At 69.3% G+C, this 54,332-nt stretch carries 51 protein-coding genes; 9 read left to right on the forward strand and 42 right to left on the reverse strand.

The genetic code is table 11. From position 1 onward, the window contains the following. Positions 1-238 precede the first annotated feature (238 nt). Positions 239-1,159, reverse strand: a complete 921-nt coding sequence (gene murB / locus EFAMC1_RS09465) for a UDP-N-acetylmuramate dehydrogenase (RefSeq protein WP_154054025.1) — start codon at positions 1,157-1,159, stop codon at positions 239-241. Between the two features lie 3 nt (positions 1,160-1,162). Then, positions 1,163-2,596: a UDP-N-acetylmuramate--L-alanine ligase gene (gene murC, locus EFAMC1_RS09470; RefSeq protein WP_154054026.1), complete on the reverse strand. Its 1,434-nt coding sequence runs from the start codon at positions 2,594-2,596 to the stop codon at positions 1,163-1,165. Between the two features lie 670 nt (positions 2,597-3,266). Between murC and EFAMC1_RS09475 the strand changes: the two genes are divergently transcribed. Continuing rightward, on the forward strand, positions 3,267-4,319 hold the full coding sequence (locus tag EFAMC1_RS09475; RefSeq protein ID WP_154054027.1) for a hypothetical protein: 1,053 nt from the start codon (positions 3,267-3,269) through the stop codon (positions 4,317-4,319). Between the two features lie 315 nt (positions 4,320-4,634). Here the strand turns inward: EFAMC1_RS09475 and EFAMC1_RS09480 are convergent, their stop codons facing one another. The 12 genes from EFAMC1_RS09480 to EFAMC1_RS09535 all read right to left on the reverse strand — a co-directional run bounded on the left by EFAMC1_RS09480 (position 4,635) and on the right by EFAMC1_RS09535 (position 19,403). Beyond that, positions 4,635-5,756 (reverse strand): UDP-N-acetylglucosamine--N-acetylmuramyl-(pentapeptide) pyrophosphoryl-undecaprenol N-acetylglucosamine transferase, encoded by a 1,122-nt coding sequence (locus tag EFAMC1_RS09480; protein ID WP_154054028.1) that lies wholly within the window; start codon positions 5,754-5,756, stop codon positions 4,635-4,637. Between the two features lies 1 nt (position 5,757). Further along, positions 5,758-7,410: an FtsW/RodA/SpoVE family cell cycle protein gene (locus tag EFAMC1_RS09485; RefSeq protein ID WP_154054029.1), complete on the reverse strand. Its 1,653-nt coding sequence runs from the start codon at positions 7,408-7,410 to the stop codon at positions 5,758-5,760. Next, on the reverse strand, positions 7,407-8,831 hold the full coding sequence (gene murD / locus EFAMC1_RS09490; RefSeq protein ID WP_154054030.1) for a UDP-N-acetylmuramoyl-L-alanine--D-glutamate ligase: 1,425 nt from the start codon (positions 8,829-8,831) through the stop codon (positions 7,407-7,409). The genes EFAMC1_RS09485 and murD overlap by 4 nt, the downstream gene beginning before the upstream one ends. Before the next feature lie 52 nt (positions 8,832-8,883). Beyond that, the gene (gene mraY / locus EFAMC1_RS09495; protein WP_154054031.1) at positions 8,884-9,915 is read right to left on the reverse strand and encodes a phospho-N-acetylmuramoyl-pentapeptide-transferase; all 1,032 of its coding nucleotides are present in this window, start codon (positions 9,913-9,915) and stop codon (positions 8,884-8,886) included. Between the two features lies 1 nt (position 9,916). Beyond that, on the reverse strand, positions 9,917-11,389 hold the full coding sequence (murF, locus tag EFAMC1_RS09500; protein WP_154054032.1) for a UDP-N-acetylmuramoyl-tripeptide--D-alanyl-D-alanine ligase: 1,473 nt from the start codon (positions 11,387-11,389) through the stop codon (positions 9,917-9,919). Between the two features lie 26 nt (positions 11,390-11,415). After that, positions 11,416-13,203, reverse strand: coding sequence for a peptidoglycan D,D-transpeptidase FtsI family protein (locus EFAMC1_RS09505; protein WP_154054033.1), 1,788 nt, complete (start codon positions 13,201-13,203; stop codon positions 11,416-11,418). A gap of 39 nt (positions 13,204-13,242) precedes the next feature. Then, the gene (locus tag EFAMC1_RS09510) at positions 13,243-13,899 is read right to left on the reverse strand and encodes a cell division protein FtsL (protein ID WP_154054034.1); all 657 of its coding nucleotides are present in this window, start codon (positions 13,897-13,899) and stop codon (positions 13,243-13,245) included. A gap of 233 nt (positions 13,900-14,132) precedes the next feature. Further along, positions 14,133-15,089, reverse strand: coding sequence for a 16S rRNA (cytosine(1402)-N(4))-methyltransferase RsmH (gene rsmH, locus EFAMC1_RS09515; RefSeq protein WP_154054035.1), 957 nt, complete (start codon positions 15,087-15,089; stop codon positions 14,133-14,135). A 15-nt stretch (positions 15,090-15,104) separates the two neighbouring features. After that, on the reverse strand, positions 15,105-15,548 hold the full coding sequence (locus tag EFAMC1_RS09520; RefSeq protein ID WP_154054036.1) for a division/cell wall cluster transcriptional repressor MraZ: 444 nt from the start codon (positions 15,546-15,548) through the stop codon (positions 15,105-15,107). 526 nt (positions 15,549-16,074) lie between these two features. Continuing rightward, on the reverse strand, positions 16,075-16,974 hold the full coding sequence (locus tag EFAMC1_RS09525) for a site-specific tyrosine recombinase (RefSeq protein WP_154054037.1): 900 nt from the start codon (positions 16,972-16,974) through the stop codon (positions 16,075-16,077). Between the two features lie 152 nt (positions 16,975-17,126). Then, positions 17,127-18,776 (reverse strand): CTP synthase, encoded by a 1,650-nt coding sequence (locus EFAMC1_RS09530; protein ID WP_154054038.1) that lies wholly within the window; start codon positions 18,774-18,776, stop codon positions 17,127-17,129. Positions 18,777-18,905: 129 nt separating this feature from the next. Further along, a complete protein-coding gene (locus EFAMC1_RS09535) occupies positions 18,906-19,403 on the reverse strand; it encodes an NUDIX hydrolase (RefSeq protein WP_154054039.1) in 498 nt (165 codons plus the stop codon). Positions 19,404-19,925: 522 nt separating this feature from the next. Here EFAMC1_RS09535 and EFAMC1_RS09540 point away from each other — a divergent pair. Next, positions 19,926-20,918 carry a tRNA threonylcarbamoyladenosine dehydratase gene (locus EFAMC1_RS09540; RefSeq protein ID WP_261981858.1) on the forward strand — a complete coding sequence of 331 codons (993 nt, stop codon included), beginning with the start codon at positions 19,926-19,928 and terminating at the stop codon, positions 20,916-20,918. A gap of 260 nt (positions 20,919-21,178) precedes the next feature. Here EFAMC1_RS09540 and EFAMC1_RS09545 read toward each other — a convergent pair whose 3' ends face one another. Continuing rightward, positions 21,179-21,439 carry a hypothetical protein gene (locus tag EFAMC1_RS09545; RefSeq protein WP_154054040.1) on the reverse strand — a complete coding sequence of 87 codons (261 nt, stop codon included), beginning with the start codon at positions 21,437-21,439 and terminating at the stop codon, positions 21,179-21,181. Positions 21,440-21,816: 377 nt separating this feature from the next. On the opposite strand from EFAMC1_RS09545, the gene EFAMC1_RS09550 reads away from it, so the two are divergent. Both EFAMC1_RS09550 and EFAMC1_RS09555 read left to right on the forward strand, forming a co-directional pair. Beyond that, positions 21,817-22,752, forward strand: a complete 936-nt coding sequence (locus tag EFAMC1_RS09550; protein WP_261981859.1) for a TatD family hydrolase — start codon at positions 21,817-21,819, stop codon at positions 22,750-22,752. A 142-nt stretch (positions 22,753-22,894) separates the two neighbouring features. Next, positions 22,895-23,827, forward strand: a complete 933-nt coding sequence (locus EFAMC1_RS09555; protein ID WP_154054041.1) for an SPFH domain-containing protein — start codon at positions 22,895-22,897, stop codon at positions 23,825-23,827. Positions 23,828-23,957: 130 nt separating this feature from the next. On the opposite strand, the gene recN is transcribed toward EFAMC1_RS09555, so the two are convergent. The 19 genes from recN to alaS form a co-directional block, all read right to left on the reverse strand. Then, positions 23,958-25,595, reverse strand: coding sequence for a DNA repair protein RecN (recN, locus tag EFAMC1_RS09560; protein WP_154054042.1), 1,638 nt, complete (start codon positions 25,593-25,595; stop codon positions 23,958-23,960). 65 nt (positions 25,596-25,660) lie between these two features. Further along, positions 25,661-26,524: an NAD(+)/NADH kinase gene (locus tag EFAMC1_RS09565; protein WP_154054043.1), complete on the reverse strand. Its 864-nt coding sequence runs from the start codon at positions 26,522-26,524 to the stop codon at positions 25,661-25,663. A gap of 240 nt (positions 26,525-26,764) precedes the next feature. Further along, positions 26,765-27,544 carry a TlyA family RNA methyltransferase gene (locus EFAMC1_RS09570; RefSeq protein WP_154054044.1) on the reverse strand — a complete coding sequence of 260 codons (780 nt, stop codon included), beginning with the start codon at positions 27,542-27,544 and terminating at the stop codon, positions 26,765-26,767. Between the two features lie 3 nt (positions 27,545-27,547). Further along, positions 27,548-27,901 carry an exodeoxyribonuclease VII small subunit gene (locus EFAMC1_RS09575; protein WP_154054045.1) on the reverse strand — a complete coding sequence of 118 codons (354 nt, stop codon included), beginning with the start codon at positions 27,899-27,901 and terminating at the stop codon, positions 27,548-27,550. A gap of 2 nt (positions 27,902-27,903) precedes the next feature. Then, positions 27,904-28,554 carry a transcription antitermination factor NusB gene (gene nusB / locus EFAMC1_RS09580; protein WP_154054046.1) on the reverse strand — a complete coding sequence of 217 codons (651 nt, stop codon included), beginning with the start codon at positions 28,552-28,554 and terminating at the stop codon, positions 27,904-27,906. Between the two features lie 4 nt (positions 28,555-28,558). After that, positions 28,559-28,924: an Asp23/Gls24 family envelope stress response protein gene (locus EFAMC1_RS09585; RefSeq protein WP_154054047.1), complete on the reverse strand. Its 366-nt coding sequence runs from the start codon at positions 28,922-28,924 to the stop codon at positions 28,559-28,561. An 85-nt stretch (positions 28,925-29,009) separates the two neighbouring features. Then, positions 29,010-29,576 (reverse strand): elongation factor P, encoded by a 567-nt coding sequence (gene efp / locus EFAMC1_RS09590; RefSeq protein WP_154054048.1) that lies wholly within the window; start codon positions 29,574-29,576, stop codon positions 29,010-29,012. Between the two features lie 203 nt (positions 29,577-29,779). Continuing rightward, positions 29,780-30,175 (reverse strand): DUF956 family protein, encoded by a 396-nt coding sequence (locus tag EFAMC1_RS09595; RefSeq protein ID WP_154054049.1) that lies wholly within the window; start codon positions 30,173-30,175, stop codon positions 29,780-29,782. Between the two features lie 78 nt (positions 30,176-30,253). Then, entirely contained in the window at positions 30,254-31,171 is a 918-nt protein-coding gene (locus EFAMC1_RS09600) for a PTS system mannose/fructose/sorbose family transporter subunit IID (protein ID WP_154054050.1), read from the reverse strand. 19 nt (positions 31,172-31,190) lie between these two features. Then, the gene (locus tag EFAMC1_RS09605; protein ID WP_154054051.1) at positions 31,191-32,006 is read right to left on the reverse strand and encodes a PTS mannose/fructose/sorbose transporter subunit IIC; all 816 of its coding nucleotides are present in this window, start codon (positions 32,004-32,006) and stop codon (positions 31,191-31,193) included. Between the two features lie 12 nt (positions 32,007-32,018). Continuing rightward, the gene (locus EFAMC1_RS09610) at positions 32,019-33,014 is read right to left on the reverse strand and encodes a PTS sugar transporter subunit IIB (RefSeq protein WP_154054052.1); all 996 of its coding nucleotides are present in this window, start codon (positions 33,012-33,014) and stop codon (positions 32,019-32,021) included. 436 nt (positions 33,015-33,450) lie between these two features. Further along, positions 33,451-34,575, reverse strand: a complete 1,125-nt coding sequence (locus EFAMC1_RS09615) for a M24 family metallopeptidase (RefSeq protein WP_154054053.1) — start codon at positions 34,573-34,575, stop codon at positions 33,451-33,453. 236 nt (positions 34,576-34,811) lie between these two features. After that, a complete protein-coding gene (locus EFAMC1_RS09620; protein ID WP_154054054.1) occupies positions 34,812-36,035 on the reverse strand; it encodes a hypothetical protein in 1,224 nt (407 codons plus the stop codon). Continuing rightward, positions 36,032-36,868, reverse strand: a complete 837-nt coding sequence (locus tag EFAMC1_RS11385; protein ID WP_222838704.1) for a shikimate kinase — start codon at positions 36,866-36,868, stop codon at positions 36,032-36,034. Before EFAMC1_RS11385 ends, EFAMC1_RS09620 begins: the two co-directional genes overlap by 4 nt. Before the next feature lie 431 nt (positions 36,869-37,299). Continuing rightward, complete coding sequence (locus EFAMC1_RS09630; RefSeq protein WP_187324650.1) at positions 37,300-37,803, reverse strand: prepilin peptidase; 504 nt, start codon at positions 37,801-37,803, stop codon at positions 37,300-37,302. Between the two features lie 84 nt (positions 37,804-37,887). Further along, complete coding sequence (locus EFAMC1_RS09635) at positions 37,888-38,370, reverse strand: YqeG family HAD IIIA-type phosphatase (protein ID WP_154054056.1); 483 nt, start codon at positions 38,368-38,370, stop codon at positions 37,888-37,890. Beyond that, entirely contained in the window at positions 38,370-39,470 is a 1,101-nt protein-coding gene (gene mltG / locus EFAMC1_RS09640; protein WP_261981860.1) for an endolytic transglycosylase MltG, read from the reverse strand. Before mltG ends, EFAMC1_RS09635 begins: the two co-directional genes overlap by 1 nt. A gap of 203 nt (positions 39,471-39,673) precedes the next feature. Next, a complete protein-coding gene (gene ruvX / locus EFAMC1_RS09645; RefSeq protein WP_154054058.1) occupies positions 39,674-40,117 on the reverse strand; it encodes a Holliday junction resolvase RuvX in 444 nt (147 codons plus the stop codon). Positions 40,118-40,126: 9 nt separating this feature from the next. Beyond that, the gene (gene alaS / locus EFAMC1_RS09650) at positions 40,127-42,784 is read right to left on the reverse strand and encodes an alanine--tRNA ligase (protein WP_261981861.1); all 2,658 of its coding nucleotides are present in this window, start codon (positions 42,782-42,784) and stop codon (positions 40,127-40,129) included. Positions 42,785-43,110: 326 nt separating this feature from the next. On the opposite strand from alaS, the gene panB reads away from it, so the two are divergent. The 4 genes from panB to panD all read left to right on the forward strand — a co-directional run bounded on the left by panB (position 43,111) and on the right by panD (position 46,275). After that, positions 43,111-43,953, forward strand: coding sequence for a 3-methyl-2-oxobutanoate hydroxymethyltransferase (panB, locus tag EFAMC1_RS09655; protein ID WP_154054059.1), 843 nt, complete (start codon positions 43,111-43,113; stop codon positions 43,951-43,953). Between the two features lie 2 nt (positions 43,954-43,955). After that, the gene (gene panC / locus EFAMC1_RS09660; protein ID WP_154054060.1) at positions 43,956-44,810 is read left to right on the forward strand and encodes a pantoate--beta-alanine ligase; all 855 of its coding nucleotides are present in this window, start codon (positions 43,956-43,958) and stop codon (positions 44,808-44,810) included. A 1-nt stretch (position 44,811) separates the two neighbouring features. Next, positions 44,812-45,804: a Rossmann-like and DUF2520 domain-containing protein gene (locus EFAMC1_RS09665; protein WP_154054061.1), complete on the forward strand. Its 993-nt coding sequence runs from the start codon at positions 44,812-44,814 to the stop codon at positions 45,802-45,804. Between the two features lie 81 nt (positions 45,805-45,885). After that, on the forward strand, positions 45,886-46,275 hold the full coding sequence (gene panD / locus EFAMC1_RS09670; RefSeq protein ID WP_154054062.1) for an aspartate 1-decarboxylase: 390 nt from the start codon (positions 45,886-45,888) through the stop codon (positions 46,273-46,275). 87 nt (positions 46,276-46,362) lie between these two features. Here the strand turns inward: panD and EFAMC1_RS09675 are convergent, their stop codons facing one another. From EFAMC1_RS09675 to EFAMC1_RS09710, 8 genes are all read right to left on the reverse strand, one after another. Next, positions 46,363-47,682, reverse strand: coding sequence for an AI-2E family transporter (locus EFAMC1_RS09675; RefSeq protein WP_154054063.1), 1,320 nt, complete (start codon positions 47,680-47,682; stop codon positions 46,363-46,365). Next, positions 47,679-48,671, reverse strand: a complete 993-nt coding sequence (locus EFAMC1_RS09680; RefSeq protein WP_154054064.1) for an RNA polymerase sigma factor SigF — start codon at positions 48,669-48,671, stop codon at positions 47,679-47,681. Before EFAMC1_RS09680 ends, EFAMC1_RS09675 begins: the two co-directional genes overlap by 4 nt. Beyond that, complete coding sequence (locus tag EFAMC1_RS09685; protein WP_261981862.1) at positions 48,664-49,044, reverse strand: ATP-binding protein; 381 nt, start codon at positions 49,042-49,044, stop codon at positions 48,664-48,666. Before EFAMC1_RS09685 ends, EFAMC1_RS09680 begins: the two co-directional genes overlap by 8 nt. Positions 49,045-49,054: 10 nt before the next feature. Beyond that, complete coding sequence (locus EFAMC1_RS09690; protein WP_154054065.1) at positions 49,055-49,672, reverse strand: DUF948 domain-containing protein; 618 nt, start codon at positions 49,670-49,672, stop codon at positions 49,055-49,057. A 115-nt stretch (positions 49,673-49,787) separates the two neighbouring features. Next, the gene (locus EFAMC1_RS09695) at positions 49,788-51,200 is read right to left on the reverse strand and encodes a replication-associated recombination protein A (RefSeq protein WP_154054066.1); all 1,413 of its coding nucleotides are present in this window, start codon (positions 51,198-51,200) and stop codon (positions 49,788-49,790) included. A 7-nt stretch (positions 51,201-51,207) separates the two neighbouring features. After that, complete coding sequence (locus tag EFAMC1_RS09700) at positions 51,208-51,543, reverse strand: type II toxin-antitoxin system PemK/MazF family toxin (RefSeq protein WP_154054067.1); 336 nt, start codon at positions 51,541-51,543, stop codon at positions 51,208-51,210. Then, complete coding sequence (locus tag EFAMC1_RS09705) at positions 51,540-51,812, reverse strand: hypothetical protein (RefSeq protein ID WP_154054068.1); 273 nt, start codon at positions 51,810-51,812, stop codon at positions 51,540-51,542. The genes EFAMC1_RS09700 and EFAMC1_RS09705 overlap by 4 nt, the downstream gene beginning before the upstream one ends. A gap of 59 nt (positions 51,813-51,871) precedes the next feature. Then, positions 51,872-53,197, reverse strand: a complete 1,326-nt coding sequence (locus tag EFAMC1_RS09710; protein ID WP_154054069.1) for a deoxyguanosinetriphosphate triphosphohydrolase family protein — start codon at positions 53,195-53,197, stop codon at positions 51,872-51,874. Positions 53,198-53,733: 536 nt separating this feature from the next. On the opposite strand from EFAMC1_RS09710, the gene EFAMC1_RS09715 reads away from it, so the two are divergent. Further along, the gene (locus EFAMC1_RS09715; RefSeq protein WP_261981863.1) at positions 53,734-54,264 is read left to right on the forward strand and encodes a dihydrofolate reductase; all 531 of its coding nucleotides are present in this window, start codon (positions 53,734-53,736) and stop codon (positions 54,262-54,264) included. Positions 54,265-54,332: the final 68 nt, after the last annotated feature.

Below are 54,332 nucleotides of genomic sequence, written 5' to 3' on the forward strand. Positions count from 1 at the left end.
CGTGGCCGAGGGCCTCGGCGAGAAGGAGCCTGACCTGGGAGCCTGGGAGCCGCGCGCAGACGAGACGAGCGGCACGCCCGCGCCGCGACGGCGCGCGAAGGGGCGGGCGGAGGAGGAGCCGCGCCCGCTCGAGGCCGAGGGGCGCGAGGAGAAGCTACCTGCCTGGCCGCGCGACGAGGTCGGCCTCGCGGGCCTGGACGACGCCGCGAAGCGCCCGTCTCGGCCGCCGCGCGGCGCGCTAGGACGCGAACCCGAGGAACTTGACTTCCGGTTGGAGGTCGACACCGCTGGCCTCCCTCACCCTGTTGTGCATAGTGCGCATGACGGCAAGCACGTCGGCCGCCGTGGCGCGCCCGTTGTTGACGATGAAGTTGGCGTGGACGGGCGATACCTGCGCCCCGCCCACCGCGTAGCCCTTGAGGCCGCACTCGTCGATGAGCTTGGCCGCGCCCTTGGGGCCCACGGGGTTGCGGAAGACCGAGCCGCAGCTGGGCTTGCCCATCGGCTGCGTGGCGCGCCGCCTGGCCAGCAGGCGCTCCATCTCGGCCGCGATGACGTCCTTCTCGCCCGGCTCGAGCACGAGCGTGGCCTCGAGCACGATGTCGGTAGGGCCAAGGCCGCTCCAGCGGTAGCCCCACTCCACGTCGGAGCCGTAGAGGCGCCTGAGCCCCTCACCGGGACGCAGGACCACGAGGCTGCCAATACGGTGGCCGATCCACTCGCGGCGGGTGCCGGCGTCCATGGAGACGGCGCCGCCGAGCGTGCCGGGGATGCCACAGGCAAACTCCAGGCCAGAGAGCGAGTTGCGCATGGCCTCCTGCACCACGCGCGAGAGCGGCACCGCCGCGCCCGCCGTGATGGTGGCGTCGTCGTGCGAGACCTCGATGCGCGAGAAGTCGCGGCCGAGCACCACCACGCAGCCGTCGAAGCCCTCGTCGGCCACGAGCATGTTGGAGCCCTTCCCGAGGAGGACCCACTCCACGCCCTGGCCGCCCAGCACCTCGATCACGCGCGCGAGGGCCTTGGGCGTGTGGCACACGGCCAGCATGGCGGCGGGGCCGCCGATGCGGTAGCTCGTGCGGTGCGCGAGGCGCTCGCCCCGCGTGATGTCGGCGTCGACGGCCCCGGAGAGGGCCAGGTATGCGTTCGAGAGGCTCACGCGCTATGCCTCGGACGAAGGGGCTGAGTCCGCCTCCCGCTTGGCCTCGACGAAGGCCGGCCCCACGAGGGTGACGTCGCCCGCGCCCATGGTGATGAGCAGGTCGCCGGAACGCACGTTCTCGACGAGCTCGGCCGTGAGCTTGCGGCGGCTCGGCTGGTAGTGGACCTCGCCCACGTTGCCCTCCGAGACGACCTCGCCCACGATGGTCTTCCCCGAGATGCCGGGGATGGGCATCTCGCCAGCGGAGAAGACGTCCATGACGTAGAGCACGTCGGCGTTGTCGAAGGCGCGGCCGAACTGCTCGGCCAGCGCGGCGGTGCGGGTGTAGCGGTGCGGCTGGAACACCACGACGACGCGGTCGTAGCTGAGGTCATGGGCGGCCGAGAGGGTCGCGGCGACCTCCGTGGGGTGGTGGCCGTAGTCGTCCACGACGGTGATGCCGTCGACGTCGGCGACGTGGGTGAAGCGGCGCTTGACGCCCTGAAAGGTCGAGAGGGCCTCGGCGGCCTTCTCAACGTCGAGGCCGAGCGAGTCGGCGGCGGCGATGGCGGCCGTGGCGTTGAGCATGTTGTGGCGGCCGGGGTTGGCCTTGATGGTGACCTTGACCTGCTGGCCCTTGGGCGTGGTGACCGTGAGGTGGCTCTCGATCGTGTGGTGCGCGGGCTCGGGCGTGCAGGTGTAGTCGAACTCGCCGTCGCCGGCAAAGCCGTAGGTCACCACGTGGCGGCCGCAGGAGCGCGCGACCCTGAGAACGCGCTCGGACTCGCCGCAGGCCACGACCGTGCCGTCCTCGCCCACCGTGTCCATGAACTGGCAGAAGGTCCTCTCGAGGTTCTCGATCGAGCCGTAGTGGTCGAGGTGGTCGGCCTCGATGTTGGTGACCACGACCACGGAGGGGTCGAAGTAGAGGAACGACCCGTCGGATTCGTCGGCCTCGGCCACGTAGTAGGGGCCCTTGCCCGAGCGACCGTTGGTGTCGTAGCCCTCGACGAAGCCGCCGATGAGGAACGACGGGTCGAGGCCCATGCGGTCGAGCATGGTGGCCACCATCGACGACGTGGTGGTCTTGCCGTGGGTGCCCGAGACGGCCACGGTGGTGTGGCCGATCGAGAGCGCCGGGAGCATCTTGGCGCGCGGCCATACCTCGATGCCCAGCTCGCGGGCGCGGACGACCTCGGGGTTGGTCTCGGGGATGGCCGTGGAGACGACCACGACGTCGGGCTTGGCCTTGTCGATGGTGGCGGCGTCGTGGCCCACGTGAACCTCGATGCCGGCCGCCTCGAGCTCGCGGACGTAGCGGGAGCTCTTGAGGTCGCTGCCGGTGACGGTGCAACCCCGCTCGTGCAGGACGAGGGCGATGCCGCTCATGCCGGCACCGCCGATGCCGATGATGTGGACGCGACTGAACGGCAGCTTCTGGGATGTGGTGGCCATGTGCTCTGGCTCCCCTTCATATGTTGGCTTTGGCGGGCTTGGCGCGGCGGAAGCGGGCACGAGGGGCGCCCCAGCATGCGATCCGACCGCGCGGCACGCCCGCACAGACGACCCCTTACTGTATCCCAACACGTCCGGGCGCGGCAGGCCCTCACAAAGTTTCAATCCGCGACATGGGTGGCGGGCGCAGGCGGGTGCAGGCGGGGGCAGGCGGGCGCAGGCGGGCACCCGCCGGCCCGTGGCCCCGCGCGGCGCCGGCCCCGAATCTGCCGAGTGGAGCGTTTTCGGACAGCAAGTTTCTCGCGACCTGCGGTTTTACGGGGTCCCTTGTCTGAAACTGCTACGTTCGCGGGTCTTCATCTGCCGAGTGGAGCGTTTTCGGACACCCGGGCTTTCGCCAACTGGGGTTTTGTGGGGCCGTGTGTCCGAAATCGCTACGTTCGTGGGTCCGAGACCAGCGGCCTGACTTGCGCCCGAACCGTCTTCGATGCGACCGGAAGGCACGGAGGCCCGCGCGTCCACCCCCTTCGAGGAACCGTTCGCGGCAGGCATCGCAGCCGCGCGGGCAGACTCTGGAAGAATGGGAGCTCCCGCCGCCTCCGCGGCACGCGCCCGCACGAACCCGTCGTCCGTCTCGCCGCTCGCATGCGCGACAAACCAGGGAGCCACCATGCCCGAGAAGCCCTCAAGCGCAGCAGGTTCGCAGCGGCCCCAGCCTGGCCCGACCACGCAGACGGCCGCGCGGCAGGCAAGCCACGCCCACGCAGCCGACAGGCACCTGGACGTGGCAGAGCGACGTCACCTCTGCCTCGTCGCCACCTCCCCCGGCGAGTCCCGCCTCCTGAGACGGGGCGTCCAGGCGGGCGCCATCACGTGCGTGCGACGCGGCATGTTCTCGCGAACGGGGTACTGGGAGCAGCTCGACCCATGCGAGAGGGCCCTCCACATGGCCCGCACGCTGTCGCTTCGGCATAGGAGCTGGGTCATCTCGCACGCGAGCGCCGCGCTCGTCCACGGCATGGGCGTCCCCTACCGCATCGCGAGCCCCATCCACTTCGTCACGCACTCTCGCGGCGGCGGCAGGCCCGGGCCGGGGCTCGTCCACCATCGCTGCGATGCCCTGGAGTGGGACGTCTTCGACGGCGTGCAGGCGACGTCTCCCGTGCGCACCGTCTGCGACTGCGCCGCCGCCTACCCGCTCCCCGACGCCCTGGCAATCGCGGACTCCGCGCTCAGGTCGGGCATCGTGACGAGGGAGCAGCTGGAGGTGCACCTCGCGGGCCGTCCCGGCTCGAGGGGCGTGGCCCGCTCACGGCGCGTCGTGGCGCTCGCGGACCCCAGGGCGGAGAGCGGCGGCGAGTCGGCCGCGCGGGGCACCCTCATAGAGCTTGGCTACGAGATCTATAACCTGCAGCTTGTCGTCGAGGACCTCGAGGCACCGGGCAGGACGCACCGCCTCGACATCGTGCTCAGGGACTCCGCCGGCAGGCTGGTGGCGCTTGAGGTCGACGGGCGCGTCAAGTACGAGCGGCTGGCCGAGGCCGAGGGCATCGACAGCGTCGAGATGATGATGCGCGAGCGCCAGCGGGAGGCGAGGGTCACGGCGCACGGCATTCCCGTCGTGCGCATCTCGGGCAAGGACGTCTACGACAAGGACCTCATCAAGAGAAGGCTCGCCGCCTACGGCGTGTATCCCCAGGGTACGAACGGGCCATCGGCGTAGTCCCGAGCAGCTAGCCATTCCGCGAGCGTAGCATTTTTGGACACGCGACTCTCCGCCAGCTGGGGTTTTACGAGACCTCCTGTCCGAAACTGCTACGTTCGCGAGTTCTCAACCGGCGACTGTAGCGTTTTTGGACACGCGACTCTCCGCCAACTGGGGTTTTGTGGGGCCGTGTGTCCGAAACTGCTACGCTCGCGAATTCCTGGGTTGCGAGTGGAGCGTTTTTGGACCGGAGGCCCGGACCAGCAGCTTGGGACGGCGGCTCGGACTGGCAGCCCGAATCAATGCTCTGGGACGGCGGCTCGGACCGGGGGGCTACCGGACGACAGCCTCGATCTGGTCGGCAAGCTTTGCGGCGGCCTTGTCCTGGGCGAGGCCCGCGGCAGCGGCGCGCATGGCGGTCCTGCGCCCGGGCTCCTCGAGAAGGCCCACGAGCTCGTCGGCGAACCGCTCGCCCTTGACCTCGTCGTCCTTGAACAGCACGGCGGCGCCGGCGTCCGTGAGGTAGCGGGCGTTGGTGGTCTGGTGGTCGGCCGTCGCGAAGGGGTACGGCACGAGCACGGAGGGCACCCCAAGCGCCGTGATCTCGGCGATGCTCGAGGCGCCGGCGCGCGAGAGCACGAGGTCGGTCGCGGCGAGCACGTCTCCCATGTTGTCGATGTAGGGCATCACGCGCCAACGCTTCTGCTCCTCGGGCGTGAGGGCCAGCGCGTCGACCGTGGCGTCAAAGCCGTCCTTGCCGGTGGAGTGCACCACGTAAAGCCCGTCGATGCCAAGGAGGCGACCCTTGAGCTCAGCCATGCCCTCGTTGATGGTCTTGGCGCCGAGCGAGCCGCCGAACACGAGCAGCATCGTGGCGTCGGCCGGGATGCCGAGCGACTCGCGCCCAGCCTCACCGCTCGCATTGATGACACTCGCGCGCACGGGGTTCCCGGTGAGGACCACGTGCCCGGTGGAACCGCCTTTGCGCTCGAAGGCGCGCTCGGCGGCGGGCACCGAGATGCAGACGCACGCGGCGTGGTCGGCCATCATCTTGTTGGCGAGGCCCGGCACGGAGTTCTGCTCGTGCAGGAGGTAGGGCACGCCGTGCGACTTGCACCACTGGAGCAGCGGCACCTCGACGTAGGCACCAAAGCCGATGGCCACGTCGGGGGCGCCCTCGGCCTTGAAGCGACGGCCCAGCGCGCGCTCGGCCGCGGCCACGCGCGCGATTGAGGTCACGGCCGTCCAGGGACGCGAGCGGTCGAAGCCCGTGACCTCGACGGGCACGAGCTCGAAGCCCGCCGCCGGCACGAGCCGGCCCTCGAGCTTGCTGGGTCGGCCATAGAACGTGACGTGGTGGCCGCGCGAGCGCAGCTCCTCGGCAAGCGCGAGCGCCGGGTTAATGTGGCCGGCCGTTCCGCCGGCCGCGACAGCCACCTCGAGAGAACCTGCCATGCTAGCCCCTCCTCCTCGGGCGCGACGAGGCGCCACCGTTCGAGAACCCCACAGAACCGGACCGGCCCGAGCCACCCGAGCCACCCGCGCGCCTGGCTCGCCCGGACGATGCAGACCGGGAGCCGGAGCGCACCGTCGGGCCGGAGCTCGGCCGCAGGCGCTCAGACGCGCTCGGCCCAAGATCGATGCGCCCGTGCCCGTCGGCGGCTCCCCGCCCGGATGCACCGCGACCGGAGTCGCCCGCAACGCCACCGTCCACGAGGCGAAGCCCGCGTCGCGCCTCCTCCGGGCTCGCGAGCGGCACGGAGCGCATGGTCGCGGCACGGAGCGGCAGCGCGCCCGCGCCATGCGTGCCCGCGTGCACGTGCGGCTCGCCCACGCCCGTGTCCTCCTCGTCGGCAAGCGTCATGGCGCGGCGGCGTGCGTCGTGAACCGTCTCGGGAAGGCTCGAGTTGAGCGACACGTTCACCGCAAGGCCCACGAGCATGAGGCAGCTCATGATCGACGAGCCGCCGTAGGAGAGAAACGGCATGGGCTTGCCCGACAGTGCGAAGAGCCCCAGCACGCCCATCGCGTTCAGGAAGAACTGTGTGGCGACGAGCGTGGCCACGGCCACTGCCACGGCCCTGCCCGAGAAGTCGGAGGCGTTTCTCGCCACCTGCAGCACCGCCCACACGAACACGGCGAAGAGCGCCACCACGGTGAGCGTCCCCACAAGCCCCAGCTCCTCGCCGACTATGGCGAAGATGAAGTCGTTGTGCGCCTCGGGCAGGTAGGAGTACTTCATGCGGCTCATGCCGAGGCCCTTGCCGAGAAGCCCGCCCGAGCCGAACGCCATGAAGCCGCGCGTGAGCTGGTAGCCGTTTTTATACTGGTCGGCCCAAGGGTCAAGCACCGTGAGGATGCGCTGGCGCGAATACTCGTCGGTGAGCGAGATGATGAGGCCAACAACGAGGGCGAGCAGGGCGAGCTTCATGAGCGGCTTCATGTCGACCCCCGCCGCGGCAACCACCGCAAGCACCATCACGAAGATGATACCCGTCGTGCCCTTGTCGGGCTGGATGAAGATGAGTCCCAAGGGGATGCCCAGGAAGACGACCGCGCGCAGGACGGCCGTCACGTCGTCGGTGGACTGCTCGGCGAAGTGCTCGTCGGCCACCTTTGCGGCGGCCAGCGCGAGTGTGACCTTCGCGAACTCGGAGGGCTGCAGTCTAAAGGGGCCAATCATCACCCAGCGCGTGGCCCCGTTGGTCTCGTCGCCCAGAAAGAGGACGGCAAGCAGCAACAGGATGGTGAACGCCCACACCGGAGCGAAGAGACCGCCCACAAGCCGGTGGTAGTCGACCTTGGCGCACATGAGGGCAAGCACGAGTCCCACGCCCACGAAGCCCACCTGGCGCTTGACGTAGTAGGCGGCATCGCCCATCTCGGAGATGGCCTCGACCGATGAGGCCGAGAAGATCATGACGACGCCGAGGCACACGAGTATGAGCGTGGAGGCGATGAGCACGAGCCGGGGCGTCATGATGCGCGCCGGCACGCCCAGCACCGAGCCGCGGCCGGGCGCGCCGTCGGAGGCAGACGCGCGCCCGCGAAGCCTCCCGATGCCGCCGCCCATGCCGTCCGTCACCGCCATGGCCGAGCGGGCCGTCACGAACGGGCCGCCTTGGCGATACGGTCGGCGACGAGGCGCTTGAAGACCTCGCCGCGCTCCTCGAAGCCGCCGAACTCGTCGAACGACGAGCACGCGGGCGAGAGCAGCACGACGTTGCCCGGGCGGGCCGCCGCGATGCCTGCGTCGAGCGCCTGCTCAAGGTGCATCGCCTCGAGGACCTCGAGCGTGCCGCCCTGCTCGCGAAGGGCCGCCGCGATGCGGGGACCAGCCTCGCCGAAGCACACGGCCACGCGAGCGTCGCGCGCCACGTCGGCCGCCATGGGACCGAGGTCGGTGCCCTTGTCGTGGCCACCGAGCAGGATCACGACGCTGCCCGGGGCAAACGCCGTGAGCGCCTTGGAGACGGCGTCGGTGTTGGTGGCCTTGGAGTCGTCCACGAAGCGCACGCCCGCCGCCTCGCCGCACGGCTCGATGCGGTGCTCGAGCGGGCGGAAGGCGCGAAGCCCCTCGCGCACGCGCGCCGCGTCGACGCCGCAGGCAAGTGCGGCGGCAGAGGCCGCGAGCGCGTTCTCCACGTTGTGCTCGCCCTTGATCTCGAGCTCGTCCTTGGCGAGGAGCTCGACGTCGGTGCCGTCGAGGCGCACGACGAGCCTGCCGCCCTCGGCCTCCCAGGCCGCGCAGGCGGCGTCGGCCGCGGGGCCCTCGCCCGGGGCAAGCAAGCGGCACACGCGAAGCCCGCGCGCCTCGAGCCTGTCCGCGATGGCGCGGCAATAGGCGTCGCCGTCAGAGACGACGGCGAGGTCGCCTGCGTCCAGGTTGGCGAAGATCCGCTCCTTGGCGGCGGCGTAGTTCTCCATCGTCTTGTGCCAGGCCAGATGGTCGGGCGTGACGTTGAGCAGCACCGCCACACGCGGATGCAGCCTGCGCGAGCCGGCCAGCTGGAAGCTCGAGAGCTCGGCCACGAGCCACTCGCCCGCGCGGCGCCGCGCCACCTCGCCGATGGCCATGCGCCCGATGTTGCCCACGGCCTCGGCCGCGTAGCCGCCCGCGCGCAACAGGTCGCGCGTGAGGGTGGTTGTGGTGGTCTTGCCGTTGGTGCCCGTGATGCCCACCCAGCGCTCGGGGCTCTCGCGCCACGCCAGCTCGGGCTCACCGAAGATGACGTCGCTCGCAGCCGCGGCGGCCTTGTAGAAGTCGGAGAACTCGGAGATGCCCGGGCTCGAGATGCAGGTGTCGAAGTGCCCCTCGACGTCCTCGGTGCCCAGCACCACGTGCGCGCCGGCCCGCTCGAGCGCGGACACGGCCTCGCCCGGCTTGCTCGAGGCGCCGCCATAGACCGTGACCGAGCCCACGCGACCCGCGCAGGCGTCGCTCAGGAGGTACTCCGCCACGGCCTGGCCCGTCTTGCCCAGGCCCAGCACGAGCACGTCGCCGTAGTCCCGACGCTCTGTCTCACCCATTGCCGTCCCCCCTTGGCGGCGCCAACCTGCCGGCGCGCCGCGAATCCGTCTGCTACCTCAGCTGGAAGTAGAGCGCGAAGCCGATGGCGGCGAACATGGCGCTCACGATCCAGAACCTGATGACGACCTTCGTCTCGCTCCAGCCCTTCTTCTCGAAGTGGTGGTGCAGGGGCGCCATGAGGAAGATGCGCTTGCCCGTGAAGTGGAAGCTCAGCACCTGGAGGATCACCGAGACCGCCTCGACGATGAAGATGCCGCCCATGACGAGCGACGTCACCTCGGTCTTGGTGAGCACGGCCAGGGCCGCGAAGCCGGCGCCGAGCGCAAGCGAGCCGGTGTCTCCCATGAAGATCGACGCCGGATAGCAGTTGTGCCAGAGGAACCCGATGCAGGCACCACCGCACGCGCCGGCAAAGACCGCGAGGTTGATCTCGTCGTAGCTGAAGGCCACCATCGCCATGGCGAGCATCACCACGAGCACCGTACCGCTCGAGAGGCCGTCGAGGCCGTCGGTGAGGTTGACGGCGTTGGAGAGGCCCGCGAGCAGCAGGAACACGAAGAAGATGTAGAGCCAGGGCACCTGCACGCCCGCGATCGTGGTGGTGAGCACCCCGAGGTCGACCGTGAGGCCACCCGGGAAGCGGATGACGGGCAGGATGCCCACCCAGTTCACCGCGAGCAGGCAGAACGCCACAGAGATGGCGATGAGGCCCACCATCTTCTGCGAGGGCGTGAGGCCGAGCGAGCGGCCGTGGCTCACGCTCTCCACGTCGTCGAGCAGGCCCAGGAGGCCCGTGGCCACGGTGGCGCAGACGCAGAGGATGAGGTCGGGCGTCCAGTTGGCGAACAGGACGCAGGTGGCGAGCGCGCCGAGCAGCATCACGACGCCGCCCATGGTGGGCGTGCCCTGCTTCACGAGGTGCGTCTGGGGGCCGTCGGCGCGCACCTGCTGGCCGATGCCGTCCTTGCGCATGAGCTTGATGAACGGGTTCAGGAAGATGGCCGTGATGATGCCGGCCACGAACACGGCAACGAACACCTGGTAGGTGGGGTAACGGCCCACCGCGAGCAGCTGGGTCAGCATGCTAGCCCCTCACCGCCTTCACGAATCGGTCGAGCTCCGCGGCGCGCGACGCCTTGACGAGCACGAGGTCGTCGGGGGCGAGCACGGGCGCGAGCACGTCCGTGAGCGCGTCGACGTCGGCCACGTGCACGATCTTGTCCTCGGAGAAGCCCATGAGCCGGGCCGCGCGCTCGATGTGGGCGGCGCGCTCGGTGCCCACGATCACGAGCATGTCGAGCGGCTTGGCGGCCGCGTAGGCGCCCACGAGCTCGTGGAGGCGGTCCTGCTCGTCTCCCAGCTCGCCGATTTCGCCGAGCACGGCGATGCGGCGCCCGCCCTCGGCGAGGCCCATCTCCGAGAGCGCATCGAGCGCGGCGGCCGTGGAGTCGGGGCTCGCGTTGTAGGAGTCGTCGATGACACGGCAGCCGCAGGCCGCGCGCACCACCTCGGTGCGCATATGCGTGGGTGCGAGCGCCGCGAGGGCGCGGGCGCAGTCGTCCTTCGAGGCACCCAGGTGCAGGGCCACGGCGAGGGCGAGCAGGAAATCAGGCACCACCTGGGTGCCCGTGAGCGAGAGCGTCTCGCGGAACTCGTCGCCCGCGAACGCCTGGCCCAGGTCGCCGAGTACGCGCACCCAGAAGCTCGGGCGCGCCTCGTCGTCGAGCTCGACGCCCTCGGCCGCAAGCGAGCTGCCCTCCCCCGCGCCCACGAGCGTGACCGGCACGCCGGCGGGCTTGGCGAACTCGCGCTCAATGAAGGGCGTGAAGTCGTTGCCGGCCGTGAGGAACAGGCGCGGCTCGGGCGCCACGGAGCTCTCGGGCGCCTGCGCGAGCGGCGCCACGATCTCGCCCTTGGCGCGGGCGATGTTCTCGCGCGAGCCGAGGAGCCCGATGTGGCTCGTGCCCACGTTGGTGGTGACGGCCACGCGCGGACGCGCCACCTCGGCGAGCCGCTCGATCTCGTGGGGATGGTTCATGCCCATCTCCACCACGAGCACCTGTGCGTCAGCGGGAGCCTCGAGCAGCGTGATGGGCACGCCGATGAGGTTGTTGTAGTTGCCGGCCGTGGCGTGGACCTTGAAGCGGGTGGCGAGGGCTGCCTTGAGCATGTCCTTGGTGGTGGTCTTGCCCACCGAACCCGTCACGCCCACGACGCACCAGTCCTGCCGCGCGCGCCACCACGCAGCGAGGCGCAGCATGAGCTCGCCGGCGTCGTCGGCGTCGGCGCGAAGTACGGCGGCGCCGGCCTGGGCGGCCTGGGAGAGCAGGGCCTCGCCTGGCTCGCGCGTGAGCACGACGGCCGCCGCGCCCGCCTCGAGCGCCTTGGGCGCGAAGTCGTTGCCGTCGACGCGCTCGCCGCCGAAGGCGACGAAGAGCCCGCCTCGGGCGACCTTCCTCGAGTCGATCGCGACGCCCGAGACGCGCGTGTCACCGGAGCCCGAGACGAGCGCGCAGCCGGTGGCCGCGACGATGTCTGAGACAGAACAACAGATCATGCGACAGCTCCTTCTGGCGCGGCCCGCTACGAGGTGGGCTGCACGCCGAGGTCCGTAAGTGCCTCACCCATGATAGCCGAGAAGACCGGGGCGGCCGCGGTGCTTCCGTGCTGCGCCGTGCCGTAGATGCCCACGTAGCAGAGCACCTTCTGGTCGCTTCCGGCGTTGAATCCCACGAACGAGCTCAGGAAGTGGTTCTCCTGGTAGCCGCCGGTCGTGGAGGCCTGCTCGCCCGTGCCGGTCTTGCCCACGATGTCGTAGCCATCCACCTTGGCCTTCTTGCCCGTGCCGTCCTGGACCACGACGCGCATGTCGTCGGTGACGGCGGCGGCCGCCTCTGCCGAGATGGCCTGGGAGCCCTCGCCCCAGTCCTCCTTCTCGGCGCCCTTCTGCACGAGGAAGTGCGGCGTGGTGAGCACGCCGCCGTTGGCAACGGCCCCCACCGCGCGCACGAGTTGCACGCTCGGGAAGGCGATGCCCTGGCCGAACGACATCGAACCCACACTCGCGCCGGTGTACTGGTCGCGCGGCGTCACGATGCCCGGCGCCTCGCCCGGGAAGTCGATACCCGTGGTGGAGCCGATGCCGAGCTTCTCGAGCCCGGCCGCGAACTTGTCGGCGCCGATGGTCATGCCCACCGTGGCCGCGCCCGCGTTGGACGAGCGGCGCATGATCTCGGTGGGGGTCATGTCCATGGTGGTGTCGCGGCCGTCGTCGTCGGAGACCATGTCGTCGCCCACCTTGACCTTGGCCGGCACGGTGAAGGTCGAGTTCCTGGTGATGGTGCCGGTGTCGTAGCCGATGGCCATGGTCAAGATCTTGAACGTGGAGCCCGGCTCGTAGGAGTCAGAGACGCTCGTGAGCTTGAGCGCGTCGTTGGTGAGCGCTGAGGTGTCGGTGGGGTCGAAGAGCGGCAGCGAGCAGGCGGCGATGACCTCGCCGGTGGCGGGGTCGGTCACCATGACGTTGCCCGAGACGGCCTTGGCGTCGGCCACGGCGGCCGTGAGCTGCTCCTCGGCCACCTGCTGCACGTTGATGTCGAGCGAGCTCACGATGTCGGTGCCGTCCTTGGCCTCCTGGATCTGGGACGCGCCGCCGGCCACGGGCGTGCCGTCGAGGCCGCGCTCCATGACCATCTCGCCGTCGGTGCCGGAGAGCTCGCTGTCGTACTGAAGCTCCAGGCCCGAGAGGCCGTGGCCGTCCGTGCCGAGGAACCCGAGCACCTGGCCGCCGACCGCGCCATAGGGGTAGACGCGCTTGACGTCAGGCAGGGTGTAGACACCCTCGATCTTCTTTTGGGCCAGCTCGGAGGTGACCGACGTGGCCACGTCGGTGTCGACCTGGCGCTTGAGGTAGGCGAAGGTGGTGGTCTGCGAGAGCGTCTCGAGGTAGTCGCTCGCGCTGCCGCCCAGCTTGTCGGCCAGGACGGCCGCGACGGCGTTCTTGTCGGTGATGGCCTTGGGGTTGCAGTAGAGGGTGCGGCACTCCACGCTCGTGGCCAGCACGTTGCCGTTGCGGTCGTAGATGGTGCCGCGCTTGGCCGTGAGCGTCACCGAGCTCGTGGCGACCGACTGCGCCTTGTCCGAGAGGCTCTGCGCGTCGATGACCTGCAGCCACACGAGCCTGCCGACCACGAGGGCAAAGAGCACGCACACGAGCGGGGGGAGCGGAAGGCGGCTCTTGGGGGCTGTGCGGCCGCCCCGGCGGTGGCGCTCGCGCTCCTGGCCGCGCAGGGCCTCGTCATATGACGAGGTGCCACGCCGGCGACGCGCACCCCTGTCAGCTGTGCTCTGTCTTCTGTCTCGGGAACTCATGGCTACCCAGTCTACTCGCGCTCGCGGTCGCGCAAGGCGCTAGAGCAGGGAGTCCACGTCAACCGCATTGGCACCGGCGGTGGAGCCGTCGCCCTGGGTGAGGGCGCCCTCGTCGATCTTGTCGCCGGAGGTCTGGGCCTGGCCGGAGGCGTCACTCGCGGCGGCGGACTGGTCGGAGGAGGCGGCCTGGTCGGAGGCGTCGCTCGACGAGTCGCCGGAGGTGGCCTGGTCAGAGGCGGCCTGGTCGGAGCCCTCGTCGGACGCGCTCGAGTCGGACGCGGCAGCGGCCGCGGAGCAGGCGCTCATCTGCTCGGTGGAGTCGGCGCGGACCATGCCATAGTTCTGCGTGGCGATGCGGTCGATGCGCGAGCTACTCGAGAGCACGGAACGCTCGATCTTGAGCTCATCCTCGGTGGAGCGGGCCTCCTTGAGGTCGCTGCGCATCGTGGTGTTCTCGGAGAGCACCGAGACGGTCGCGGCGAACACGCCCACGCGGGCGAGGCCGATGACGGCAAGGATGACGGCGACGACCGCCGCGATGCGGATGCGGGCGAGGAAGCTCGCCGAGACCCCGCGACGGACCTGGGCATCGAGGCCCGCGCCCTCGACAACCTCGAACGAGGGTCGGGCGCGCCGCTGGTTGAGCGCCCCCTCGGAGGCGTCGAGGCGATATGCCTCGGAACCCGTGTACATCATTGATCATCCCTGAGCTGAGTCGTTGGTGGCGCGCGCCGGACCCGGCCGCGCTCGTCGCGCGGCCTGGGGCTGACACGTCTCGTTCCTGTTGCGGTGGTGGTTCGTTTGAGCTGCGTTTGCGTGCGTTGGTGGCGTGAGTGTGGTGCGATGGTGCCTCGTGTCTGGTGCGTGCTATGCATTGACGGCCTTGCGGCCGGCGATGCCACTTTGGTGGGCGGGTTCCGCCCGGGTTCTCACGCGTCGAGCTTGACGGCGACACGCGTCTTGGCGCTGCGGGCGCGCGGGTTGCGCCCGAGCTCCTCCGCGCCGGCCTCGAGTGGCCTCTTGGTCCTGACGCGGATGATCGGCACGTGTCCGCACACGCACACCGGGAGGTCCGGCGGGCAGGTGCAGCCCTGTGACAGCTTCCCGAAGAGGTGCTTCACGATGCGGTCCTCGAGCGAGTGGTAGCTGATGACGGCGATGCGCCCGCCGGGGTTGGCCCAGCGAACGGCCGCCTCGAGCCCCCGCTCGAGCACATCAAGCTCGTGGTTCACCTCGATGCGCAGGGCCTGGAAGGTCTTGCGCGCCGGGTGCCCGCCGTGGCGGCGGGCGGCCGCCGGAATGGCCGCCTTGACGGCGTCCACCAGCTCGAAGGTCGTCTCGATGGGCGCCTTCTCGCGACGGCGGCACACCTCGGCGGCAATGCGACGGGCGAAGCGCTCGTCACCGTAGACGGATAGGATCCGGGCGAGGTCGGCTTCGGTGTAGGTGTTGATGACCTCTGCTGCGGTTTGGGTGTGTGTTCCCGGATCCATTCTCATGTCGAGGGGCGCGTCCTCGTTATACGAGAAGCCCCTCTCGGGGATGTCAAGCTGCGGTGACGAGACGCCGAGGTCGAACAGGAAGCAGTCCACGCCGGGCACCTCGGCCTTGACGAGGAGGTTGTCCAGGTCGCCGAAGTTGCCCTTGATGAACAGGTGCCGGCCGTCTGGGACCTCGCGCTCGAAGCGCTCGGTGGCGGCGGCAAGCGCCATGTCGTCCTGGTCGATGCCGATGGAGAGGCCCGTGGGGGCCACCCGCTTGGCGAGCTCGACCGTGTGACCGGCCCCTCCCAGGGTGCAGTCGCAGACGACGTCTCCCGACTGGGGGTCGAGCTCCTGCAGGACCTCCGCGAGCATCACGGGTACGTGCCGATATTCGTCTGTCAAACGCCTCACCCCTCGCTAGTCCTCGCCGTCGAGCAGCGCGTCGAGGTCAACCTCGAGCTCTGCCTGCTTCTCGGCCCACTTCTCCGCGTTCCACACGGCAAAGTGGTCCGCGTCGCCCACGACGACGACCTCGCGGCCGAGGTTGGCCTTCGCAAGGTCGGACTCGGGCATCTTGCCAAGCGCCACGCGGCCGGCCTTGTCGATGTCGACCGTGACCGTCTTGGCGTTGAGCGCCAGGCGCAGTGCCTTGTCCCTCTTGCTCAGCGGGTTGAAGCCGTTGGGAAAGCAGCTCTTGACCCACTCCTCGTGCCCCTCGGGGGTGAAGCCCCACAGCGCGCCCTTGACGAGGATGAGGCAGACCTTGTTGCCGGCCTGCTTGAAGTCGTCGCGATAGTCCGCAGGAAGGGTGATGCGCCCCTGGGCGTCCATGGAAACGGTCTTGGAGCCCGTCAGGTACATCTGTTCACTCCCTCTCGCGAACGGTCGCGACCGGCGTCCCGGTCTGGCCTTCCCCGCTGGTGCGCGGCGCCTCCACGGTTGGTAGGGCATCCGTTGCGACGTCTGGTCGCCGACGCGTGGCCTCTCGGCCGTCGCGCCCGTGACCTCCCGGTCGCGCGAACGGACGCCAACCTCCGCTTCCGCGTACAAGAATATTAGGGCCCTGGGTGTGACTGAGCAACCCTAAATCCGACTATTTGCCCCTAGCTTCCCCTCAGCGGCACTCAGCAGCGACTGGGCGGGAGGCAGGTGTCCCCAGAGCTTGTGGGAACATCCGTTTGTGCCACACAACGTTGGGGCAGGGGCTGAGAGGAGCGGCCAGGTTAGCATCAGTTAAGGCCTCTAAAAAGTCTCGACCAACCCTCAAGCTTTTGTCGAACCTGTGAAGGCGCAGCTCACGGCTGTCGTGTCCTGCATTGTCGCTGGTAGATGCACCTGTGGCCACCGCTGGTGACGGGAAGCGCGACGCCGGCATGCGCCCGCGCGGCTACGAGTGCGCGCGGGGGTGCGCCTCGAGGTAGACCTCGCGCAGGTGCGAGCGGTCGAGGTGCGTGTAGAGCTGCGTCGTGGAGATGTCGGCGTGGCCCAACAGCTCCTGCACGATGCGCAGGTCGGCGCCGCCCTCCAGCATGTGCGTCGCGAAGCTGTGACGCAGCGTATGCGGGTGCAGCCCGTCGATGCCCACCACCGCGCCAGCCTTCGCCACGAGCGTGTGCACGCTCTGACGCGACAGGCGACGCCCGCGGTTGTTGAGAAACACCGCCGAATTCGAGACGAGTGGGCTCACAAGACCCGACCGCCAGTTCTCCAGATAGTCGGCCAACGTGGCAGCGGCCGTACCCACGATGGGCACCACCCGCTCCTTGTCGCCCTTGCCCACCACGCGCAGAACCTGCTCGTCGAGCATGACACGGCGAAGGTCCAGCCCGCAGAGCTCGGAGACGCGCAGGCCGCAGCCGTAGAGCACCTCGAGGATCGCGTGGTCGCGCTGGCCCGCGGGGGTCTTGGGAAAGGGCTGGTCGAGGAGGGCCGCCGCCTGCTCGCGGCCGATGACGTCCGGCAGGCGCGAGGGCTTCTTGGGAAGCGGCAGGTCGGCCGCGGGGTGCGCCGTGGTGATGCGCTCGGCCACCATGAAGCGGTGGAATCCCTTGATGGCGGAGATGGCGCGCTCGACACTCGCGATGGAGAGCCCGCTCGCGCGAAGGTGGCTCACGTGGCCCTCGATGCGGTCACGCGTCACCTGGTCGGGCAGCGTGATGCCCTCGTCCCTGAGCCCGAGGACGTAGCTTCGCAGGTCGCGCCCATAGGCAAGCACGGTGTTTCTCGAGCACCCACGCTCGACCGAGACGTAGTTGAGGTACTCCTTGAGCGCATGCACCAGATCCACCGCAGACCTATCTCCCCAGCCAGCGGCCGCGCAGGCCGCGTCGCAAAACAAGAACCGTCGCCCCGGCAGACGGGGCGACGGTATTCTAACGCGATTATGTCAAGCTCGGCGTTGCGAGGGACGAGGCCTTGGGAAGGCCCAGCCGACCGGGCTTAGGCCTCCGGCGTCACCTCGTGGCGGTCGACGCCCTCGTGGTGGGCGATCGAGGCGCGCACGAACTCGCGGAACAGCGGCTGCGGGCGCGTCGGGCGGCTCTTGAACTCGGGGTGGAACTGCGCCGCGACGAACCAGGGGTGCACGTCCTCGGGAAGCTCGACCATCTCGACGAGGCGGTCGTCCGGCGAGACGCCCGAGACGCGCAGACCCGCCTGCTGCAGGCGCTCGCGGAAGGTGTTGTTGACCTCGTAGCGGTGACGATGACGCTCGTAGACGAGGCTCTCGCCATAGGCCTCACGGGCCAGCGTGTCGTCGGCCACCTTGCAGGGGTAGGCACCGAGGCGCATGGTGCCGCCCTTGGCGGTGACGTCCTCCTGGTCGGGCATGAGGTCGATCACCGGGTACTCGCAGTCGGGCACGAACTCGGTGGAGCTGGCGCCGGGCATGTCGGCGACGTTGCGGGCGTACTCGCACACGGCGACCTGCAGGCCCAGGCAGATGCCGAGGAACGGCACCTTCTTGGTGCGGGCGCGGTGGGCGGCCAGAATCTTGCCCTCCAGGCCGCGGATGCCAAAGCCGCCCGGCACCAGGATGCCGTCGGCGCGGCCCAGGACCTGCTCGACGTCGGACTCGTCGAGGTTCTCGCCATCGACGAGCTCGATGTTGACGTGGCGGCCAAAGGCCACGCCCGAGTGGTGGAGCGCCTCGATGACGGAGAGGTAGGCATCGGGGAGCTGCGTGTACTTGCCCACCACGGCGATGTTGGTCACGTCGTCCTTGGCGTTGGCTGCGTGCATGCGGTCGGTGAAGCCGTACCACTCGCTCATGTCGCTCGTGCGCGGGTCGAGGCCGAGGCGCTCGCAGACTTTGAGGTCGAAGCCCTGATCGGCGAGGTGCTTGGGTACGTCGTAGATCGAGGGGCAGTCGGAGTTCTCGAAGACGTGGTCGGCGTCGACGTCGCAGAAGCTCGCAATCTTGGCGCGGATGGACTCCTCCACCTCGTGGCCGGAGCGGCAGACGATGAAGTCGGGCTGGATGCCGAGGGCGCGCAGCTCCTTCACGGAGTGCTGCGTGGGCTTGGTCTTGACCTCGTGGGCGGCAGCGATGTAGGGCACGAGCGACACGTGGATGAAGCACACGTCGTGCGAGCCCTTGTCGCGGCGGAACTGGCGCATGGCCTCGAGGAACGGCTGGCTCTCGATGTCGCCGATGGTGCCGCCCAGCTCGGTGATCACCACGTCGGCGCCGGTCTGCTCCTCGATGCGGCGGAAGCGCTCCTTGATGGCGTTGGTGACGTGCGGGATGACCTGCACCGTGCCGCCGAGGAAGTCGCCGCGGCGCTCGCGGGCGATGAGGCTCTGGTAGATGGCACCGGTGGTGAAGTTGGAGTTGCGGGTGAGGTTCTCGTCGATGAAGCGCTCGTAGTGGCCGAGGTCGAGGTCGCTCTCGTAGCCGTCCTCGGTGACGAAGACCTCGCCGTGCTGGAACGGGCTCATGGTGCCCGGGTCGACGTTGAGATAGGGATCGGCCTTCTGCATCATGACCTTGTAGCCGCGCGACTTGAGAAGGCGCCCCAGCGAGGCAGCCGTGATGCCCTTGCCGAGGGACGAGACGACGCCGCCAGTGACGAAGATATGCTTGGTCATGTGGTTGTACCTGCGCTTTCCCGTAAAAGAACCAACAGTCTCTACGGGGTATTCATCCTAGCACTAGAGCCGCCCGCGCGCTTGGGCGATGCGCTGTTCTTCATACGCTCACCGCGGGCGGCGGGCCGCCTACCCCAGCTCGAAGATCGCGTGACCGTCACCCGCGCGATAGCGGCGCAGCCACCCGAGGCGCTCCACCGTACTCTGGGCGAGGGGGCGGGGAGGCTCCTCGGGCGAGAACCACCCCACGGCCAGGCTCTCGTCGTCGCCCACGAAGGGCTCGGAGTTGCCGGACGGGTCGGGCCGGCAGGCAAACGCGATGTCGACGAACTGGCAGCGGTCACCGTTACCGTAGACGTGCTCCTCGTGCTGGGCCATCACGCTCACGAGCTCGCTGACCACGCAGTCGACGCCCGTCTCCTCCTTGACCTCGCGCCGCACGGACAGCGCCGGCTCCTCGAACGGTTCGGCGATGCCGTACACGAGCGCCCACTCCCCCGTGTCGGCCCGTCTGCCCATGAGGAGGCGCCCCTCGTCGTCCTCCACGAACGCCGTGACCCCCACGAGCATGAGCAGGTCATGCCCGACCTTCTCCCGCAGGGAAAGCACAAACCCCGGCGTAGCCAAACGATCACCCTCCAAAAAAGAAAAGAAGCCCAGCGACCTGTCACCAGAAGCGCGCGGCGGCAGCTTCCCCAACACCGTTCCCGAGGGCCGGAGGGGGGTTGGGGCTGGGTGCGACGCATGAGGCTGTCACGCCCACCTTACCAGCACGGCCGCGCGATGAGTCGGTTTCGCCACGCCAATTGACGACGACGGGCACCGAGAAGGCAGTTCCGCGCCCTTATTCCCCCGAAGGCGCGGACGGACGAGCCCCTCCAAGCAAAACTATTCCGTTATCTAGATTCCCTTGGCCCCCTCTGGGGTAGCGACCCGTTGGCCAAAAAGTGGCACCACCATCTACCTGCTGCTTTATCAGAGCCCCTGGAGAGGCTACTTTGAGGATGGCACCAAAAATCTAGATAACGGAATAGTTTTTCTCCGGGCGCAGACTCCGGGTCTCCTTTCGCGCGGCCCCGCCAATGGGTAAGGTCTGTGGCACCAGATTTTCAGGGATTGTGACATCGAAACGACAGGACAGGAGACCCCGTGGCCCAGACTCGCGACACCGCCATGCCCGCGGAAACCGACTCCCACACGCCCGACATCGAGGACGAGCGCCCCGGCCATGACGCCTCCGAGGCCGAAAGGGCCGACGTCATGGCCGCAGACGGCACGGAGCTCGGCCATGCGACCGTCGCCGACAGGCCGGACGGCAACATCACCACGCGCCTACGGCCGCTCTATGGCGACGAGGGCCTCACCGCGCTCGCCGGCTCGCGCGTGCTCGTGTTTGGCCTGGGCGGCGTGGGCTCCTCGTGCGTCGAGGCCCTGGCACGCGGCTTCGTGGGCGAGCTCTACCTCGTAGACCGCGACGTCGTGGATCCGAGCAACCTCAACCGACAGGCCCTCGCGTTCGAGTGCACCGTGGGCCGGCGCAAGGTCGACGTGATGCGCGAGATGGTGGGCCAGATCAACCCGCGCTGCCACGTGGCGTGCCGCTGCCAGTTCGTGACGCGCGACAACCTGCCCGAGTTGCTCGCCTGGGCGGGCGCCGAGACCGACGCGACGGGAGCCGTCACCGGCCAGGGGCGCATCGACTACGTGGTCGACGCCATCGACACCGTGAGCCAGAAGCTCGCGCTCGCCAAGCTCTGCTGGGACGCGCGCATCCCGCTCGTGAGCAGCATGGGCGCGGCCAACAAGCTGCACCCCGAGCTCTTCCAGTTCGCCGACGTGAGAAAGACGCGCGTCTGCCGCCTCTCGCGCACCATGCGCAAGGAGTGCGCGCGCCGCGGCATCCGCCACCTCGAGGTGCTCTACTCCCCCGAGGAGTCGGTGCGGCCGCACGCGGTGGCGGGCTCGTCGCACGGGGGGCTCCCCAACCTGGGAACGGCATCGTTCATGCCGCCGATCGCCGGGCAGATGGTGGCCGGCCGCGTCATCCGGGCGCTCACCGGCTTCGAGCCCTGGCGCTGGGCGCGGGAGGCCCAAGTGGGAACGGGGCAGATGCAGGCCCTCGGCCTCGACGGGACGGCCTGAGCGGCGAGGCTCGGCTGGATGGGGCCCCACCTGGCTCCGTCCCCAATCGGACCTCAGGCCAGGCCCGACTCCGTCCCCAATCGGACCGCAGGCCAGACCCGGCTCCACCTCCCAATCGGACCAGACGACGGAGGCGAGCTGGGGGCGGGCAACGAAGTCGAACCAGGATCGGTCGCGCGCGTACTGCTCGTAGATGGGAACGCCCGTCTCGATGTCAAGCGTGTCGGAGCCGCCGCAGTGCACGGTGCCCGCGGGGATGCTCACGTGGTCGTGACGCGACGCGGGAATGCGGTTGCTCCAGCGCTCGGCGTCGAAGGCCCTCTCTCTCCCGCCTGGACGCGCCTCAGGGTACCTTCGAACCCCTCACGCGTCACGCCCCCATGAAGGCCGAGGCAGACGTGGGAGTCCGGCGAGGCGTCGAGGATGTAGTAGCTCTCGTCCTGCGTGTAGGCCATGCCAAAGCGGTCCTGCGCGCAGCCGGTCGTGGGATGCACCTGCAGGCTGAGGTTGCCGCCACCCACGGTGTCGAGGTCCGGCGCGGTGGGACGAGAGGGGCGCCCTGCCAGGGCGTGCCTGGCCCTCCGGCTACCGCCCTCCACCCGCGGACGGCCATACCCGCCTCGCGGACGACAATGGTTGGATGCTGGTCATTGGACACGCCACGGGTCGCATCCTCGCCGCCGATTGGCATGAGATTCCTCCTGACACATCGGGGTACCTTTGCAGGCTTGCCCCAAACGGCGGCCATCGCCTCCCTGCCCGGAGCCGGACCGCCATCGCCAATCGCCCGGTTCGGAGGCCTCCCCCATCATCCACCACAATCGCGTCTTGGCATTGCACCCTTTTGTTATAACAATGGCAACGGCACCCGACCCCAGGGCGCGGGCAGGGAGGCACCATGACACATCGCACGGCAGACGAGCCGCTCTACGCCCTCGCGACGCGTGACCTCCGCGCCAAGATTGCGAACGGAACGTGGAAACCGGGCGAGGCAACCCGCACCCTCTGGGCCGAGGCGTCACGAGAGCCGGCCGACGCGACGGCTGCCTCCGCCATGGGCGTGGCAAAGGCGAGGACGATGGACGAACTCTTCGACATGCACTGCCACCTGGGGTTCTTCCCGGATGTCGTCACTGCCGCGCGAGACCTGGATGCGGCGGGCGTGGGCGCGCTTTGCGCCACCGTGACACCCGGCGAGTACGAGCGCGTCGCAGCCGAGCTTGCCGGCGCCCCCAACGTGCGCGTGGGTGTGGGCCTCCACCCCTGGTGGGTGGCAGACGGCACCTGCGGCGAGGCGGACGTCGAGCGCGCGGCCTCGCTCGCAGCCACCTGCCGCTACGTGGCCGAGGTTGGCCTCGACTACGCACGGGGCCGCGACGCCACGCGAGACGCGCAGCTGCGCGCCCTCGACCGCATGCTCGCCGCCTGCGGGGACGGTGGCCACATGCTCTCGGTCCATGCCGTCCGCGCCGCCTCCGACGTGCTCGACGCGCTCGAGCGTCACGACACCGTCGCCTGCGGCAACGTCGCTGTGCTCCACTGGTTCTCCGGCACGAGTCCCGAGCTCACCCATGCCATCCGCCTGGGCTGCCGCTTCTCGGTGGGACCGCGCATGCTCGCCACGCGCCGCGGGCGCGAGTACGCGCGTCAGATCCCGCCCGAGCGCCTCCTGCTCGAGACGGACCTCCCCGCATCGACCGGGCAGGGCGCGACCCTCGGGCCCGGCAAGCTCGCACGCGAGCTCCGCCAGGCGCTCGACGCCCTCTGCGAGCTGCACGGCCCGGAGGTCGCTCGCGCCATCGCCGCCGCCAGCAGACAGCTGCTCGAGCTCTAGGCCGAAAGGCCTGGCAGCAGGCGGCCCACACCGACCGCCCGCCGAAAAACCCTAAGCCCCCTGTAAGCTCTCTCCCACACCCCGCTCGCCCCGCAACCCGACGGGTAGACTGAGGACAACGACCTCCTAGGAAGGGAGCGCAATGCTATTCCTCAACAGTCTCATTCCCGCCGTCGTCATCGCCATCATCGTGATATGGCTGCTCTCGCAGGCGTTCTTCGTGGTGAAGCAGCAGCATGCGGTCATCATCGAGCGGCTCGGCAAGTTCAACCGCATCGTGTACGCCGGCTTCAACGTCATGATCCCGTTCATCGACCGCCGCGCGGCCACCATCAGCCTGCGCACCATGAAGAACGGCTTCAACGTCGACGTGAAGACCGAGGACAACGTCACGATTGACCTCGAGATCTCGGCGCAGTACCGCGTCGACGGCCGTCGCGGCGCCAACGCGGCCGAGTCGGGCGTGTACAAGAGCTTCTACACGCTGCAGAACCCCGCCGAGCAGATGCGCGACTTCCTCACCGACGCGCTGCGCAGCGCCATCCCCGTCTACACCCTCGACGAGGTCTTCGCCAAGAAGGACGACATCGCCCGCGACGTGAACGAGACCGTCGCCAGCCAGATGGAGGGCTACGGCTTCCAGCTGGTCTCGACCCTCATCACAAAGATCGGCCTGCCGCGCGAGGTCGAGGACTCCATGAACCAGATCAACGCCGCGCAGCGCACCAAGGCCGCCGCGCAGGACCTCGCCGAGGCCGACCGCATCAAGCGCGTGACCGAGGCAAAGGCCGAGGCAGAGGCCATGGAGGAGAGCGGCAAGGGCATCGCGAACCAGCGCAAGGCCATCGCGCAGGGCATCAAGGACTCGCTGGGCACCATCCAGGAGAGCGGCGTCTCGGAGACCGAGGCGAACGCGCTGTTCATGTTCACGCAGTGGACCGAGATGATGAGCGACTTTGCGCGCAATGGCAAGGGCTCCACGGTGGTGCTGCCGAGCGACTTCCGCGAGAGCGCGAGCATGTTCGAGCAGATGATCGCCGCGAAGAAAGGCGGCGAGGGCAGCGACGCGCGCTAGGCGCCGCGGGGACAGAGCGTCCCCAACAAAGGCGAGCTAGGCGGACGAGCCAGACGGGGCGGGGCAGGTCGCGGGGCCTGCCCCGCCCCATTTTGTGCCGGCAATCCCCGTCGGCTGCACGGCCCGGTCCCTACGCCCAGCCAGCCTCGGCGAGCAGGGCCTGGGCGTGCTCGAGGGAGAGCTCGCTCGTATCGCCGGAGAGCATGCGGGCAATCTCAGCCACGCGGGCATCACCCGAGATCTCGGCAAGCTGGGTCTCCGGCACGTCGCCCGTGCCCGCATGCTTGGCCACGAGGTAGTGGCGCTCGCCCTGGACGGCCACCTGCGCGAGGTGCGTCACGACGATGATCTGGTGCGTCTTGGCGAGGTCTGCGAGCACGGCCGCGAGCGCGCGGGCCGTGGAGCCGCCCACGCCGGCGTCCACCTCATCGAAGACGAGCGTGTCCACGCCGTCGGCCTCGCCGAGGACCACCTTGCAGGCAAGCATCACGCGGCTCACCTCGCCGCCCGAGGCGATGCGGCGCAGGGGCCGTGCCGTGAGCCCGGCGCCGGGACGGTACATGAGCTCGACTTTGCTGGGGCCGGCGGCTCCCCACTGGGCGCGCGGCAGCCGCTCGAGCGCGACCTCGAGCTGGGCGGAACCCATCTCGAGCCGGCCCATCTGCGCGGTCACGGCCTTGGCGAAGCGCGGGGCCGCCTTGGCGCGCACGGCGTCGAGCGCGTCGGCCGCCTTGGCGAGCGCCGTCTCGGCCGCCTCCTGGGCGCGCTTGGCCTTGCGCTCGCGCTCGCCGGAGTCGCCGGCGGCCTCGACCACCTCTCGCGCGCGGTCGCGACGGGCAAGGACGTCGCCCATCGTGGGGCCAAAGGCGCGCATGAGGCCCTGGAGCGACGCCATGCGCTGCTGCATGCGGGCGAGCTCCTCCGGGTCGAGCTCCACGCCGTCGCGATAGTCGCGCAGCTGGGAGGCCACGTCCTCGATGTCGATGAGCGAGCCCTCGAGTGCGTCGGCGAGCGAGCCGAGCGCGTCGTCGTAGCGCGCGGCCTCGCGAAGGGTCTGGACGGCCCCCGAGAGCGCGTCGGTGGCGCCGCCGTCGCCAGCAACCGCCTCGCGCGCGCCCTCGCTGGCGCGGAGCAGCACCTCGGCGTGCTCGGCTCGCGGCAGGGTCTCCTCAAGCTCCTCGAGCTCGCCCTCCTGTGGGTTCACCTCATCGATGCGCCTGAGCTCGAAGGATGCCTGCTCGAGGCGCTCGGTGCCGGACTGCGCGAGCTCCCGGACGCGCGCGAGCTCGTCGGCCGCGGCCTTCGCCGCCGCAAGCGCGTCGCGATAGGCCGCGAGCGCCGAGGCCGCACGCTCGCCTGCCCAGGCGTCGAGCATGCCCGCGTGCGTGCCCACCGAGAGGAGCCGCTGGTGCTCGTGCTGGCCGCAGAGGTCGACGGTGGCGCCCACCTGCTCGGCAAGCTCGCGCACACTGGCCATGCGACCGTCAATCTCGACGCGGCCGCGGCCCGCCGCCTCCACGCGGCGGCGCACCACGTGGCCGTCGGCGTCGCCGGGCCCGAGGAACACGCGCCCCTCCACCAGCAGGTGGTCGGCTCCCTCGCGCACGGCACCGGCGTCGGCGCGCTCGCCCACGAGCAGCTTGAGGGCCGAGAGCAGCGCCGTCTTGCCGGCGCCCGTCTCGCCCGTGAGCACTGTGAGGCCGGCCGCGGGCTGTATGGTGGCGTCGCGGATGAGAGCGACGTTCTCGACATGCAGCTCGTCAATCACAAGCTTCTATCCCTCCCGCGACGAGGGAGCTGGCACGTGTCGGCACTCCCCACCTGACCTGCGGCTCATTGCTTCTTCCTCATGTTGCCGTAGAACACGCGCGACACCGAGTCGTAGAAGCTGCCGGCGTCGGAGTCGAGCAGCACCACGTCGCCGGGACCTCGCCTGACGGTGCAGCCCACGGCCTGGCCGCCCTCGGGGCACGTGACGAGCTGGCCATCCACGAAGACGCTGCGCTCGACCGGGCGCTCCGGCGAGAGCGAGAGCTCTACCACGTCCGACGACGACGTGAGGAACGCGCGCGCGAGGATGGTATGCGGCGCGATGGGCACACAGACCATGCCGTTGAAGTCCGGCGTAACGATGGGACCGCCCGACGAGAGCGCATAGCCCGTTGATCCCGTTGCCGTGGAGACGACGAACCCGTCGCCGCGCAGGCGGTCGATGTGGTTGTCGGACACCGAGACGTCAAACTCGATCATGTCGCCGAGGGCGCCGCGGGTAAGCGCGAGCTCGTTCAGGGCAAAGTGGTGCGTCTCGCGCATGAGACCGCCGCCGCAGTCGAACATGACTCCCACGTCGAGGGTGGCGCGACGACTCTGGTGCATCTCGCCGGCAAGCGCGCTCGTGACCGCCTCGACGATCTTGTCCGAGCCGGCACCCGTGAGAAAGCCCAGGTGGCCAAAGGAGAGGCCGAGGATGGGAATCTCGCGGTAGCCCACGATGCGCGCCGCGCGCAGGAGCGTTCCGTCCCCGCCGAGCGACACGACGAGCACGCAGCCCTCGGAATCGCACGTGCAGTTGGGCTCGCGCCTCTTGTCGTGAGCCCACAGGACCTCGACCCCCTCGTGGCCGAGCCACACCTCGAGCGTGGCCGCAGCCTGGACCGCATCGGGCCTCGAATAGTTGGGAACAAGCAGGACCCTCACGCGCACTCCCCCTCCGGCCATGGCAGCCGACCCACGCATGGGACACGCCCCGCGCGAGCCTCGTCTCAAATCGTGAGAAGAGTGTAGCACCCATACCGGACATAAATTCGATGCCCGAGGGGAGCGACCCGCAAGGAGGGGCCCACGGGAAGCGTCCCGCAGGGAGTGGCCACGAGGAAGGGCCGCAGGGAATGCCCCACAGGAAGTGGCCCGGGAGGTACGACGAAGTTACCCCCGGCCCTACGCGTCGGCCGAGACCATCGCCGGAAGGTCCACGTCGACGGGCTCACCGCCGCGCACGCCCAGGAGGAGGAACTCATGGTTGCCCTTGGCCCCGTGAATGGGGCTCGCGCACGCCCCGCGCACCGCGAGACCGGCCTCGGCAAACGCGCCGGCCACGCGCTCGAGCGCGCGCAGGCGCACGGCAGCGTCTCGCACCACACCGCCCCCGCCCACCTCGTCGCGCGCCGCCTCGAACTGCGGCTTCACGAGGGCGAGGAAGCTGCCCTGCGCGCACAGCAGGCGCATCACCGCAGGCAGCACGGTCAACACGGAGGTAAACGACACGTCGCAGACGGCCAGGTCGATCGTGCCCTCGCGCTCGGGCGTGGGCACGTCGACGATGTTGGTACGCTCAAGCAGCGTCACGCGCGCGTCCTGGCGAAGCGACCAGTCGAACTGCGCGTAGCCCACGTCGACGGAAAGGACGCTCGCCGCGCCGCGCGAGAGCAGACAATCGGTGAAGCCGCCGGTGGAGCAGCCCACGTCAAGGCAGGCCAGGCCGGCGGGGTCCATGCCGAACGCGTCAAGGCCGCGCTCGAGCTTGAGGCCGCCGCGACTCACATAGGGCAGCTGGCCGCGAACGTGCAGCTCGCAGCCGGGACGCACCTGTGTGCCGGCGGAGGAGTAGCGCATGGAGGGACCGGACACGTCACCGGCCATAACGGCGCGCATGGCGTCCGAGGTAGAGCGGAAGAAGCCCTGCGCCACGAGCTCCTCGTCGAGCCTGCGCCTGGCCATGGGCTACCTGGCCTGGGAGTCGGCAGGCTTGTCGGCAGACTTCTGCGCCGCGTCGCCCTCGGCAAGCTTGTCAGCAGACTGCTGCCCCGATGCATCGCCTTCGGCAGACTTGTCGGCCTGCTGACCGGCCTCCTCGTCCTCCGGAGGGGACACGAGGCGCTCCTTCTCCTCGGGCGAGAACGCGGCCTTGTCGACGAGGTCGACGGCACGCGTGCCCAGGGCGATGGCCTCGTCAAAGAGGTCGAGCGAGCGCTCGAGCGAGGTGTCCTTGTTGCGCACCGCCGAGACGATCTCATCCAGGCGGGCGGTGACGTCCGAGAAGTTGTCGTAGCCGGAGGCGTCGGGCTTGACGGCCACGGCTACTCGCCAGCCTGCTCGGAAGTGCCAAAGTCCTCGCCGTTGCCGTCCTCGGCCATATCGCCACTGGTAGCGTCGGCGCCATCGCCATCGGTCGCAACGGCGTCGGCCTCGTCCGCAGACCCCTCGGGGACATACCCGAGCGCCTCGGCCTCGCCCGCGTCCGCCGCGGCGGCAAGCTCGCCGGCCTCCTCGGCCTCGCGGCGGCGGCCCTCCTCGACCACATCGACGCCGGCCTCGATCTCGGACTGGATGCGCCCGAGGACGCCGTTCACGAAGCGCGACGACTCGTCCGAGCTACCGAAGGCCTTCGCAAGCTCCACGCACTCGGAGATGGAGACGGCCGCCTCCACCTCGTCCACGTAGAGCAGCTCGTAGAGCGCAAGGCGCAGCAGATTGCGGTCGGTCGACGACATGCGCGAGAGACTCCAGTTGCGTGCCGCGCCGGAGAGCACCGCGTCGAGCTCGGGCAGGTGGCTGCCCACGCCGCGGGCGAGGCGCTCGCCGTACTCGTCGAGCGGGCCCTTCGAGAGGATGTAGTCGCCGGACAGCACGTCATCGACGGAGCGGTCACAGGCCTCGGCCTGGAAGAGGATCTGCAGGGCCTGGCAGCGGGCAAGCGTGCGGCCGCCGAAGCGGAAGGAACTGGGCACGGGGCTACTCCTTGGGGAAGACGAGCTCGTCGATGCAAACGTCGATCTTGGACACGCGGACGCCGATCTGGGCGTCGACGGCGGCGGACACGGCCTCGCGCACCTCGGCGGCGAGCTTGGTGAACGGGTAGCCGAAGAAGACGGCGAGGCGCACGGTGATCTCAAGCGAGTCGTCTGCGGCCACCTCGCACTCGACGGCGTCGGTGGTGGGCTGGGGCTTGGAGGTCAGCATGGCGATGAGACCACTGGCGATGTCCTGTCCGTAGATGGACGCCACGCCCTCGACCTTCTCCGCGGCGTTGGCCACGATCTGGGACACGACGCTTCGCGCCACGCCCATGCCGGCGATACTCAGCTCGTTCGTGCTCATGCGGTGTCCTTTCCCGTGGCGTCCGCTCGGGCGCCGCGAACAGCGGGGCCGCGCACCCCGTGGGTGGCGGCCCCGAGACTGCGTGCTAGACGCGGGCGACGAACTTGCCCTCGCGCGTGTCGATGCGAACCTTGTCGCCCTCGTTGAGGTACATCGGCACCTGGATGGTGGCGCCCGTCTCGACGGTGGCCGGCTTCGTGGAGCCCTGGACCGTGTCGCCCTTGAAGCCCGGCTCGGTCTTGGTGATCTCAACCTCGATGAACATCGGCGGCTGGACCGTCAGCAGGTCGTCGTCGGCGTACATGAGCTGGCAGGTGTCGTTCTCCTTGAGCCACTTGGCGTTGTCGCCGATGAAGTCGGCCGGCACCGGGATCTGCTCGAAGGTGTTCATGTCCATGAAGTAGTAGTTGTCACCGTCGTTGTAGAGGTACTGCATCTCCTTGGTGGAGAGCATGACGGAGTCGAACTTGGTGCCGGCGTTGCAGGTCTGGTCGCCGATGACGCGGCCAGAGCGCAGGTCCTTGATCTTGTAGCGCACGAAGGCGCCACCCTTGCCCGGCTTGACGTGCTGGAACTCGACGAGGGTGAAGATCTTGTCCTTGATCTTGAGGCCCATGCCGTTCTTGAACTCGGCGGTGCTGATCTGCTGCATCTCGCTTCTCGCTTCCCTGGAACGTCCCGGACGAGCCGGGACCGAACAATCATGCAGCCCTGTATCTTAGCACGTATCCAAGATGACCTCAGATTCTGCAGAGGAGGGGGCGACGACTGCGTCCAGGGCTCGAACGGGCGCGCCCCCGGACGGGCACCCGCCAGACCGAGGGCGCGGACGGGTGCCGGCCAGGCTGCGGGACCCTACTCCCCGCGCCCGAACAGCCCGGCAACGGCGCGCGGGATGCTCGCGGCACCGGCCTTGATCACGTCGACGAACCCCGGCGAGCGCACCATCCTCTCAGCCCCCACGTGCTCGCGCACCGCACGCAGCGTGGCCTTGTTGTCGCGCGTTGAGAACGTAAAGTGGCGCCCGTCCCTGGTGAAGAGGGCAAAGCGCGCGATGTGCCTGCCGCCGAGCACCTCGGCCGCCACGTGGTCCACCTCGTCCCAGGGAATCTGCACGAAGTCCTCGGGGTTGCGCGCGTTATAGAACTCGAACGCGCGGTTTCCCACCATCACGCTGCCCTCGCTCGTGAGGCCCATGAGGTTCGTGGCCTTGATGGTGAGCTCCACCCTGCTGTTCTGCGATTGGGCCATGGGTCCCCTCCAAACGAAGGGGGCCGCACCCCACTTTGGTGCGACCCCCGAGGCCAAGCGACTGTCGCCGGTCCTAGCTTACATGAAGCCGAGGACGCGGCCGATGATGCCCACGGCGAACATGCCGAGGATGATCACAATCGGGCTGACCTTCTTCTTGAGCAGCCAGCAGCACAGAAGCGTCACGCCCACGGCGGCGAGGCCCGGGATCAGCGAGTCAAGGTTCTGCTGCAGCGTCACGGTCTTGATATTGGAGAGGCCCGTCGCACCGAGCGAGGCGTACTGCGTGAGGGCCTCCTTGATGCCGTCGGCGCCCGCCGGCAGCTGCGACCAGTCGATGAAGGCGCCGTCCTGCTGCGGGATCTGCGCCACGACCGGCGTGAACTTGATGGACACCCAGCGCTCGACCAGCGCACCGATGATGAACATGCCCAGGATCGAGGCACCCTCGGTCACCTTGCGCAGAAGGCCGCCGGAGAGGTCCTTGGCGATGTTGCTGCCCGCGTTGTAGCCGAACTCCTGCGAGTACCAGAGGAACGCGATGCGGATGACGTTCCACGCCACGAAGAACAGGATGGGACCGGCAAGGGAGCCGGACAGGGCGAGCGACGCGCCGAGCGCGCCGAGGATCGGGCGCACGGTGTACCAGAACACGGGGTCGCCCACGCCGGCGAGCGGGCCCATCATGCCCACCTTGACACCCTGGATGGCCGTGTCGGTGACGGCCATGCCGTTGGCGCGCTCCTCCTCGAGGGCAAGCGTCACGCCCATGACGGGGGCGGAAACGTAGGGGTGCGTGTTGTAGAACTCCAGGTGGCGCTTGAGTGCCTTGACCTGGTCATCCTTGTTGGGATAGAGCTTCTTGATCGCCGGGATGAGCGAGTAGCACCAGCCGCCGTTCTGCATGCGCTCGTAGTTCCACGAGCCCTGCAGGAACTGGTGGCGCCAGGCGACCTGGAAGCGGTCGTGCTTGGAAAGCTTGATGTTGTCTGCCATGGTCTTCTCCCCTCAGGCCCTAGTAGTTGTCCAGGATGTCGCCGAGCGGGTCTCCCGACCCGCCAGCGTTGCCACCGCCCTGCTTGGCCATGTCCTTGAGGCCAAGGTAGACGAGGGCGAGGCACACACCGATGACGCCGAGGGCGATGAGCGTGAGCTCGGAGATGGCGGCGAGGACGAAGCCGAGCGCGAAGAAGGGCCAGACCTCCTTGGTGGCCATCATGTTGATGACCATGGCGTAGCCCACGGCAGCCACCATGCCGCCGCCGACGGCCATGCCGCCCGTGAGCCAGGTGGGCATCGCGTTGAGCGCGGCAGTGACGGACTCGGCCGGGATGAAGCAGAGAGCCGCGGCGGGCACGGCGATGCGGACGCCCTGGAGGATGATCGCGAGGACCTGCAGTCGGTCGATGGCGCCGAAGTCAGCCTTCTCGGCCGCGGCGTCCATGCCGTGGACGATGGGGATGGCCAGCGTGCGCACGATCATCGTGAGGAAGAGGCCGGCCACCGACAGCGGCACGGCGAGCGCGATGGCCGTGTTGATGGCGTCGGACGTGTTGACCGAGCCGCCGTTGAGCGCGAGCACCATGATGATGGCGGACGCGACGGAGGCGAGCGCGGCATCGGGCGCCACGGCGGCGCCGATGTTGGCCCAGCCGAGGGCGATCATCTGGAGCGAGCCGCCCAGCATGATGCCCTCCGTGAGGTGCCCGCTCACCAGGCCGATGAGCGTGCACGCCACGAGCGGCTGGTGGAACTCGAACTCGTCGAGGATGCCCTCCATGCCCGCCAGGAACGCGACGAGGATGACGAGCAGAATCGTGATTGGTGACATGTGTCCCTCCCCTTATGCCTGATTGGCCTTGGCGAGCTCTTCCTTGGCCTTCTTGAGCAGGTCGTCGATGTTCTCGGAAGAGTCGGACGGAACCTTGCGAACCTCGAACTTGACGCCGAGGGACTTGAGCCTCTCGATGGTGTCGATGTCGGTCTGGTCCATGGAGATGACCTTGTTCACGACGACCTTGCCCACCGAGTGGGCCATCGAGCCGATGTTGACGTCCTTGATGTCGGCACCGCCCTCGATACACGCGAGGAGGTCCTCAGGGCTCTCGAAGAGCAGGAAGGCGCGGGTCTCGCCGAAGCGCGGGTCCTTGAAGACCTCACACATCTTCTTGATGGGCACCACGTTGGCCGGCACTCCCGGAGGCGCGGCCTGCGTGATCATCGTCTTGCGCAGCGTGTCGCCCGCGACGCCGTCGGAGACCACGATGATGCGCGTGGGGTTGACGTGCTTGGTCCACGCCGTGGCCACCTGGCCGTGGAGCAGGCGCGTGTCGATGCGCACGGCCGCGATCTTGATGTGGCCGTCACCGAGCACCGTGCCCGGCGGGATGGCGCCCTTGGGCGCGGCCTGCGCGGCCGTAGCGGCGGGCTCGGCCGGCTCGAGGTCCTCGGGCTGCACGCGCACGCCCTTGCGGGCCTCGCCGACGATGTGCTTGGCGATGTCGTGGGCCGTCTGGGATGCGTCGAAGCGGGCCGAGTATGCCTCGACGAGCATCGGCAGGTTGAGGCCCGTGACGAGCGCCCACGTGTCGTGCCCCTTGAGGTACGCGCTGATCTGGTTGAACGGCGTGCCACCCCACAGGTCGACGAGGAAGAGCACCTGCTCCTGGTCCTCGAAGCCTGCCACGGCCTTCTCGAGCTCTGCCCGGAAGTCCGCGGGTCCCATGGACGGCTTTAGGCTCACGACCGCGACGTTCTCCTGGTCGCCGAAGACCATCGAGCCCGTCTGCCTGATGCCTGCCGCAAGGTCGCCATGGCTTGCTAGGACGATTCCTACCATTCCCTACCTCCCTTTCGCGGAGAATAGCCTGCGGAACATGCATAAGTTTGCACCCGCGAGGCCGACGGAACGGCGAATGTGCATACTTTATAGGTGAACGGTCGAATTTCTGTTGATATGAGTCTTGTTACCTTATTATATATATAATAGTAAATTTATGCGAGATTGTATATTCCGATATAGCAGCAGGTAATTGATGTGTCATACCAGTTGGCTTCCCGTCGCTGGCAAGCGATTCCCTACGGTTTACCTACCGTTTACCGATTAGTTCGTCCTTCTGTCGAAGAATCTTATGCAAAGGCTTCCCAGGCGTGGACATATGCATAAAAAGCCCGGGGCCATGCGTCTCGTACGCGGCCCCGGGCGCTGGGATCGGTGCATGCGGTGGGCCGGGCGGTCGTGCGGGCGTCCGCCCGGCGCGCGGCCTGAAGACGTGCTAGCAGGAAATGACCGTGAGCTCGTGGGGGCTCTCGGTGAAGGGCTCGTAGCCCTCCTCGGTCACGAGGCCGAAGTCCTCGAGGCGGATGCCGAACTTGCCCGGCAGGTAGATGCCCGGCTCGATGGTGATGACCGCGCCGGCGGGAATCGGGTCGAAGTTGCGTCGGTTGAAGTTGGGCTCCTCGTGGATCTCGATGCCCACGCCGTGGCCCAGACCGTGCTTGTAGCAGTCGCCGTAGCCGGCGTCGGAGATGACCTTGACCGAGTGGTCGTAGACGTCCTTGCCGATCGCGCCGGCCTTGGCCATGGCGGCGCACTCCTCGTGGGCCTGGCGCACGACGTCATAGACGTGGCACTGCTCGTCGGAGGGCTCGCCCAGGCACACGGTACGCGTCATGTCGGAGTGATAGTCGCTCACCACGCAGCCGTAGTCCATCACGATCATGTCGCCGCGCTGGACCTTGCGCGGGCCCGGCTGGGCGTGCGGGTTGGCGCCGTTGGGGCCGCTCGCGATGATCGTGCCGAATGACAGGCCGTCGCCGCCGTGGGAGAGCATGTAGTTCTCCAGCTCGGCGCGAATCTCCTGCTCGGTCTGGCCCGGCTTGATGTAGCCGCAGATGTGGCGGAAGGCAGCGTCGGTAACCTTCTGGGCGGCGCGCATGAGCGCGGCCTCCTCGGCGTCCTTGACGGCACGGAGTCTCACGAGGTCGCCGTGCAGGCGCGGGGTGAGCGCGGCCACGGAGTGGGCGGCGAGGCTCGCCTCGAAGGCGTCATAGAAGGCCAGCGTGGCGGTGTCCTCCACGGCCACCACGCGGGCATGCGCGTCGCGGACGTGCTCGGCGGCCCAGTCGGCGGGGTCGACGATGTCCTGGTCGATCTCCCAGGCGGTGTCGGTGCCGAGGTGCTCGATGAAGGTGTTGTAGTAGCGCGAGTCGGTGTGGAGGAAGAGGTGGTCGGCCGTCACGAGGGCTGTGTGGGCGACCTCGTCGTCGAAGGTGCGCTCGGCGCCGGTGAGCCAGCGCAGGTCGGGGTTGTTGCGCAGGATCACGGCGTCGTAGCCCCTCTCCCGCATGATGGAGCGCAGCCGCTCGACGCGCTCTGCGCAGGCCTTCTTGTCTGCCATGGTGTTCCTTTCTGTCGCAAACGCATTCAACATGCGAGCCGGTTGTGGCGTGGGGTGCTTGCACGGGGACTGCCTGGACGCTGCGCGCCTGCGGAAAAGTCCCCTTTAAGCACCCCACGCCACAACCGCTAACGGGGTTGCCTTGGTGCGGAAGCGAGGCGCTCCGGGCGGAGGAGGGCTGGCGGGCGCGGCTCGCGGAAGGGGCGCCGGGCTTCTCGAAGCGGGTTGGGGGGGGGTTAGGCGGTTGGCGATTGGTGGCGCTTGAGCTTGCGGCGGGCCTTGCACCAGGCCTTGAGGTGCTGGTAGAGGAGGTCGTCGGGGACGTTGGTGAGGCGGACGCGGCCGAAGTCGAGGGGCAGGGCGAGCATGAAGCGGTTGGAGCGCGAGAGCTCCTCGGCGCGCAGGGCCGCGAGCACGTCGTCGGCGTCGAGGTCGCAGGGCACCTCGGCGAGGCCGAACCTCTCGAGCAGGGCGTCCTGGGCAAACACGAGGTCGAGCAGGGCCTCGGCGTCCTTCTCCTGGTGCGCCACGGCGAGGCGCGCCGCGATGCGCAGGCCCTCCGCAAGCAGACGGCCCTCGCCGGGCGTGTCCTGCGAGCCGGCCGCGTCGAGGCAGCGGCCGATGGCGCGCGCGAAGCCCATGCCCAAGAGGAGCCCCTGGCGAACCGCGAGCGCCGTGGACGAGGCCACGCGGCAACGGCTCTTCGTGATGTCGAGCACCTCGTCGACGAGGGTGTCGGCGTCTTGGGCCACGATGCCGTCGGCGCGCACCGCGAGCTCGGAGAAGGTGGTCTCCCCCGCCGTCACGGCACCGGCCACCAGCACGGCACGGCCCATGAGCGTGCCGGGGTCGTCGGGCGCGTCGGGCAGGTTGGCCGGGTCGCACACGGCGAGGCGCACGACGCCCTTGGCAAGGAGCATCTCGGACGCGGCCGAGACGTCGAGCGCGCGCGGCGTCACCGTGACGTCGACCATGCCGTCGAGCGTCGTGGGGACCGCGGCGAGCACCGTACCCGCGCACCACGTGGACGCCACGAAGACGAGCGTGGAGATGAGGCCGGCGTCGCCCACGGCGACAATCGCGTCATCGGCCGTGATGCTGTGGCTGGCGAGGGCCTCGAAGACGCGTGTGGCCTCGTCGAGGTTCCGGGAGGCGCGACCGCCCGCAAGCTCGAGCTGGTGGAACTCGAACCCCGTGTCGATGAGCGAGCGGCGGACCTCCTCCACCACGTCCGCGGGTACGTCCGCGCTGTGGGCGACGAGCACGCGGCGCGGCTTTCCCACCACGCCGCGCAGCGCCTCGCCAAGCTGCGCGGTGGCGCCCACGCCCACGCGCATGTCGCAGACGCCCATGCGGGTCGCGAGCGACTGGCGGCGGACCACCACGGGCGGCACGTCGGGCGCAGGGGCCACGGCCTTCGTCTCGTCCACGGTCGCGGCCTCGGTCGTCTCCTCGCTCACAACAGTCCCCTCTCCCAGAGCAGGCCGCCCACCTCGTAGGCGACCTCCTCGAACGTCTTTCCGGAAATGCTCACGCGATAGTCGCACGCCTGCTCGTAGAGCGGCCGGCGATGCGCGTAGAGGGCGCGCGCATGCTCGCGGTCCCCCAGGTCGGGACGCTTGTCGGGCCGCCTGATCTGGCGCAGCGAGTCCTCGAGCGTGCCGTCGAGGTAGACCACCTTGCCCAGCTCGTGCATGATGCGCGCGTTCTCGGGCCGCTCGATGATGCCGCCGCCGCAGCTCACGAGCAGGCTGCGGCGCTCGGCAAGGCCACGCAACGCCTGGGTCTCGGCATCGCGAAAGGCCTGCTCGCCCTGGGTGGCGAAGATGCGGGCCACGCTGGCGTGCAGCTCGCGCTCGACCATGCGGTCCACGTCGACGAAGCTCCTATGGAACATGTTGCCGAGGTTGCGCGCCACCGTGGTCTTGCCCGCGCCGAGAAAGCCGATGAAGAAGACGTGGTCGCAGCCGCGACGGCCCGTGAGGATGCTCGCAGGCTTGGTCGGCGCCGTGGCCTGGCGCTGCGGCGCGGGCGTGCGTGAGCCGGTTCCATGCGGGACGCCGCCGGGCCGGGTCGAGGTCGTGGCCCTGGGCGGCGCCGAATGGGTGCCGGACTGGTGGTGGCGCGGGTGCGCGTGCGCCTGGCGCGAGAACTCGGCGGCCCTGGGCCCGGCCCCCTTATGCTCGACAGGGTCGGCCGAGCCGTGCGGCGCCCCCTGCGAGCTGCGAGCTGGCCCCTGCGCCTGCGCGCCCGGGCCCGCCGTATGGCGAGAGCGACCTCTGTGCCTGCCCATGGGACCACCTCCAAACGTCATCGAATCGCGGCGGGCGCCGCGGCCTGCCGGGCAGCCCGCTCACATCCTAACGATTCTAACAAGGTGCACCCTGCCGGGGGTCGACAGTCAGCCGGCGGCGGGCGGCATTTCGGGTGAGATGGGCGGCAGACCGCGCCTTGGCGTCCCGAACGATTCGGATGTGGGCGGCCGAGTGCCCATTACAGTTCGGATTGCCCCGCATCTGCTGCCAGCCCCTTCATCGAAGGTACCGGTTTCCCCAGTTACGATGCGAGAATCGTCCTCGTAACTGGGGAAACCGGTACCCTCGAGCGCAGCCCGTCAGGGCGGGCAGGAGGAGCGCAGCCCGTCCCGGCGGGCAGGAGGAGCGCAGCCGTCAGGGCGGGCGGACGGAGCGCGGCGAGGGGAACCGGCCTTCCACTTGACACGGACTATGGAGACATCCTCAACAGGCCAAACAAGGCGGGAGCGACGCAGGCAAGCGCAAACGCGGCCGTGAGCCAGGGTCCCATCGCAAAGGCGCGCTGCCCGCGCACGAGGGCGACCATGGCACCCGCAAGGCAGGCGGCGCAGATTGCCGGCAGAGCGAGCCAGCCAAGCCAGCACGCCCAGGCGGCGCAGAGCTTCACGTCTCCCATGCCCACGCCCGGCCTGCCAAACATGCGTCGCACGAGCAGCTCGCCCGCGCCACCCACCACGAGCGCGCATGCGCCGGCAATGACGCACGACACGGGAGCCGGGAGCGACGACGCGAGCGTCGCCTCGACGGGAAGCGCGGCCACGGCGGCAGGCATCCACGCGCGCAGGGCCTGCAGGGCAAGCCCCGCGCAGGCAACGCACAGGCACGACCCGTTGGGGATGATGCGGCTTCGGGCGTCACTCACCGACGCGAGGAGCGACGCCGCGAGGGCCACGAGCAACAGCAACGCCGACACCACCCTTCCGCCGCAGCGCACGGCGCCTCGACAACCCGGGAAACGGCCCCCGCAGCCGAGAGGCGTCGCGCCCCTGCCCGAAGCCTACCTGGCGCCGATGAGGCGCTCCACCACCCGGAAGATGTGCGTGTACCAGAGGTCGGCGGTACTCTGCGGCTCCACCAGCACGGTACGCACGCCGGCGAGGTTACCGGCCATGACATCGGTGAACACCTGGTCGCCCACGAGCACGGCCTCGCCCGCCGACACGCCCATGAGCGCGAGGGCGCGCCGCACGGCAAAGGGCGCCGGCTTCATGGCGTGGTGCACCACCTCGCAGCCAAGCGCCGCCGCCGACGCCTCAACCTCGCGTGAGTGGAAGTTGTTCGAGACCATGCAGGTCGAGATGCCAGCCGCGCGCACGGCGTCGAGCCAGGCGAGCACCTCGGCGGGGGCCTCGCCGGTGTCGCGCGGCACCACCGTGTTGTCGCGGTCGAGCAGCACGCAGCGCACGCCCGCGGCCTCGAGCGACGCGACGGAGATGTCGGTTATGGCGCGCTCGCGGCGCGTCGGCGTGATGAGCCCCATCAGCGGTTCTGCTCGATCGCCTGGAGGTGCTCGTCGTAGGTCGCCGAGAACCACTCGTCGCTCTGCGTGATGTAGAAGTAGAGGTAGTCGGTGTCGGCGGGGTCCATGACGGCCTTGATAGAGGCCAGCGACGGCGAGCAGATGGGCGTGGGCGTGAGTCCCCGGTTGAGGTAGGTGTTGTAAGGGCTCTCCTTCTTGAGGTCATCGGCCGTGACGTTTCCGCCGGTGACGTAGCCCATCGTGGCGTCACTCTGCAGCATCATGCCGGCCTTGAGGCGATTGTAGAAGGTGCTCGCCACCTTGGGGCGCTGCCCGTCGGTGACGGCCTCGCGCTCCACGATGGAGGCCAGCGTGAGCAGGTCGTAGTCGCTCATGTCGATGCCGTAGCGGTCCTTGATGGTCTGCTCGGCACCGGCGAGGTCAAGCGAGGAGACGTCGGAGGCGTACTGGTTGAGCATGGCGCGGATGACGTCGTCGGCCGTGGCGCTGCCCATGGAGGAGAAGTCGTAGGTCTTGGGGAAGAGGAACCCCTCGAGCGAGTCGTTCTGGGCGCCCGACAGGAAGGGGTAGTCCCGCACGTAGTTGGACGCCTTGGCCTGCGCCTCGAAGTCGGTGGCGGAGATTCCCAGCGCCTGCTCGACAAGCGCGGCCGTCTGGGTCACGGTGAGCCCCTCGGGGACGGTGAGCTTGCCTGCCGTGGAGTTGGGCCCGCTCTCGAGCTGGTCGATGATGTCGTCGATGCTCTGGCCCACGGTGAAGACGTACGCGCCGCTCTTGAGCGCCGACTCGACGCGCTGCTTCTGCACCTCGGTCACGAAGTCTGACGTGTTGGCGATGAGCCCCGCGCTCTTGAGCGCGCTCGCGATGGCGTTGGCACCCGAGCCATCTGCGATGGAGACCTCCACCTGGATGCCCTGGTTGGGCAGGCTTGCCTGGTCGGAGGCGGTGCCCGTAAGCAGGCGCGGAAGGAGGAGGACGGCCAGCACGGCGAGGATGGCCACGCCGACGATGGCCCCCAGGATGGGCCCCTTGCTGGAGTGGCCGCCGCGCGAGGCCTGGACGCGCTGGGCACGGGTGCGCGGGGTGGCGAGGCTCTGCATGGAGACGGCGTCCCTCGCGTGCGAGCGACGGGGAGCCTGGGCGGCGGCCTTCGCGGCGCCTCTGGGCGAGCCGACCCGGGGCATAGCACCCCGCGGGGCAGCCGGACGTGCGCCGGCAGACGGCGAGACCCGCGGGGGGACACCAGGCTGGGCGGCATGGCGGGCGGAGAAGTGCGAGCCCCTCCCATGACGTGGTGCGTCGCTCATGCCGTGCCCTCCCCCTCGCCAGTCGCGTCGCTTGCGCGCGCGTCGAGCCATGCCTGCAGGAAGAGCGACGCGGCGACCATGTCGACCTTGCCGCGCATGTCGCGCTCCCGCAGGCCCTCCTCACGAAGGATACGCTTGGCCTCGGCGCTGGAGAGTCGCTCGTCGGCGAACTCCAGGGGAAGACCGCAGTCGGCGGCGATCTGGCGCGCCTGCCCCATGAGCCGCTCGGCCTGGGGGCCGTCCTCGCCCGCGAGCGTCTGCGGGCGCCCGCACACGAGCACGTCGGGCTCGTAGTCCTCGAGGATGCGCCGGAAGGTGCGGGCGTGGCCCAGCACCTCGGCCGCGGGCAGCACCTTGACGGGGCTGGCCACGCGACCGGAGGCGTCGCTCACGGCCACGCCCACGCGAACGCTCCCTATGTCGAGCGCAAGGGCCCTCACCCGCGGCGCCTAGGCGAGCAGGTCGCGCGCGGCGGCCAGTGCGGCGTCGATGCCGGAGGCGTCCTTGCCGCCGGCCTGGGCCATGTTGGGACGGCCACCGCCCTTGCCGCCCACGTGGCCAGCGGCGGCACGCACGACATCTCCGGCCTTGAAGCCGGCCTTCACGGCCTCGTCGGTGCCGGCGGCGAGCATCGCCACCTTGCCCTCGGGTGTGGCCGTGGCGAGCACGCAGGCCACCGGACCGGCGACCTTGTCGCGGATGGTGTCCCAGACGCTGCGGAGGTCTGCGGCCTCCATGCCGTCGAGGCGGGCGACGACGGCCTTGTAGCCGCCGAGGTCGATCGCGGAGTCAATGGCGTCGGCCACGCCGCCGGCAGCGCCGCCGGTGAGGGCGGCCTTGAGCTTCTGCTCGGTCTCGCGCTGCTCGGCCTTGAGGTTGGCGATGCGCTCGGCGCTGTCCTCCGGACGGCACTTGAGCTCGGTGGCCACCGCGTCGAGCGCACCCAGGCGCTCGTCGAGCCAGGCGAGGGCGCCCAGGCTCGTCACGGCCTCGATGCGGCGCACGTTGGAGCCCGTGGAGGACTCGGACACGATCTTGAAGAGGCCCAGCTCGGCGGTGTTGTGGGCGTGCGTGCCACCGCAGAGCTCGCGGCTGAAGGGCTTGTCCTCGGTGCCGCAGGAGACCACGCGCACGACGTCGCCGTACTTCTCGCCAAAGAGGGCCACGGCGCCGGAGGCCTTGGCCTCGTCGATGCCCATGACGGCCGTCACGACCGGCTTGGCCGCGAAGATCTCGACGTTCACGATGTCCTCGACCTCGTCGAGCTGCTCGGCCGTGAGGGCCTCGAAGTGCGTGAAGTCGAAGCGCAGGCGCTCGTCATCGAGCAGCGACCCAGCCTGCTGCACGTGGTCGCCCAGGACCTCCTTGAGCGCGGCGTCAAGCAGGTGCGTGGCCGTGTGGTTCCTGCGGATGAGCTCGCGGCGGTGCGCGTCGATGGCGGCGACGACCACGTCGCCCACCGAGAGGGCACCCTTGGCGACGGTGGCGTGGTGGGCGTAGAGGCCGTTCTTGGCCTTGGTGTCGCTCACCTCGAGGGAGACGTCGCCGTTGGCGATGGTGCCGGTGTCGCCCACCTGGCCGCCCATCTCGGCGTAGAACGGCGTGCGGTCGAGCACGACGTCGACCTCCTCGCCGACCTCGGCGCGCTCGACCGACTCGCCGTCGCGGACGATGGCGAGCACGTGAGCGTCGTCGACGGCGTTCTCGTCGTAGCCGCAGAACTCGGTGGCGGCCAGCTTGTCGGAGAGGGCCACCCACACGTCGTTGAAGCTGCCCCAGGCGTCACCCTCGGCAGCGGCGCGCGCACGGCTCTTCTGCTCGTCCATGCAGCGCTCGAAGCCCGCCATGTCGACCTCGTGGCCCGCCGCGCCCGCGATCTCGACCGTGAGGTCGATGGGGAAGCCGTAGGTGTCGTGCAGCGTGAAGGCGCGCTCGCCGTCGAGCACCGCGCCCGCCTCGAGCGAGGCCAGGGCGTCGTCGAGGTAGCTGCGACCGGTCTCGAGCGTGGCGCCGAAGCGCTCCTCCTCGGCGGACACGATGCCCTTGACCAGGGCGACCTTCTCGAGGAGCTCGGGGTAGGCGTCGCCCATGAGGCGGTTGACCTCGTCGATGAACTGGTTGAGGAAGGGCTTGTCGATGCCGAGCAGCCGTCCGTGGAAGACCGCGCGGCGCAGCAGGCGGCGCAGCACGTAGCCGCGGCCCTCGTTGCCGGGCAGCACGCCGTCGGCGATGAGGAAGTCGACCGCGCGGGCGGCGTCGGCGATGATGCGCAGGCTCACGCTCGGGCCCTCGTAGCTGGTGCGGCCATACTTCTTGCCGCTTATCCTCTCGCCCAGCGAGATGAGGCCCTGCATGAGGTCGCCGTCGTAGTTGGAGCTCGCGTGCTGCATGATGGCGGCCATGCGCTCGAGGCCCATGCCCGTGTCGAGGTTGCGGTGTGGCAGCTCCGGCATGGAGCCGTCCTCCTGGCGGTCGAACTGCGTGAACACGAGGTTCCAGAACTCGAGGTAGCGGTCACAGTCGCAGCCCGGGGCGCACGTGGGCTTGCCGCAGCCGAACTCCTCGCCCTGGTCGTAGTAGATCTCGGAGCAGGGGCCGCACGGGCCGGTGGGGCCAGCCGCCCAGAAGTTGTCGTCCTCGCCGAGGCGGCTGATGTGGTCCTCGGCCACACCGAGCGAGCGCCACACGTCGTGGGTCTCGTCATCGTCGGTGAAGACGGTGAAGTAGAGGCGCTCGACGGGGAGCTTGAAGACCTTGGTGATGAGCTCGAAGGCCCAGGTGCAGGCCTGCTGCTTGGAGACGCCGCCAAAGGAGAAGTCGCCGAGCATCTCGAAGAACGAGAGATGGCGGCCGTCAAGGCCGATGGCGTCGATGTCGTTGGTGCGCACGCACTTCTGGCAGCTGCAGGCGCCGATGGACTCCATCGTCTTCTTGCCCTGGTAGTACTGCTTGAACTGGTTCATGCCGGCGTTGGCGAGCAGAAGCGACGGGTCGTCGGGCACGAGGCTGGAGCTGGGGAAGAGCTTGAGCCCGCGCCCCTCGAAGAAGTCGAGGAACGCCGAGCGGATCTCGGCGGTGGTCATGGACGGAAAGTCAGCGGCGCTCATAGGTCTCCCCTGCGACTCGGGTCTAGTGACGGCTCTCTGCGGCGCAGCCCGGCGCATGTCCGGGCACGCTCCTGAACAAGCTTCGAAATTATAGCGCTCGCGCATGCCGCGCCCGGCGAGAAGGCGTCGGGCACCCAAATTGATAGGCAGATGCTGGCATTTTTTGCGGGCCACCGCGCGCTGCGCCTGGCCGGGCCGCACCCGGGGTTCGGGCCCCCGATGTGGAGCCGGCGTTTTCTCGTGGCGCGGGCGGCCGCCGCGCGTAGAATGATGCCGCATTTCCCAGAACCGACCCGTAATGAGACGGGCGGGATGAAAGGACGCATATGGCACGCAACACGGTGCTCTCGCTGGCCAAGAAGGTCGGCGAGGGCCACAGGGTGACCATGGTCACCAGCTACGACTACACCATGGCGACTTTGGTGGAGGAGTCGGGCATCGACATGATCCTCGTGGGCGACTCGCTGGGCATGACCATGCTCGGCTACGAGGACACCATCCCGGTGACCCTTGACGACATGGTCCACCACACCCGCGCGGTGACGCGGGCGACCCACGACACCTTCGTCGTGGGAGACCTCCCCTTCGGAACGTACCAGGCCTCGCCCGAGCAGGCCCTCTCAAGCGCCACGCGCCTCATGAAGGAGGGCCGCTGCCAGGCGGTGAAGCTCGAGGGCGGCACCCGCGTCGAGGCGCAGATTCGTGCCATCGTGAACGCCGGCATCCCCGTCGTGGGTCACATCGGCATGACCCCGCAGTCCTCCAACGCCTTCGGCGGCTTCAAGGTTCAGGGCAAGACCGTCGAGGCGGCCCGTCGCCTCGTCGACGACGCGCTCGCCGTCGAGCGCGCGGGCGCCTTCGCCGTCGTGCTCGAGTGCGTGCCGAGCGATCTCGCCGCCTATGTGACCGAGCGCCTCACCTCCTGCCTCACGATCGGCATCGGCGCCGGCGCCGACTGCGACGGCCAGGTCCTCGTGTGCCAGGACCTCCTCGGCATGACCACCGGCGGCTTCAAGCCCAGGTTCGTCCGCAACTTCGCCCAGGTGGGACAGGTCATCCGCGACGCCTATCACGACTATGCGGCCGCGGTCGAGGACGGGAGCTTCCCCGCGGCGGAGAACGGGTTCAAGATCGATGCGTCCGTCATGGACGAGATCAGGGAGGGCTAGCCATGCAGACGGCAACGACGAAGGCCGAGGTACGTGCCCAGGTCAAGGCGTGGAGGCGCGAGGGCCTCACGGTGGGGCTCGTCCCCACGATGGGATACCTGCACGAGGGGCACAAGAGCCTCATCGTGCGCGCGGCGTCCGAGAACGACCGCGTGGTGGTGTCGGACTTCGTGAACCCCACGCAGTTCGGCGCGGGCGAGGACCTCGAGAGCTACCCGCGCGACTTCGGGCGTGACTGCGCCCTGTGTGAGGAGGCGGGCGCGGCGCTCGTGTTCCACCCGGACCCCTCCGAGATGTACGCGCCGAACGCCTGCACCTACGTGAACATGGACGCCCTCACCCACGAGCTCTGCGGCCTCTCGCGTCCCATCCACTTCCGCGGCGTCTGCACCGTGGTCTCCAAGCTCTTCAACATCGTCACGCCCGACCGCGCCTACTTCGGTCAGAAGGACGCCCAGCAGCTCTCCGTCATCCGTCGCATGGTGCGCGACCTCGACTTTGACGTGAAGGTCGTGGGCTGCCCCATCGTGCGCGAGGCCGACGGGCTGGCCAAGAGCTCGCGTAACACCTACCTCTCCGCCGAGGAGCGCACCGCGGCCCTGTGCCTGTCGCGCGCCATCTTCGCCGGCCAGAGGATGGTGGAGGAGGGCGAGCGCGAGGCCGAGCCCGTGCTTTCGCGCATGCGCGAGATCATCGAGGCAGAGCCACTGGCCCGCATCGACTACGTGAAGATGGTCGACCTCGACGACATCGTGCAGGTCAAGCGCATCGAGAGGCGCCCCGTGCTCTGCGCCATCGCCGTCTACGTGGGCAAGACCCGCCTCATCGACAACTTCGTCTTCGACCCTGCGGCCTAGCGTGGGCGAGACGCGACAGGACGCGCACCCGCTCAGGGTCGCCTTCGTCGGCGCCGGCAAGGTGGGCTGCTCGCTCGCCCGCTTCCTTGCCGGCGCTCGCGCCGGGGACGTGGGCTCGGCAGAGGGGGGCCAGCCCACGGGCGCCCCCGGGCGCGGCGCGGCCACACGCTCGGGGGCGCCCGTGGGCTCCCCCGCCTCCGACCCTGCCCCCTGCGAGGTGGTCGGCTTCTTCAGCAGGACGCCCGAACACGCGCTCGAGGCGGCCGAGTTCGCGGGCGGCGTGGCGTTTGGCTCCGCCGCCGACGCGGCATGTGCCGCGGACGTCCTCGTCGTCACCACCCCCGACGCACAGATCGCCCCGGCCTGGGAGCGAGTCGCCGACGCGGCGCGGGCAGGCGAGCTCTCGCTTGCGGGCAAGGTCGTGGCGCACTGCTCCGGAGCGCTTCCCGCGAGCGTGCTCACGGGGGCGCACGGGCTCGGGGCACGGGCCTGCTCGGTCCACCCGCTCTATGCCGTGAGCTCGCGCTTCGGATGCTGGCAGGAGCTCGCCCACACCTGGTTCTCGCTCGAGGGCGACGAGGGGGCCTGCGCCCTAATGGAGCGCCTCCTGGCCGCGCGGGGCGCCAGGTGCGGACGCGTGCGCTCGGAGGAGAAGGCACGCTACCACGCGGCCGCGGTCATGGCCTCTAACCTCGTGGCGGGCCTCTACGCGCGCGCCGCGGCGGAGCTCGAGCGCGCCGGCTGGCCCACCGGGCAGGCCGAGGCCGCGCTCGCCCCGCTCTTCGAGGGCAACGCGCGCCACGTCGCCCGAGACGGCGTCGCCCGCGCGCTCACCGGGCCCGCCGCCCGCGGCGACGAGGGCACCATCGCCAGGCACCTCGACGTGCTCGAGGGAAGCGACCGCGAAATCTATCGCCTGCTCACCGACGCGGTGAGGCAGGTGGCACGGCGGGGCCGCGACCAGGCGGACCCATCCGGACGCGAAGACAGCTGAGGGGCCGCATCCGGGCGGCCCGCACGATATGCCGCCGGCGGGCAACCGCAGGCGGCCCACACACGACAAGGAGCCGAAGCCATGCTTCTCACGATGCTCAAGGGCAAGATCCACCGCGCCACGGTCACCCAGGCCGAGGTCGACTACGTGGGCTCGATCACCATCGACCAGACCCTCATGGACGCCGCGGGCATCCATGAGTACGAGCGCGTCCAGGTAGCCGACGTCGAGCGCGGCACCCGCCTGGAGACCTACGTGATCTCGGGCGAGGCCGACAGCGGCATCATCTGCCTGAACGGCGCCGCCGCACACCTCGTGGACGTGGGCGACAAGGTCATCATCATGTGCTATGCCCAGATGGACGAGGTGGAGGCGCGCTCCTCCAAGCCGCGCGTGGTATTCGTGGACAGCGAGAACCGCATCGCCAGGCTCACCCGCTACGAGCGCCACGGCAGGCTCGAGGACCTGTAGGCCGCCCCGGGGCCCTCAAGGACCTGTCGGGCGTGCGGACCCCTCCGGAAATCCACTCTCTCGAGACTCGCGAGGCACCCGCACCGCCTATTTGCCCCGCCTGTGGCCCAGCCGCTCCCGCACGCGCCTGGCAAGCGGCTCGTGCCGGGACTCGGGCTTGGCGTCCGGCGCCACGTCACGCACCTCGTCTGCCGCGATGAGGCGCGTGCTCGCCGGGAACCGCTCGTCGTCGACCGCGTCGACGGAGGGTGCCGGCGTGCCATCGGCGTGGTGGTAGGGCGTGCCCCGAAAGAACGCCCCATCGAAGCTCACGAGCTGGCGGCCGGTGCGGCTCTCGAAGTAGTAGATGAACACGCCCTTGACGGCCGCCGTGAGCGGGATGGCGAACGCCATGCCCAGGGCACCGCCCAGGCTCGCGCCCACCGTGATCCCGATGAGGCTCATGGCGGGGTGGATGCGCACGGCCGAGCGCATGACGAGTGGGCTCACGAGATTGTCGGTCACGTTCTGGGCCACGACGCAGAGCACGAGCGTCCAGAGCGCCATGACCGGGCTCGTGAACAGCGCGATGAGCGTGGCGAGCGCCGCCGAGCACATGGGGCCCACGACGGGGATGAAGTGCAGGATGGACGTGAGGATGGCCATGAGGCCCGCGTAGGGGTGGCGCACCACCGTGAGGCACACGAAGATGAGCACGCCGTTCACCACCGAGGTCACCACCACGCCGCTCATGTAGCCGCCCATCGAGCGACTGAGCACCGTGAGCAGAAGCGCGAGGTCGTCGGCGTGGCGCGGGCCCACGATGACGCCGAGCTCGCGGAAGATGACCGGGTAGTCCTTGGCGAACCAGTAGGCCATGACGAGGCCGAGGAAGAACATCACGACACCGTTGGCGAAGCCCATGATGTTGGGGATGATGCCGCCGGAGAGCAGGGAGGCGAGGTCTCCCGCCATGCGGCTGCCTACGCTGGAGAGTCCCTCGACGAGGCCCTGCGCAGAGGCCTGGATCTGCGACGAGCCACCGCCGCCGTAGGAGTCAACGAGCCCCTTCACCATGGACTGGAGCTGCCCCAGGTAGCCGGGGATGCGGCCCAGCAGCTGCACGAGCTGGTCGAAGAAGAACGGGAGCAGCCACAGAAGGACGCCCGCCCCCACCGCCACCACGACGGCGAGCGAGACGAGCGCCCCGAGTGCCCGTCCCACGCCGAGGCGCTCGAGGCGGTTGGTGATGGCGCTCATGATAAAGCCCACGATGGCGCCGACGAGCACGCTCTCGAGCGCGGCGCCCACCATGCCGAGCGCGCGCACGCAGATCACGAAGACGGCCACGCAGCCCACGACAGCCCAGGCACGGACGGCCACCAGGCGCGCCCGTTCGTAGTCGTGCCTGCCGGCCTGCCCGCTCATGACATGAGCCCCTCGGGGTCGATCTTGTCCTGGACCTTCTTGAGCGTGCGACGCAGGAGGCGACTCACCTGCACCTGGGAGACGCTGAGACGCTTGGCGATCTCGACCTGCGTGAGGCCCTCAACGAAGCGCATGCGGATGACCTCGCGCTCGCGCGGCGAAAAGTCGCGGATGGTGTCCTCGATGATCATACGGTCGTCGGAGGCGGCAAGGTTCTCGTCGACGCTCGCGTAGCGGTCGATGATGGCGGGGGCGTCCTCCTCGTCGGAGCTGCCGGCCTCGAGCGGCACCGAGCTGTAGGCGCCCGACGACTCCATGGCCTCGAGCACCTCGTCCACCGAGACGCCCAGCTTGGCGGCGACCTCCTCGGTCGAGGGCGAGCGCTGGAGCTCCTTGGTGAGGTCGTCGGTGGCCTGGTTGACCTTGGCCGAGAGCTCCTGCAGACGCCTCGGCACGCGGATGGACCAGCCCTTGTCGCGGAAGTGGCGCTTGATCTCGCCCAGGATGGTGGGCGTGGCGTAGGTGGTGAACTCGAGGCCGCGGGACGGGTCGAAGCGGTCGATGGCCTTGATGAGGCCGATCGTGCCCACCTGGATGAGGTCGTCGAGCGGCTCTCCCCTGTTCTTGAACTTGCTGGCGAGGAAGCGCACGAGGTTGAGGTGGCTCATGATGAGCTCGTCGCGCGCGGCCTCGTCGCCCTTGTCCTTGTAGAGCGAGAAGAGCTCGCGCGTGCGGGCCTTGTCCCAGGCGAGCTTGCCCTTGGGCGTGGCCGGGAGGTCGCGCGTGGCACGGGCTGCCGCACGGGCGGCGGCGCGGGCCTCGGCGGCGGCGTCGCGGGTCGGGGCGGCGGCAGTCGCGGTGCCCGAGGCCTGCTCGGCCGGGGTCTGGGTGGTCTGGTCCGCAGGTGCCGGACCCTTGGCCGCGGGGACCGGGGCGGGAGCGCCCTGGGCCTCGGCGGGGTGTGCGTCTTGTCTGTCGCTCTTAGGCATCAAGGGCACCCGCGCTCTTCCTGAGCCTGAGGAGGCCCGCCTCGCGGTCGGTCACGCACTCGTCGCACACGGCCGTGAGGATGAGCTCGGCGTAGGTCGACGTCCGGTCGTCCGCGGCAAGCTCGGCCTGGCCAAGCGAGAACTCCAGCCTGAGCGAGCCGTCCTCCACGCCAAAGCGCACGAGGCAGGCGTCGGGCCTGGTGGCGCAGCACCACACGAAGCCCTCCTCGGCCGCCATGCGCACGTCCTCCACGTCCTCGACGGAGAGGCCCGCGAGGACGGCGAGGTTGGCCGCGAGCATGCGCACCGAGCGCGCGTAGCTGGGCTCGGCGGGAACGCTCAGCTCGACTGTCTGCATATTCTGGTCTGCCATGCCTTCCCTCCTACTGCTCGTTGCCATCGGTCGTGCCCGCGTCGGCGGGCGCGGGCGTGTCTGCCGTGTCGTCGGCGACCGCGCCCGTGGTGGGGTAGGTGAAGTAGCCGGCGTCGCCCGTCACCCGCTCGACCACTGGGTCACCCTCGCGCGGCTCGCCCTGCTCGGCGGGCGCCTCGAGGTGCGCCGGCTCCTTGTCGCCGCCGGCGATCTTGGCTGAGGCCACGCCCGAGACCTTGCCGGCGACCTTCGCGGCAACCCCGGCGACGCCCGAGGCCACGGCGTCGGCCGCGCCCGAGACGGCTGCGGAGGCGCGCGCGCCCGTGCCGGTCACGGTGTTGACGTCGGAGAGGATGCCCTCGAGGCGGACGAGGTCAACGTTCACGAGGTCGACCGTGGTGGAGGCCTTCTCGAGGATGGGCTCGACCTGCTTGGTGGCGGGCCCCAGCTCGTCGACGGCGCCGTCGAGCTTGGCGATGACCGGACGCACCTCGCCGATCGTGTCGTTCACCGAGTCGGTGAGCTCGGCCACGCTCTGGCGCGTGCGACGCAGCACGAGCGCGAGCTCGACCACGGCCCAGATGCCAGCCACGACCAGCACGATGAGGGCAATCGTCAACGGTTCCATCGTTTTCCTCCTCCTTGTGACAGCTGTCTTTCAGACGTCTTGTCACGGGCGGCCCCGCCTTGCGGGCCTCGTTAACCTACGAAACGTGCGAGAAGCGCTTGCATGTGGGCCTATTCTACCCATCCACGTCTGGCTGGGACCCCTCGTGGGCGCTCGCCGCGCCCTCCCCGGGGTCGGGCACGGGTAAGGCACCGGGGGCTCCGGAGCGCTCGGCGCCCACCACCTCGACGCGCCAGGCCTCCCAGCCGCGCGGGCTCGCCTTCCAGAAGGCACCGCGCTCGAGCCCGTCGGGCAGGTACCGCTGCGGCACCCACCCGGCCGGGTAGTCGTGCGGATAGAGGTAGGGGCCGTAGGAGTCAGAGCCGGGACGGTGGCGGTCGCGCAGGTGGTTGGGGACGTCCCTGCGCGGGCCCTTGCGCACCTCGGCGAGCGCTGCGTCGATGGAGGCCTCCGCGGCGTTGGACTTGGGCGCGAGCGCCAGGTACTCGGCCGCCTGCGCCAGGTTGATGCGGCACTCGGGGTAGCCGATGACCTCGGCCGCCTTGAACGCCGCCTCGGCCACGAGGATGGCCTGCGGGTCGGCGTTGCCGATGTCCTCCGAGGCGCAGATGAGGATGCGCCGTGCGATGAACTTGGGGTCCTCGCCCGCGTCGATCATGCGGGCGAGCCAGTAGACGGCGGCGTCCGGGTCGCTGCCGCGCATCGACTTGATGAAGGCCGAGATGATGTCGTAGTGCATGTCGCCCGACTTGTCGTAGGGCAGGCCGTGGCGGGGGTTCGCCTCGAGGACGTTGTCGCGCGTGATGGGAAGCGGCGCCGCCGGCGTGGGCCGCTGGGCACCCTCGCCCACCGGCAGCGCCATCTGGCTCGCGAGCTCCAGCGTGGTGAGCGCGGAGCGGGCGTCGCCGCCGGCAAGCTGCACGATCTCTGCCAGGGCGTCGTCGTCCAGGGTGAAGGCGCCGGCGAGGCCGTGCTCGTCGCGCACGGCGCGGCGCACGAGCTCGGCCACCGAGACGTCGTCGAGCGGCTCCAGCTCCACCACGCGCGAGCGGCTGATAAGCGCCGAGTTAACCTCGAAGTAGGGGTTCTCGGTGGTGGCACCGATGAGGATGACGATGCGGTCCTCCACGGCATGGAGCAGCGCGTCTTGCTGCGAGCGGCTGAAGCGGTGGATCTCGTCCACGAAGAGGATGGTGCGCGCACCGCGCGTCATGAGCCGGCTCTCCGCGGCGTCGATCTCGCGGCGCAGGTCCTTGACGGTGCCCGTGATGGCCGAAACCTCCACGAACTCCGCGTGCGTGGTGTTGGCGATGATGCGCGCGAGCGTGGTCTTGCCCGTACCGGCCGGGCCGTAGAGGATGACGCTCGAGAGCACGTCGTGCTCGATGGCGCGACGCAGCCACGAGTCCGGGCCCACCGCCTGCTCCTGGCCCACGTACTCGGCCAGCGTCTGCGGCCGCATCCGCACTGCCAGAGGCGCGTTCATGTTGCGCTTGAAGCGCTCGACTTCTGTGAAGAGGGTATCCATGGCCTCGCTAAATCTCGAAAATGGCGCCCATACCGTCAAGGACGCGGGACATCGTCGCCTCATCAAGCTGGCCATCGAGCTTGACGGCGCCCCTGCGCTCAGCGTCAATTGCCCTCAGCTGCTCGAGGCAGACGCAGCCACTCACCACATTGCCCTCGGCAATCTCGACATGCAGGGGATGGCCGTTCACCGTCGATGTGATGGGACACACCACAGTGAGACTTGAGAGAACATTGTTGAAGAGCCCGACTGAAACGACGAGCGCGGGGCGACGCTTGCGCGGCTCATGGCCCAACGTGGGGTCAAAGCTCGCCTCGATGATGTCGCCCTGCTCGAGAATCACTCGACCACCTCAGAGCCAAGGTCGGAGGACGTGGGCTCCCCGCCCACCTTGCAGCCCGTCCAGCCTGCCGCAAACTCCTCCAACGTGAGCTTTGCGCTGCGAGAGTAGCGACGCCGCGGCTGATTGAACGTGAGGACGATGGCGGACCTCGCGGGATCGACCTCTACGGACGCATGGGCCCCCACGGTCAGCCCCAAAGCACTCACCGCGTCGGCGGGAACCCTAACCCCCTTGCTGTTGCCCCACTTGGAGAGCGTCGTCTGCATCATATGCCACGCCTTCCCTCGAACGCCGTCCACTATGGCTCGAAAATACCGCCCGCTTTGACTCATAGTATATACGCGGATATCCAATCTTTGCGAGCGCATGCAGAGGCATCGTTGTTCCCGGCCCCGCAGCAAAACATGGCGCACCCGCCCCTCTTAGCAGAAGTACCCCCGCGGCGGAAGACGCCCGTGGACTCGGGGAAGAGGCTCTGGGCCAGCGCCACGAAGTAGTCGTCGGTCATGGACGAGATGTAGTCCACCACGGTGAGGTCGAGGTCGTTCTGCCAGTCGTACGTGCGCTCGTAGTAGCCAAGCGCGCGCTCGACGTCCACGATGTGGTGGCGGAAGATCGGGCTGGACTCGTCGCCCGCCTCGAGGTCTGCCAGCATGCGCTCGTAGACGCGGCGGAAGAGCTCGGCCACCTCGCCCGCAAGCTCACCGTTCATCTCGCTTGCGTGGTAGATCTTCTCGTAGTTCTCGTGCTTGGCGCGGCGCATCTCCGCGAAGGCCGCCTCACTCATCTCGACGCGATCGCGCCCGAAGCTGTGCTCCACCACGTCCGAGATGAAGGCGCCGAGCGCCCAGGAGTTGTAGGCGCCGCCCAGCCCGTCGTCGAACGCGTCCGGGCTCACGAGGCCGGCGAGGATGGCGTCCTGGCGGTCCTTGCCCACGTAGGCGATGATGTCCGAGACGCGCACGACACAGCCCTCGAGCGTCATGGGACGCAGGTGCCCGATGGCCACGTCTCCCTTGTCCCAGCAGCGGCCCACGATGCCGTCGAACTCGTCGAAGCTGGCGAGGCCACTTGTCTCGAACACCCGACGCTCGCACTCGCCGTTGTGGCAGATCACGCCGTCGAGCGTCTGCAGGGCGAGGTTGCGGCCGTAGAGCACGTCGAGCACGCGCACGCTCTGCACGTTGTGGAAGAACCAGCGGCCCGTGCGCTCGTGGAACACGTCGTTCAGGAAGCGCTCGCCGGCATGGCCGAAGGGCGTGTGGCCGATGTCGTGGCCAAGGGCGATGGCCTCGATGAGGTCGAGGTTGAGCCCGAGCGAGAGGCCGATGTCCCTCGCCACGCGACTCACGAGCTGCACGTGGAGGCCGCGGCGCGAGATGTCGTCGTTGGCGCGCAGGGAGAAGACCTGCGTCTTGCCGGCGAGGCGGTTGTAGGCCGGCAGGTGGATGATCTTCTCGGAGTCGCGCACGAAGGCCGGGCGCCAGGCGGTGTCGCGGTCACGCTCGGTGTCGAGCCGGCGGATGGCGGCGGCGTTGGGCGTGGCATAGGGGCTGAGGTGCCCGTTGGCGCGCTGGTCCAGCACGGCGGCGGCCACCTTAGGCGAGAGGCCCTCGCGAAGCTCGGGCGCGCGGCGGTTGACCTTGTCTGACATGGCTCCTCCATATCCGGGAGCCGAGGCCGATGGCAGGCACGAGGCCGGGGCCATCGCCGGGCTTCCCTCGTCTTCTTTGAACCCACTGTACCCGCCTTACCGGACAAGAAATCGGGATGGTTTCTGGGGCCGGGCGAGGGGGCTGCGGGCGCGGTCGAAGCGGAGGGGCCGCAGGCGCGGTCGTAGCTGGACGGGATGGGCCGAGGGTGTGGCCGGCCGGGGCGAGGAGGTTCTCGGGCATGAAGGAGGAGAGGCCTATGGCCGACCAACCGGGTCGAGGCCCCACGTGGGCCGGAGAGCATGGCGACGTTCTGGAGCAAGGAGGTTCTCGGGCAAGTCGAGGCCGGCGGCATCGCCGAAAGGGTGGGTTGACCAGCTTGGGGCGCATCGTCTATCCTTTCTTGCGAAGTGCCCGCCTTCCAGCCGGGCAACCCGCGCCCCATCCAAGGCGGCAGTCACCCTTGCCAACCGCCAGCCTGGCCTGCGACTGCCCGAGCCGAGCCCGCCGCAACCCACGCCCCCACCCAAGGAGTCCCATGACCACCAAGCCCCTCCCCAACCTGTTCGCCATCGTCGCCGCCTGCGACGACTGGGGCATCGGCAGAGACGGCGGCATGTTGGTCGAGAACCACGCCGACATGCGCCACTTCGTGGCCGAGACCACGGGCCACACGGTGCTCATGGGCCGTCGCACGCTTGAGAGCTTCCCGGGCGGGCGGCCGCTCAAGAACCGCCGCAACGTGGTGGTGACGCACGACCGCTCGTTTGCGCGGGATGGCGTCGAGGTTGCGCCCAGCCTCGACGAGGCACATGGGCTCGTCTCGGGAGACGACGAGGTGTGGGTCATCGGCGGCGGGCAGGTCTATCGCGAGCTCGTGCCCCTGTGCTCCCGCGCCGTGGTGACGCACAACCACTGCGTGCGGCCCGCGGACACCTTCTTTCCCAACCTTGCCGACGACCCCGCGTGGCGCGTCCTCGAGCGCCGCGACCGCGACGGCGAGGGCAGGCCGCTCGTGACCCCCGGGGGCATCCCGTTCGAGTTCGTCACCTACGAGCAGCGAGCGTAGGCGGCACGCAGGCCATCTACCGGGGAAATCCCGAATGTCGTCTTCGCACTTTTGAGTTGTGAACGGTT

Origin of the sequence: Olsenella uli (assembly GCF_901212675.1) — a bacterium.
GTDB classification, from domain to species: Bacteria; Actinomycetota; Coriobacteriia; order Coriobacteriales; family Atopobiaceae; genus Parolsenella; species Parolsenella uli_B.

Coding starts and splice junctions, on each gene's coding strand:
- murC (WP_154054026.1), bottom strand. CDS start 2,596: ATGGCCACCACATCCCAGAAGCTGCCGTTCAGTCGCGTCCACATCATC.
- EFAMC1_RS09475 (WP_154054027.1), top strand. CDS start 3,267: ATGCCCGAGAAGCCCTCAAGCGCAGCAGGTTCGCAGCGGCCCCAGCCT.
- EFAMC1_RS09480 (WP_154054028.1), bottom strand. CDS start 5,756: ATGGCAGGTTCTCTCGAGGTGGCTGTCGCGGCCGGCGGAACGGCCGGC.
- murD (WP_154054030.1), bottom strand. CDS start 8,831: ATGGGTGAGACAGAGCGTCGGGACTACGGCGACGTGCTCGTGCTGGGC.
- mraY (WP_154054031.1), bottom strand. CDS start 9,915: ATGCTGACCCAGCTGCTCGCGGTGGGCCGTTACCCCACCTACCAGGTG.
- murF (WP_154054032.1), bottom strand. CDS start 11,389: ATGATCTGTTGTTCTGTCTCAGACATCGTCGCGGCCACCGGCTGCGCG.
- EFAMC1_RS09505 (WP_154054033.1), bottom strand. CDS start 13,203: ATGAGTTCCCGAGACAGAAGACAGAGCACAGCTGACAGGGGTGCGCGT.
- EFAMC1_RS09510 (WP_154054034.1), bottom strand. CDS start 13,899: ATGATGTACACGGGTTCCGAGGCATATCGCCTCGACGCCTCCGAGGGG.
- EFAMC1_RS09520 (WP_154054036.1), bottom strand. CDS start 15,548: ATGTACCTGACGGGCTCCAAGACCGTTTCCATGGACGCCCAGGGGCGC.
- EFAMC1_RS09530 (WP_154054038.1), bottom strand. CDS start 18,776: ATGACCAAGCATATCTTCGTCACTGGCGGCGTCGTCTCGTCCCTCGGC.
- EFAMC1_RS09550 (WP_261981859.1), top strand. CDS start 21,817: ATGACACATCGCACGGCAGACGAGCCGCTCTACGCCCTCGCGACGCGT.
- EFAMC1_RS09555 (WP_154054041.1), top strand. CDS start 22,895: ATGCTATTCCTCAACAGTCTCATTCCCGCCGTCGTCATCGCCATCATC.
- EFAMC1_RS09570 (WP_154054044.1), bottom strand. CDS start 27,544: ATGGCCAGGCGCAGGCTCGACGAGGAGCTCGTGGCGCAGGGCTTCTTC.
- EFAMC1_RS09585 (WP_154054047.1), bottom strand. CDS start 28,924: ATGAGCACGAACGAGCTGAGTATCGCCGGCATGGGCGTGGCGCGAAGC.
- efp (WP_154054048.1), bottom strand. CDS start 29,576: ATGCAGCAGATCAGCACCGCCGAGTTCAAGAACGGCATGGGCCTCAAG.
- EFAMC1_RS09595 (WP_154054049.1), bottom strand. CDS start 30,175: ATGGCCCAATCGCAGAACAGCAGGGTGGAGCTCACCATCAAGGCCACG.
- EFAMC1_RS09600 (WP_154054050.1), bottom strand. CDS start 31,171: ATGGCAGACAACATCAAGCTTTCCAAGCACGACCGCTTCCAGGTCGCC.
- EFAMC1_RS09605 (WP_154054051.1), bottom strand. CDS start 32,006: ATGTCACCAATCACGATTCTGCTCGTCATCCTCGTCGCGTTCCTGGCG.
- EFAMC1_RS09610 (WP_154054052.1), bottom strand. CDS start 33,014: ATGGTAGGAATCGTCCTAGCAAGCCATGGCGACCTTGCGGCAGGCATC.
- EFAMC1_RS09615 (WP_154054053.1), bottom strand. CDS start 34,575: ATGGCAGACAAGAAGGCCTGCGCAGAGCGCGTCGAGCGGCTGCGCTCC.
- EFAMC1_RS11385 (WP_222838704.1), bottom strand. CDS start 36,868: ATGGGCAGGCACAGAGGTCGCTCTCGCCATACGGCGGGCCCGGGCGCG.
- EFAMC1_RS09635 (WP_154054056.1), bottom strand. CDS start 38,370: ATGGGGCTCATCACGCCGACGCGCCGCGAGCGCGCCATAACCGACATC.
- mltG (WP_261981860.1), bottom strand. CDS start 39,470: ATGCAGAGCCTCGCCACCCCGCGCACCCGTGCCCAGCGCGTCCAGGCC.
- alaS (WP_261981861.1), bottom strand. CDS start 42,784: ATGAGCGCCGCTGACTTTCCGTCCATGACCACCGCCGAGATCCGCTCG.
- panB (WP_154054059.1), top strand. CDS start 43,111: ATGGCACGCAACACGGTGCTCTCGCTGGCCAAGAAGGTCGGCGAGGGC.
- panC (WP_154054060.1), top strand. CDS start 43,956: ATGCAGACGGCAACGACGAAGGCCGAGGTACGTGCCCAGGTCAAGGCG.
- panD (WP_154054062.1), top strand. CDS start 45,886: ATGCTTCTCACGATGCTCAAGGGCAAGATCCACCGCGCCACGGTCACC.
- EFAMC1_RS09675 (WP_154054063.1), bottom strand. CDS start 47,682: ATGAGCGGGCAGGCCGGCAGGCACGACTACGAACGGGCGCGCCTGGTG.
- EFAMC1_RS09680 (WP_154054064.1), bottom strand. CDS start 48,671: ATGCCTAAGAGCGACAGACAAGACGCACACCCCGCCGAGGCCCAGGGC.
- EFAMC1_RS09685 (WP_261981862.1), bottom strand. CDS start 49,044: ATGGCAGACCAGAATATGCAGACAGTCGAGCTGAGCGTTCCCGCCGAG.
- EFAMC1_RS09690 (WP_154054065.1), bottom strand. CDS start 49,672: ATGGAACCGTTGACGATTGCCCTCATCGTGCTGGTCGTGGCTGGCATC.
- EFAMC1_RS09695 (WP_154054066.1), bottom strand. CDS start 51,200: ATGGATACCCTCTTCACAGAAGTCGAGCGCTTCAAGCGCAACATGAAC.
- EFAMC1_RS09705 (WP_154054068.1), bottom strand. CDS start 51,812: ATGATGCAGACGACGCTCTCCAAGTGGGGCAACAGCAAGGGGGTTAGG.
- EFAMC1_RS09710 (WP_154054069.1), bottom strand. CDS start 53,197: ATGTCAGACAAGGTCAACCGCCGCGCGCCCGAGCTTCGCGAGGGCCTC.
- EFAMC1_RS09715 (WP_261981863.1), top strand. CDS start 53,734: ATGACCACCAAGCCCCTCCCCAACCTGTTCGCCATCGTCGCCGCCTGC.